Origin of the sequence: Larkinella knui, assembly GCF_003858645.1 — a bacterium.
GTDB classification, from domain to species: Bacteria; Bacteroidota; Bacteroidia; order Cytophagales; family Spirosomataceae; genus Larkinella; species Larkinella knui.
The window spans coordinates 807,400-865,070 of sequence record NZ_RQJP01000001.1 but is presented as its reverse complement, the minus strand read 5'-3'; the positions used below and the strand labels follow the sequence as shown (position 1 = coordinate 865,070).

Genomic DNA, 57,671 nt, shown 5'->3' with positions numbered 1-57,671 from the left:
ACAGCACAAAATTCGAGTATCAACTTGCCAGCGACCCCAAAGCCCTCGTTCATGTGGGCTGGCTCATCGGCCTGGGAAGTCTGGCTCCAACCCTGTTAACCCAAATCCGGGCGCAATATGCGAGCGGAGTCCGGGATTTTCTGCTGATGGGACACAGCCAGGGAGCCGCCCTGACGATTCTGTTGCGCTCCCATCTTCACTACCTGATTCAAAAAGGTGAGCTACCGAAAGACCTGGTAATCAAAGCCTATTGCAGTGCGGCCCCCAAACCGGGCAACCTTTTTTATGCCTACGATTACGAATTCATTACGCGCAATGGCTGGGCACATACCATCGTCAATGCGGCCGACTGGGTGCCCGAAACGCCTTTTTCATTGCAAACCCTGGATGATTTTAACACAACGAACCCGTTCCATGACGTTAAATCGACCCTGAAAAAACAACCGCTGCCGGTGCGACTGTATGCCGGTACGATTTATCGAAAACTTAATAACCGATCCAAAAAATCGCAACGCACCTTCGAAAAATACCTCGGTGGTCTCCTCTCGAAATTAATCCGAAAATCCCTGCCCCAATACCAACCACCGACTTACGTGCACAGCAGCAACTACATGCGGGCCGGTTCGCCGATCGTCTTGCAACCGGATGAGGCATACCGGCAGGAATTTCCGGATGATCCCAAAAAAGTTTTTCAGCACCACGGTTTCCGACCGTATTATTCGCTGGCCAAACGCCAGTACCAGCCGGAATAAAACTACCCATCAACATTTCGGTCCGGACTGATAGTCAGTGGAAAGCAAATCCGGTTGAAAAATAGTGGTAAGACGGTCGTCAATCCGAAGTTACCAAAGAAACCTTTTGCGTATATTGCCTACCTGACAAACTACTATTCACTCAAATTTGTGTTGCTCCGGAAGAAGATGAGTCGTATTAAAAGTACCTTGATCCCCCTTGCCATTTCGTTTTTGACTGCCGCAACCGTTGTTTCCTGTAACCAGACGACGGAGAGTTCACAAACCACCGATGCTAAAACTGGTGCGGTGGCCGCCACTCCGGCTTCGGTGACCGCCAAAGCAGCTGACGCCGTTCCTGATCCCACGACGATTCCGGCAGGCAACATCGCCGATGCCGCTACCATTCTGAGTCGCAAACAGGTTCCGATTCTCTGTTATCACCAGATTCGGGAATGGCGGGCCAACGATTCAAAAAGCGCCAAGGACTACATTTGCCCCACTTCTGTTTTTGAAGCCCAGATGAAAATGCTGGCCGACAGCGGTTACCATGCCATTTTGCCGGACCAACTCTACGCGTACCTGACCACCGGAGCGACTCTGCCCAGTAAACCGGTCATGATTACGTTCGATGACGGAGATCTGGATCAGTACGAAACCGCCGTTCCCATTCTGGATAAGCATAAGTTTAAAGCCGCTTTTTTCATCATGACCGTGGCCATTGGACGACGTGGTTACCAGCCATATATGGACAAGCAGCAAATCAAGGACCTGGCCGACCGGGGTCACACCATCGGCTGCCACACCTGGGATCACCACAACGTCAAGAAATACCAGGGCCAGGATTGGGTTACGCAAATTGAAGAACCGACCAAAAAGCTGGAAGCCATTACCGGAAAACCGATCAAGCACTTTGCCTATCCGTTCGGTCTGTGGAACCACGAAGCCACCGTTGAATTGAAGAAAAGAGGCTATTTAGGCGCGTATCAACTGGCCGAAAAAAAGCGTGATGACGAAAATCCGTTGCTGAGTGTTCGCCGGATCATCGCCAGCGGCTACTGGAGCCCCCGGACGTTGCACAACAGCATGGTGAATAGTTTTAAGTAATTCGCCGTTTGAACCGCGCGTCCCTATAGCGTCGGTATTTGGTAACCGCTTGAGGATTCCAAAACCGTTAAAACGGTTTCCCCCACTCTCGAATCCATGCCTATGCCCACGGTTTAAACCGTGGGCTTTTTTTATAATTCCAACACGAATTTCGAATACGGTATTTCTCCTTTGTAAAACAGCTCCCCTTCCGGCTCCATGCCAAACCGCCGGTAAAAATCGGCCGCCGAAAGCCGCGCATCACACCAGAGCGTATGCGCTCCTTGTTTTCGGGCATCTTCAATAACCTGATTCAATAGCCGTGTGCCGATTCCCTGCCGCTGGCAATCGGGGCGGGTGGCAAATTTCCGGAAGCGGGCGACTCCATTTTCGACAAACAGCGAAAGTACCGCTACTAAATCCCCGGCTAGAAAAGCGCCGAAGTGCCGGCCTTTCGCATCGTCGTCCAGGATCACATACGCGACCGGTTTGTCGGGCCACAGAACCTCGTGACGCAGGGCATACGTCTCTTCCGGTTTAATTTGTCGAATCGTCATCAAAATACATCAGGTAAATTGCTAAGTTAGGGGTTCATTATGTTCCAGACCCCGTAAACGCATGGCACAGAAAAAATTTATCCTGAGCGAAACCGACATTCCCGAAAAATGGTACAACATCGTGGCCGACATGCCCAACAAACCGCTGCCCCCCTTGCATCCGGGTACCAAAGAACCGATTGGTCCCGACATGCTGGCGCCCCTGTTCCCGATGGAACTGATCAAGCAGGAGGTGACGACCGAAAAGTGGGTGACGATTCCCGATGAAGTCCGTGAAATTTATAAAATCTGGCGTCCCACGCCCCTCTTCCGCGCCTACGGCCTGGAAAAATTGCTGGATACACCCGCCAAAATTTACTACAAATACGAAGGCGGAAGTCCGGCCGGGTCGCATAAACCGAATACCGCCATTCCGCAGGCCTATTACAACAAACAGGCTGGTATCAAGCGCATTACCACCGAAACCGGTGCCGGTCAATGGGGCAGCGCGTTGAGTTTTGCCTGCAAACTGTTCGACATCGAGTGCGAGGTGTACATGGTGCGGGCAAGCTACGACGGAAAACCGTACCGCAAAATCATGATGAACACCTGGGGTGCCACGGTTTATCCGTCGCCGTCGAACCGCACCGAAACCGGCCGGAAAATTCTGGCAGCGGATCCGCATTCACCGGGAAGTCTGGGCATTGCCATTTCGGAAGCGGTCGAACTGGCGTTTCAGGACGAAAATACCAACTATGCGCTCGGCTCGGTGCTCAACCACGTTCTGATGCACCAGACGGTGATCGGTCTGGAGACGATTAAACAAATGGAACAGGCCGGCGACTTTCCCGACATCATCGTGGCGCCGTTCGGGGGTGGTTCCAATTTCGCCGGTATTTCGTTTCCCTACCTTCGCCTGAATATGGAAGAAGGCAGGAAAATCCGTTGCATTGCCGCCGAACCCGCTTCCTGTCCGAAACTAACGCGTGGCGTTTTCCGCTACGATTTGGGCGATACGGCGGGCATGACGCCCCTGCTGCCCATGTATACGCTCGGTCATAATTTCATTCCGGCTCCCATCCACGCGGGCGGTTTGCGCTACCACGGCGCGGGGGCCATCGTGAGCCAGTTGCTGAAAGACGGCCTGATCGAAGCCCAGTCCATCAAGCAGCTGGAATGTTTTGAAGCCGGGATCAAGTTTGCCCAGACCGAAGGCATCATCCCGGCTCCGGAAGCCACCCACGCCATTGCGACGGTCATCCGCGAAGCGGAACAGGCCAAAAAAGAAGGGACCGCCAAAACGATTCTGTTCAACCTCTGCGGACATGGGCATTTCGATATGGGTTCCTACGAACAGTATCTGTCGGGCAAACTGGTGGAACATGAAGTGACGCAGGAAGAAATTTTGGAGTCACTGGCCGAATTGGACACACCGCTGATTGCCTGACTGATAGGAACACGGATTGAACGGATAGAACGGATCAAAACAGATTTTAATCAGTTCTATCCGTGTTCCCGTTAACTTTTACTTTATGTTGACTGTAAATTTTAGTCCTTTCCCTACTTTACGAACCGAACGGCTGGAAATCAGGAAGTTGGTGAAAGGCGATGAAGAAGATTTATTTGCCATCCGCTCCAACAAAACCCTGATGCGGTTTATTCCCAGACCACTGGCCCAGTCGGCGCAGGACGCGGCTTTGTTGATTCAGGGTTTCAGCGATGCCATCCGGGCTAACGAAAGCATTACGTGGGGCATCGCGCTCAGGAGTGAACCCAGGGTGATTGGAACGATCGGGTTTGTGCGGATTTTTAAGGAGCATTACCGGGCTGAGGTGGGTTATTTGCTGCATCCAGATTTCCACGGAACCGGGATGATGCGGGAGGCTCTGCTGGCCTTGGTTGACTATGGTTTTCAGGGCCTGAAACTGCATTCCATCGAAGCCGTTGTCGACCCGGAAAATACCGCTTCGGCCAAACTCCTGGAACGGAGCGGATTCACGAAAGAAGGCCATTTTAAAGAAAACAAATACTTCAACGGCCGCTTCATGGATTCCGTTTATTACACCCGCTGGCAACCCCGAAAGTAGTACCGGTATTTCCTGGTTTTAACCCGTATGATTAAAAATTGCCTAAAAAAGCAATAAACATTCACTGGATATCAACACAAAATGGTGAATTGGATGGTTAAAAAAATAGTTTTATAAATACTACCATGCTTTTCCACGATTATGCCTAAAAATAGTCGATTGATACCAAAAGACCCGGACGTTGTTTTGATCGGTGCCGGGATAATGAGTGCCACCCTGGGTATGTTACTCAAGGAGTTAGACCCGGGCCTGACCATCGAAGTGTTCGAACGGCTGGATGTGCTGGCCGCCGAAAGCTCGGATGCGTGGAACAATGCCGGAACGGGCCATTCCGCTTTTTGCGAACTAAATTACACGCCGGAACGGGAAGACGGATCGGTCGATATTTCCAAAGCGGTCAAAATTGCGGAGTCGTTTGAGGTTTCCAAAGAGTTCTGGGCGTACCTGGTGCAGCAAAACATTACGCCCGCGCCCCAGACGTTTATCAACGAAATTCCGCACATGAGTTTCGTTTGGGGGGAAAAGAACGTCGATTATCTGAAAAAACGGCACGATGCGCTGGACAATCACCACCTGTTCAAAGGCATGCTGTATTCCGAAGATCCTGGCCAGCTGAAGCAATGGATGCCGCTCGTGATGGAAGGCCGGGACCCGGATCAGAAAGTGGCCGCAACCCGCATGGACATCGGTACCGACGTTAATTTTGGGGCCCTTACCCGCGCGTTATTCGAACACCTCCGCAAAATGGACGGCGTCACGATCCGGCTGGCCCACGATGTCCGGGATCTGGAACAGGAAAAAGACGGGACCTGGAAAATTACCGTAAAAAACTGGTCGACGCGGAAAAAGCGGGAATTGCGCACCCGTTTCATCTTCATCGGCGCGGGTGGTGGTTCGTTGCCGCTGCTCGAAAAAGCCGACATTCCCGAAGGCAAAGGCTTTGGCGGTTTTCCGGTCAGTGGCCAATGGCTGGTTTGCAATAACCCGGAAGTCATTGAAAAACACGAAGCGAAAGTATACGGCAAAGCTGCGGTGGGTTCGCCCCCGATGTCGGTGCCGCACCTCGATACCCGGATGATCGATGGCAAAAAAGCCCTGCTTTTTGGCCCCTACGCCGGCTTTTCGACCAAATTCCTGAAAAACGGCTCCTTCATGGATTTGCCGCTTTCCATTAAAGCCAATAACCTGCTGCCCATGATGGCGGCCGGACTCCATAATATTCCCCTGACGAAATACCTGATCGATCAGGTTCGGCAGTCGCCGGAAGACCGGCTGGAAGCCCTGCGTGAGTATTTTCCGGTTGCCAAAATGGAAGACTGGGATCTGGAAGTGGCCGGTCAGCGGGTTCAGGTCATCAAAAAAGACCCCGAAGAAGGCGGTATTCTCGAATTCGGTACCGAGGTGGTTTGTGCCGCCGACGGCTCCATTGCCGCACTGCTCGGTGCATCGCCGGGGGCATCCACCTCCGTTTCCATCATGCTCGACCTGCTGAAACGGTGTTTTCCGGACAAAATTCATTCGGAAGCCTGGCAAAGCAAACTGAAGCAGATGATTCCTTCGTATGGACAATCGCTGGCGACCGATGCGGAGCTGGCTTACCAGACCCGGGCCTGGACGAGCGACGTTCTGGCATTAAACGTTACCGAACCGATTGCTTGACGCGGGTATGGAGCCGACTGATGCCGTCCGTTTTGAGGCTGTGATCGAGCGATTTACGCACTCGATCGGAGGGCATTACATTGGTGTTCCGGACGATGTGGTGCAGCACTTTACGCAAAAGTCGGCGGTTCGCGTCATGTGTCGGCTGAACAGTACGGTTGAGTTTCACTGTGCCCTCCGGCCCAAAGGCGACGGTTCGTTTATGATCAGCCTCGGAACCCCCATCCGTCAGCAGCTCAAAGTGCGGATGGGCGACACCGTGAAGGCAGCAATCTGGAAAGATGAAAGTGAATATGGCCGGAAAATGCCGGAAGAACTTCAGGAGTTGCTGGCCATCGATGAAGAAGGAAACCAGTGTTTTCAGGCACTCACGCCCGGAAAGCAACGCAGCATCATGTATTATGTCGATGGTGCCAAAAACGTACAAACCCGCATCGACCGGGCCATCCTGATGATCGACCGATTGAAAACGCATTGATTTTTATACTGAATTTTGCAGTTTATAAAAGCCGTACCTTATTTTAAGTACGGCTTTTGTAGTTTCCGGCTTACCGTGTTAGTTCAGAATCATGAGCGAAATAAAAGTGTACGATGCGCCGGAATTCACGGCAAAGTTCATGCCCTCGGAAGAATTAGATGCCATTCTGAAAGAGGATCGCAGCAAGTTTTTTATCGTCCGCGTGGAAGACATGTATCGCCACGTCAACCGCCCGGTTCCGGCCTCGCGATCAACGATTTATTCCTGCTTATTCATCACCGAAGGCGAAGCAAGCATGAAAATCGGCAGTGAATCATACACCATCCACCGCAACGAATTACTAATTGTGCCCGCGGGACAGGTTTTCTCGTTTCAGGAAAATGACGTTAACAAAGGGTATTTATGCGGCTTTCACGCTGATTTCCTGGTGGGAAAATGGCTTCAGAATAACCTGTTAAAAGAATTTGATTTTTTACAGGTCTGGGGCAATCCACTCATCAAACCAGATGTACAATCCGCCCGGTTTATTCAGTCTTTGTACGCACGGCTGCTGATCGATTATTCCCAAAATGGCCTTCAGAATTCCGGTATTCTTCAATCCTATCTGCTGGCGTTGCTGTGTGAGATAAACCGGGTTTACCAGTCGGGTTCAACGCCTGATCCGATCCCGGCGGTAACCCTGACGAACCGCTTTCGGGAGCTTGTTTTTTCACTGTTCAGGACGAAACAACGGGTGTCCGAGTATGCGGCCCTGCTTCACATCACCCCGAATCACCTGAACAAAACCGTCCGGACCGTTTCCGGAAAATCACCGACCAAATGGATCGACGAAGCCATTCTGCTCGAAGCCAAAGTGCTGCTGTGCCAAACCGGTTTGTCCATCAATGAAATAGCGGCTCAGGTTGGCCTGGACGACCCTTCCTATTTCACCCGCCTGTTTAAAAAGTTTGAAGGACAGACACCGACCGAGTTTCGAAGAATGATTGAAAAGTCCTGAAAATCACCTCATCCATCCTACCCTCAATTTTCCCGATACCCGACCTTTGTGTCTCAAATAGATGCAAAAAGCGATGTATTCGGTCTTACTAGTGATTCATTCTGCGTTTCGATGGCTGGTTCTCGGGAGTGTTTTGTACGGTATTTACCGGGGAGGCCGAGGCTATTCACGAAGAGTTTCCTTTACCCGTTTTGATAACTCAATCCGTCATACCACAGCCACCATTGCGCACATCCAGCTCCTGATTGGTTACATTTTGTATTTTAACAGCCCGCTTGTGAGCTATTTTCGGGCGCACTTTACCGAAGCCCGTCACCAGTTCGACTTGCTCTTTTTCGGTCTGATTCACATCCTGCTCATGACCCTGGCCATCGTTTTTATTACCGTCGGTTCGTCGGTATCGAAACGCATGGATAGCGATCGGGAGAAATTTAAAACGATGACGATCTGGTTCTCTCTGGCGTTAGTAATCATTTTAACGGCCATTCCCTGGCCGTTCTCACCCCTGGCAAACCGGCCTTATATCCGCACTTTTTAACATGCTGAAATTCTTTAGAACCCCACTCGGACGATTGCGGCTGATAGCCTTTTTAGAAGGCCTTTCCCTGCTCCTGTTGATCGGAATTGCCGTCCCTATAAAATATACGCAGGGCGACCCCTCGCTGGTGAAAATGCTGGGGCCGATCCACGGTTTATTGTTTCTGTTTTTTGTCATCAATACCCTGAGTTTTGGTATTGGTCAAAAATGGAAGTTTCGGGAAACCACCTGGAAAGTACTGCTGGCTTCCCTGGTACCATTCGGCACCTTCTACATCGATTATAAAATTCTTTCCAGAATCAGACCGGAGAGGCCCTAAAAAAGTCGGCCTTCGGAGGGAATTCCCTCCGAAGGCCGACTTAGAATTAAAACCACCTTTTACTGCGGTCCCCGGCGGCTTCCGCCACCGCCCTCACCCCGGTTGGACGAGTTCTGACGCTCCTGGTATTGACGCGGGGGTTGATCCGGCGAGCGTTGCTGGTATTGATCCCGGCTCCGCTCAGGCCGCGGAGCAGCGCCTTCATTTCCGCCGAAGCCGGATGGGCGTTCCCGCCGGTTAAACTGATCCGGCTGCTGAGTGGGCCGGCTTTCGGACCGGCGCTCGGCGGGGGGCGAACTCATGCCCGGATTATAGCCGCCTTGATTCCCCCGGTTTTCAGCGGGAGTTTCAACCCGGTTTGGCATCGCCCGATCCCGGTTGTTGTAATCCGGACGTTCGGCCCCACCCGACGGAATACCCGCATTAGGGCGGTTGGAATAGTCCGGGCGAGTATCGTTGCCACCATTGGGACGGTTATTGTACTCCGGACGGTTACCGTTCCCGGAATTGGGGCGGTTGGTATAGTCGTCGTTGCGGTTTCCGAAGTTACCATTAGAGCGGTCATTGTCATACCGGTTTGGACGATTGCCGTTCGGATAATTTCCGGCTACCTCGCCCCGGTTGTTGCCGTTGTAACCGCCGTTCCCGTTGTAACTGCCCCGATTGTCGGGCCGATAGGAAGTGCTGTTTCCTCCACGAGCGCCGTAACTGCCCCGACGGGCGATATCATTGGCCCGGTAAACCGGCACACTTTGGCGCGTATACCGCTCGATTTCTTCCCGGCGTGGGCCGTATCCGTACGACCGGTTGTTATACCGGTAAACATTATTGATAATCGTAGTATTGCGGTAGATGTTCACCACCCGCGTTCGCGGAATGCAATAGCTGTACACCCGGGGGCTGGTGAAATACATCTGCGGAACAAACGTCCAGTAGTTGACCGGAAGATTGATGTTCACATTGATGCTCATGCCCGGACCCAGCGGAGCCCAGCCATAATAACCGCCACCGGTACGCCAGCTCACCCAGGCCGGTCCCCATTGGGTATCGGGGATCCAGATCCAGCGACCGTAATAATCGTCGAACTGCCAGCGTCCGTAGTGGAACGGAGCCCAGCCCCAGTCATAATCCGAAACCCAGGTGTTGCCGTATTCGGTTACCGCCCAGTGTCCATTGGTTGCATAGGGTTGAAAATCACCCGGCACATCCGGTGTCCAAACCTGACCATAGGTTGGGTTCTGCGACCATTGTCCGTAGGGTGCCAGTTCATCATAAAAGGATTCGACGGGCATGTCGACGCCCGGCTGTGCCAGCGTTTTGGGAGGCATCGCCAGCGTGAGTAAGAGGGCTATTATCAACCCAAAAGCCGGTATGATTCGTTGTGTTTTCATGGCCCGTCGGACGTTAAAAAGTAGAATTTCGCTTCTTTGACCGGAGAAAGAACCAAAGGTTTAAATCCACTTTATAATAGTTTATCCAGGGTGATGGGCAAGCTCCGAATCCGCTTTCCGGTGGCGTGGAAAACCGCATTCGCCACGGCCGCCGGCATGCCAACAATACCGATTTCACCCAGGCCTTTCACCCCGAGCGGGTTGACAATCGTGTCGGTTTCATCGACGAAAATAACGTCGAGATCCTGAATGTCGGCATTGACAGCCACGTGGTATTCCGCCAGATTGTGGTTCATAAACCGCCCGAACTGGTGGTCCATCACGCTTTCTTCTTCCAGGGCCTTGCTGATTCCCCACACCATGCCGCCGATGATCTGGCTGCGGGCGGTTTTGGGATTCAGGATGCGGCCACCGGCCACGGCAGTCACCGCGCGCGTCACCCGAACGGTGCCAAAATCCTCATCCACTTCCACTTCCACAAAAGCCGCCGAGTGAACAGCCCGCGCGTACTTCCGCTGTTCCAGCATATTCGGTAACGAAGTGGCGGTTTCACTCACCGCCCGGCCCCCGTTCTGACCGACGATCTCCAGCAACGAAACGGCGGCATACGGATTCGTTTTCAAGAGAATATGAGCATCAGAAAACCATACATCTTCCCATTTGGCATCCGCAAAGGGCGAATCCTTCATTTTCTGAGCCATTTTGAACAGCTTTTTGCCCAGAGCTTCACAAGCCACTTTCACCGCCGAGCCGACGGTGGCTGCGGTCCAGGAACCGCCTTCAATGGGTGCCAGCGGCATATTGGAATCGCCCAGCCGGAAAATAACGTCTTCGATCGGCATTCCGAGCGTATCGGCCGCAATCTGGGTCATGATCGTATACGTGCCCGTTCCGATATCGGCCGTGGCGCTGGTTACCCGAAGCTTGCCATTGACCGTCAACACGGCCTCGGCACGCGCGGGTCCCTGCGTGGCATCCCAGATACCGGTCGCCATGCCCCATCCCACCAGCGTGTGCCCATTTCGCATCGAACGCGGTTCCGGATTTCGGCTGGCCCACCCAAACCGCTCGGCTCCCTGCCGGAAACACTCCCGCAGTTCCTTGCTCGAATAGGGCAGGTCTTCGTTCATATCCCGCTCCGTATAATTCTTCAGACGCAGTTCGATGGGATCCATTCCCAGTTTATGAGCCAGTTCGTCCACCTCCATTTCGAGCGCCGGAACCCCGGTTACGCCACCGGGTGCGCGCATATCCAGCGGAGTAAAGGTGTCGAGGGGTACGAGATTATAAGTAAATTTCACATGGGGTGCCGGGTAGAGCATCCCGGCCCAGTTCACGACAATTTCGAAATAATCTTCAAACCGGGAGGTTTCGCCAATCGCGTCGTGCCGAATGGCGTCGATGGTGCCATCGGCCGTTGCCCCCAGCGACACATTCTGAACGGTAGCCGGTCGGTGGCCAAACGTAAACATTTGCTGGCGGGTCAGCGAAACCCGCACCGACCGTTTCAGTTCCCGGGCGGCCAATACCGCCAGAAACAACTGGTATTGCGGACGCAGGCCCGAGCCGAAAGCGCCCCCCACGTAAGGCGAAATAACCCGTACGTCACTGAAGGGCATATTAAACACCTGAGAAACATACATTTGACTATTCGGCGCGCCCTGCGTTTTGTCATAAATAGTCAGCTTGCCGTCTTTTTCATACACCACCGTGCTGGCAAACATCTCCATCGGATTATGATGTTCAACGGAGTGGATATGCTGGCCGGTGGTCTGGAACGGAGCTGCTTCAAACGCTTTTTCAAAATCGCCCCGCGGTTTCGGCGGTGGCGACTTCAACAAACTGGCCACTCCTGATTTCGGCTCCCGGGCCCGGTGCAGGTTGTGCTCCAGCGCCGTTTCGTGATCGTCCTCTTCATAATCGACCTGAACCAGCGTGGCCGCAAACCGCGCCACCTCCAGCGTTTCGGCCACCACCAGCGTAATTGGCTGCCCGCTGTAGAGAATCGTTGCATCCCGCAACGGTCGGAAAGGTGAGCCCGGCGGGGCATCCTGGTCTTTGTAGTTGACGTCGAACCAGGCCAGGCTGGGGCGGTTTTCGTGGGTAAACACCTGAACCACGCCCGGCAGTTGCAAGGCGGCTTCGGTGTGAATCCGGGTGATTTTGCCTTTGGCAATGGCGCTGGATATGACCCAGCCATACAGCATATCCGGCGCAAAATATTCAGCAGCATACTTTGCTTTGCCCGTCACTTTCGCCACGCCATCGACGCGACTGATGGATTTTCCAATGTAAGGTGTCATACTTGCGGTTCGAGTTTAGCGGCCCGTTGCAACGCCCGTACAATGGCGCGTTTAGCCAGTTCAATCTTGAAAGTGTTGTGTCCATACCCTTTGGCTCCTTCCAGAAGGGCTTCGGCAATGGGCGCGAAATCGGTTTCCGAAATCGACTGACCAACCAGCCTGGCCTCCACTTCCGGCTTGCGCCACGGCTTATGCGCCACCCCGCCGAGCGCAATGCGGGCGTCGGTGATGCGGTTGTTGTCAATCTCCAGCCCCACCGCAACCGACACCAGCGCAAAGGCGTACGATTGCCGGTCGCGCAGTTTGATATAGGTAAAGTATTCCGGAAATCCTTTGGCGGGCAGGTCGATGGCCGTCACTAATTCACCGGGCTGGATCGTGGTGTCGAGCCAGGGTTCATGACCGGGTAACCGGTGAAAATCCGCAAACCGAATGGTTCGCTCACCCATCGGACCCGTCACCCGAACCACGGCATCGAGTGCGGCCAGGGCCACGCACATGTCCGAAGGATGGGTGGCAATGCAGGCGGTTTCCGGGTTCTGATCGCTGGTGCCCAGAATCGCATGAATCCGGTTGAAGCCGTTGAGGGCTCCGCAGCCGGAACCCGGTTCGCGCTTGTTACAGGGCGTTTGGGTGTCGTAAAAATAATAGCAGCGGGTCCGCTGAAACAGATTACCGCCGTTGGTGGCCATATTTCGCAGCTGGGCCGAAGCACCCGCCAGAATGGCCTGTGACAACAGGGGATACCGGCTTTGGACGGCGGAATGATAGGCCGTGTCGGCGTTGGTTGCCAGCGCACCCAGCCGGAGGCCGCCCTCTTCCGTGTCTTCGATGGTACTCAGGGCCAGGCGGTTAATGTCAACCAATCGGTTGGGGTGCTCGACGTTCTCTTTCATCAGGTCGAGGAGGTTGGTGCCCCCGGCAATAAATTTGGCGCCTTCATGCGTCGCCAGTTCGTCCACAGCAGTACCGATGTCGCTGGGCCGGGCATACGAAAAACTGTTCATAACGTCAGGATTTGGGTTCGATGTGCATGACCTCCCGAATGGCATCGACAATGTGGGGATAGGCCCCGCAACGGCAGAGGTTGCCACTCATCAATTCGCGAATGTCGTCAATGGTTTTAGCCTGGCCTTCATTCATCAGGCCCACGGCGGAGCAGATCTGACCCGGTGTGCAGTAGCCACATTGGTAAGCGTCGTGTTCGACAAAAGCGGTTTGGAGCGGATGCAGGCCGTTTTCGGCCGCTAATCCTTCGATGGTCGTGATGTCGGAGTCTTCCTTCATGACGGCCAGCGTCAGGCAGGAGTTGATCCGTTTGCCATCGACCAGAACCGTACAGGCTCCGCACTGGCCATGATCGCAGCCTTTTTTGGTGCCGGTCAGGTGCAAATATTCCCGCAGCGCATCGAGCAACGTGGTCCAGGGAGCCAGTTCAAGATGGTGAACGGTGCCATTGATGGTCAGCTTGATGGCCTGTTTTTGCGGCAGTGATGGCGCCAGATCCGCACGGGTTTCGGGAGATAGGGTCGTTTGCATAGTGAGTTTCTCATAACGGAATTCTATACAAAGCCCGAGGTCAATCTAAATGTTGGGAAACGGTTCTAATACTTAGCCTCCGGCCTTACTTCAACGCTACCCGGCGTTAACGTTCCGGACAGCCAGCGAAACAGACCGTATTCAAAAACCAGCGTGAATGGAATTACCGTCAGATTTTTAAGGAAAAAAACCACCGGCATTTCGGAAGCCGATTCGTGTACCCACCCTGCTAATTTTAAATATCCCAGCAGGGCCGTCTGATTGGCGACGAATCCGTTGAGCCGGTTCATTCCGTAGGCAATCAGACTGAATACCAGCAGATTCCAGAGCAAAACCGGCCAGTACTGCCGGAGGGTCGATCGAAAAGTCCGGCCGAGTTGACGCCATTTTTCACGGGTATACCGAAAAATACCGACCATTTTCCAGAAGCCATTTCCAAGATTACCCTGACCGATAATGAGTAGAAGGGTCAGAACCCGTGCCAGCTCGACGACAATTTCCAAAACGATCGAGAATGTTGGTGAAATGGGACCGAAAATACGCATCTGAATCGCGCGGCCCAAAGCGGCAAAGAGCATCCAGAATGAAATCTGTCCGAAATACCGCCACCAGAATTGGAAGGCCCACACCAGAATACCGGTGGTCAAACGGGGTCGATTTGCCATTTTCTACAGAACTTAAGGATTCAGTTTACGCTTCACAAACCGGCGGTCGGCCCATTGGATCAGTACCAGCAGCAGCAGGATGAACAAGGCCGGGAATTTGACAACATCGAGTGCCCGAAACGTTTCCATTAAATCGGGATTTCGGAAAACCGCCTGCATCGCCAGCGCAGCGAGTGGCATGAGCAAGAGGCAAAACCCAAGCACGGCATAGGCCCTGCGCTCCCGGCGAACGACGTCACTTTTTTGAATTTGCCGGACAACCGCTGCCGAAAAACCGTAACTCAACCCAACCGGGGGCTCCGTCGAAAGTTCGTCGAAAATCTGCTGGTACAACCTCAGCTTTTCGTCTGTTTCCGGGCTTAGTGGTTTCTGTCCAAGGCGGTTCTGCTCATCCAGCCAGGCTTGCAGTTCGTCATCATTTTCTTCTTTCATCGCCACTGTTCGCTATTTTTATACCGCAGCAAGGCTTCTTTCAATAGTTTTCGCGCCCTGAACAGGTAGTTTTTTACGGTTCCTTCGGGCAATCCAGTTGCCTGTCCTATTTCTTCATACGACAGCTCTTCCAAATGATACAGCGTCAGAATGGTCCGGTATTGTACCGGCAACTTGTCAATTTGCGCGTGTAAAAACGCTTTCCAATCCTGATGCATCAGCATTTCCTCCGGATTTGCCAGACCGGAATTCGGCAATTCTTCCGGCCCCTGTTCGGAAAAACCACTCACGGGCTCCCGACTCGTTTTCTTGATGTAATTGATCGCCGTCCGGTACGCAATCGAGGCAATCCAGGTCGATAGCTTCGAACCGAACTTATAGTCGGGCAAATGCCTGTATACTTTGATAAAAACCTCCTGACAAACGTCTTCGATATCTTCGGATTGGTGAACGATCCGGCCAACCATGTGCAGCACCAGACGCTGATACCGTTCCACCAGCGTTTGATAGGCCCGAACGTCGCCCAGTATAATCCGGCGAACCAATCCCTCTTCGTCGTTCATCGCAGCATTAGACAGCGGTCGTTTGTGGAATGTTGCAGAATGAATGATGGATTATGAATGATGAACGATGAATTGGCCTCGCCGTTAACATTCATCGTTCATCATTCATAATCCATCATTCATTCTGCAACATTCGTTGCCTTTTGCTTGTCTCATGAGCAAAAATCTAAAAAAGTATGCAAGAACAATACGGGGTGCAGGGTGCTATTGTCATTTTAGCCATTGCGTTCGGCATTTATCTGATTATGAAACCATTTACCCGGTATTTATTGCGTCGGCGGCTGATGGAACTTGGGCAATGGAATGAAGAAAGTCTGCGGCAGGTCGGTGACGAAACCGAACTTCCATCCGACAATTTGAAGTGGGGCCTGGTGCTGCTGTTTTTCGGTTTAGGACTGATTCTCGTGGCTTTCCTGCCTTATTCCTACGATTCCAGTTTGCCCTATGGTGTTGTGGCCGTATCAACCGCCATCGGTTTTTTGATCTATTACGGTATCGTCATGAGTCGAAAATCCTGATCCGATCCCTATTTTAATCCCCGGATGGAACTGATTTTTCTCCATTTCCCGGCTATGCGGCTTTGAAAATTGCCGTTTGAAAAGACGTTGCCGGATAGCCATTTCCGAAATATAATCCGGTTTGGTTGGTTTTCCGGCGGGCGACGGCTTACTTCGTCGCGATCAAACCAAATCCACGACCCCATGCGACTGGGATTCTTATTCCTCAGTGTGTTCAGTATTTTTTCGGGTGCTTCGGCCCAATCGGTTTCCCGGTTTCCGCTCAACGTGCTGACATTTAACATCCGCTACAACAACCCGCAGGATGGACTGAATGCCTGGCCAAACCGCAAGGAAATGGCGGCTAAGGTGTTTACGGATTACCAGGTCGATTTTGCCGGATTGCAGGAAGCCCTGGCGGGGCAGATTGCCGATTTGCAGGACCAATTGCCCGGTTACGGCTGGGTTGGGGTGGGTCGCGATGACGGCAAACAACAGGGTGAGTTTTCGCCGATTTTCTACAACAAACAGAAATTCGAGGTGCTGAAACAGGGCACCTTCTGGCTTTCCGAAACCCCCGAAGTCCCCGGCAGTAAATCCTGGGATGCGGCTTTACCGCGGGTGGCGACGTATGCGGTTTTTCAGGACAAACGCAATGAAAGTCAGATCTTTGTGATCAACACCCACTTCGATCACATCAGCGAAACCGCCCGGCAAAACAGTGCGAAGTTGCTCATTCGCAAAATCAAAGAATTGAGTAATGACCTTCCGGTGGTCCTGACCGGCGATTTTAACACGCCCGACGCGTCGCCGTCCATCAAGACCTTGACCAGCGACCCGACTTTTAAACTCACCAACTCGGAAAGCCTGTCGGAGAGCCCGCACACCGGCGGCAGCAGCACCTTCAACAACTTCAGAACCGACCAGCGCGGCCCGGTCATCGACTTCATTTTCGTCGGCCCGGATGTAGAGGTAAAACGCCACGATTACCTGCCGATCCTGAAAGACACGGTCTTCATTTCCGATCACTGGCCGGTATTGAGCCGCCTTTCCTTTTAGAGTTCAGAATTAAAAGTTAAGAGTTAAAAGTTAAGACGGGGCGGCATCGGCCGTCCGACGACGGGGCGGTTGGTTGACACAGTTACTGAAAAGACTATCCTATCCTAACCATTAACTCTTAACTTTTAATTCTGAACTCCTAATTCTAACTCCCTAAAGCCAGTTTTTCCGCCTGAAAATCAGCAGGGTAACCAGCGACGACAGCACAATGGAAGCCAGCGCAATCGGGTAGCCCAACTGCCAGCTTAGCTCCGGCATATTGGCGAAGTTCATGCCCCAAATGCTCGCCAGCAAAGTCGGTGGCAGAAAAACCAGCGATACCACGGTGAAGATCTTGACGATGCGGTTTTGTTCGAGGTCGATTAAACCGAGGTAGGTATTTTGCAGAAATTCCAGCCGTTCGAAAATAAAATTCGTGTGGTCGATCAGGGAGTTGATGTCTTTGATCAGAGTCCGGAGCCGCTGTTGTTCCTCGTCGGTAAACCAGCCGTCGCTGCGAATCATGGAGGTGATTACGCGTTGTTTATCGACCACATTCTCCCGAATCGACATCGTTAGTTCCTGATAATCATTGATTTTCAAGAGCATTTCGCGATCCAGATTGGCGTCGATGTCCAACTGCCGGTTGATGGTTTTAATCTCCAGCGAAACCACCTCGATCAAGTCGGCGTCGTAGTCGATGCGGCTTTCAAAGATGGTGATCAGGATCTGGGCACCATCGCTGAACATTGACCGGCGCGATTTGATCCGCTTTACGGTATCGGCAAACGACTTCAGATCGGCATTCCGGTACGTAAACAGCGTATCGTCTTTGAGCATAAAGCTGACCGGCACCGTCACGTACATCTGCTCTTTGTCGGGCACCATGAAATTGGAGTTCGCAATCAGAAAGTCGTCTTCTTCGATATAGCGCGAGCTGCTTTCGATCTCGGATTGCTCCTGCTGCGACTGAAAATTCACGTCAAATTTATCCTCCACGCTTTTGGTTTCTTCGCGCGTAGGGTTCTGTAAATCAACCCAGAGGGTGCGTTCGGTATCGGAAAAGGAATCAATATCCCGAACCTTCCGAACGGCGGCTTCATCTTGTTGAAATATGCGAATCATGACTACGGTTCTTCTCTAAAACTGCCAACTAAGGAACGCGTTTACCCGGAACATCCTGCCCATTTTGGTGGAGAATAAGCTTCGTCACCTGCCCCTTTTCATCTGTCACAAAGGTTACCTGGGCGGGGACCACTTTAAGGTAAAATTTGGTTTCCGATTCCGGAAAAAGCTCAAACCGGTTCTGGCCGGTCGCCTGGCCGAAAAGTTGCGTATCCGTGCGGGTCACCGTGATGCTGAAAGTCGGCGCCAACTCGTATTTACCGACGTATTTTTCCAGAATTTCGGCCGATACCGTGACGTCTTTTACACCTTCCACTTTTTCGCCCAGACCCTTCAATACATCGATGCCGTTGGTGTTGAGGGGATTCAGTTCGACCGATTTTTTATAATCCTTGATCGCCAGCTCTTTATCGCCCTTTTTCAGATAAGCCTCACCCCGGCTGTCATACACATTGGACGAATTTGGAAATGCTTCCGCATTCAGGTTGAAAACCGCCAGTGCTTCTTTTATTTTTTCTTCCGCCAGCAGTTCGTATCCCAATGCATTCATTTCGTCCTCATTCAACCAATACGCTTTATCCGTTTTCAAAACGGCAAACTGCTGAACGGCTTTTTCGAGAGATGCGGTCGTAAGCGTCTGCCGGAACGCCGTGGCGATGGATTTTTTTGGTTTCTCGTAGGGCTGGTCGTAAAGAATGTTCAGGATGCTAGCCTGCATGGCTCCCAAAACCGTTCCTCCCGTATTATTGAGCAGAATTATCGTGTGTTTATCGGTGGGAATTCGGGTAAACTGGGTGTTGAATCCATTGATGCCTCCGCCGTGGGAAATGAGCAGAACGCTGTCTTTCCGCTGCCCGATTTTGGCCTTGCCGACCCCCCAGCCGTAAGCGTAATTTGCCTGAAATGGCGTAAACAGCGCCTTTTTGGAAGCCGCTGACAGCATTTTATCGGTATACAAAACCTGATCCCAGCGGTATAAATCCTCCACCGTCGAATAAAGCGAACCGGCCGCGTAGGGAATCGTCATGTCCAGATAAGGCGCATTGACGTAGCCGCCCCCTTTTTTCTCGTAGGCGGCCGCCCGCTTCGGCAGAATCGGGCCGGGCATGTCATAGCCGGTGTCTTTCAATTGCGCGGGCGTCAGAATGGACTCTTGTAAAACCGTCGCGTACGGTTTTCCGGTTAGTTTTTCGATCAGGACGCCCAGCAAAAAATACCCCGAATTACTGTACGAAAATTTGGTGCCGGGTTCAAAATCCAGCGGCTTATCCGAAAACTGTTTCACGAACGCTTCGGGTGTGTACGGATTACGGCTCATCGTTTCAAAGAATTTGGGAAAAGCCGTGTAGTTCGAAATACCGGAGGTGTGCGTCAGCAAATGGTGGACGGTAATTTTATCACCAGTCGCTTTGGGATAATCCGGCAGATAGGTCGTGATTTTCTCGTTGACGTTCAACTTGCCCTGATCGACCAGCTGCATAATCAGGAAAGCCGTGAACTGCTTGGTGACCGAACCCAGCCGGAATTTGGTATCGGGCGTATTCGGAATGTTCCATTCCATATTGGCCAGTCCGTACCCTTTCTTGACAATCACTTTTCCATTTTCGGCCACCAGCACGGTGCCGTTGAACTGTTTATTTTCCGAATACTGGCGCATCAGCGCATCAATTTTTTCGGCTTTGGTCTGGGCGTAGGCACCCTGTGCGAGCAGGATAGCGACGAAAAGTCCAAAAATCTGTTTGGTAAACCGGGGGTTCATACGTTTGCTGGATGAGGTTTTTGATTGAGAGGAAGTTTTCTGCGTAAGCGATTGCCAAATCTACTCCTTTCTGCTTGAATTTGACAGGATTGGTGAGCGGACGGTAACGCTCATTCCGGAAAGAACCGCTGGGTGAAGACGTCGATTTTTTTGACCATACCGATTCCAGTCAAAATTACGTACATTTGAATTTCGCAAACCGGCTCGCGTATGGAAATTACCACACTGGAAAATTTTTACAGGGAAACGGCGTCTCTGATCCCGGAAGGCATCAGCAAAGAGATCGGCCATTTCAACGTTTTCAAGATTGACGAGATTGCCGCTCAGTTCAGAGCGAAGCAGGTGATGCCCTACAACCGGCGGGCGTATTACAAAATCAGCCACATCAGCGGCCGGAATAAGGCCGAATATGCGGACAAAGTGATTGATATTGAAAAGAATGCCCTGCTGTTTGCCACCCCGAAAATACCGTATCACTGGGTGCCGCAGGACGAAAACCAGTTCGGCCACTTCTGCATTTTTACGGCCGATTTTCTGGTTCAGACCAAAAGCGGGGTGATACTGGACGATCTTCCGATCTTTCAGCCGGGCGGGTACCCCATCTTCCAGCTAACCGACGAAGCTTCCGAAGACATCGCCTATATTTTCCGGAAAATGTATAAGGAGCTGGCATCCAATTATGCCTTTAAATACGATTTGCTGCGGAATTATGTCCTGGAGTTGATTCATTACGGACAAAAATTGCAGCCCGAAACCGCCCTGTATCCATCCCATACGGCCACGGCCCGGGTATCTTCCCTGTTTATCGAACTGCTGGAACGGCAGTTTCCGATCGAGTCTCCGCATCAGAAACTCAGCCTGCGAACGGCCCGGGATTATGCCGAGCGGCTGGCGGTTCACGTCAATCACCTGAATAAAGTACTGAAAGAAAGCACCGGCAAAACCACCACCGACATCATCAGCAGCCGCATTGTTCAGGAAGCCAAGATCCTTCTGAAACAAACCGACTGGAACATTTCTGAAATTGCGTATTCGCTGGGTTTCGAGCAGGTGGCGCACTTCTCAAATTTTTTCAAAAAACAGACTTCCTTCACCCCCATCGCCTTCCGTTCGTGAACGCCTGATTTGAATTTTGCAAACATTGGATTGATGTTCGCAAACAGCGATCCCGCCCTGCGATCTACCTTTGTGCCATCAAATTAACCGAAATACAACGATGGAATCTCAAAGTAAAATCGCATTCGTAACCGGCGGTAGCCGCGGATTGGGTAAAAATATGGCCCTGCGTCTGGCCCAAAAAGGAATCGACGTAGTCCTGACGTATAACAGCAATAAAGAAGAGGCTCTGGCCGTCGTGGCCGAGATCGAAAAAACCGGTCAGAAAGCCGCGGCTCTGCAGCTCAATACCGGTGAGGTGAAAAGTTTCGACGGCTTTTTTGCCGAATTAACGACCGTATTGCACGATACGTTTGCAACCGACCGCTTCGACTTTCTAATCAACAACGCGGGCATTGGCCTCTACGGCTCGTTTGCCGAAACCACGGAAGAAGCGTTCGATCAATTGATGAACATTCATTTCAAAGGCGTTTATTTCCTCACCCAGAAAGCCCTGCCCCTGATCAACGACGGCGGGCGGATTATCAACCTGTCTACGGGCCTGGCCCGGTTCAGCTTGCCCGGCTATTCTGCGTATGCTTCCATGAAAGGGGCCATCGAAGTGTTGACCCGGTATCTGGCAAAAGAGTTGGGCGCGCGCGGCATTGCGGTCAACACCCTGGCACCGGGTGCCATCGAAACCGATTTTGGTGGTGGTACGACCCGCGACAATCAGCAGGTGAATCAGCACATTGCCAGTGTAACGGCATTGGGCCGCGCCGGCTTACCGGATGATATCGGCGGGGTCGTGGCCTTTCTCTGTACCGAAGAGGCCCGCTGGATCAACGCCCAGCGCATTGAAGTTTCGGGTGGTCAGAATCTGTGAGCAGATGGGTAGACCTGGAACATCCGCTAAAGAAACGGGGTTGATAGAAAGGGATTTTAAATGTTAATGAGTGTTGCTGTTTAAGGATAGGAACGCGGATAAAACAGATTAGACAGATTTTCGCTGATTATAATCCGTTTTGATCCGTTCAATCCGGTTCATCCGCGTTCCTATCCAAAATTTAAACCAGCTTCATCTTTATTATTTCCCCGTTAAGATTCCTATCTAATACACCCTTTCTATCGAGCAATATTTCCATGTATTCCATCAAACCCGAATTTGAAATTCCCCGGTATCCGCTGGAGCAAATGGGCCGTTTGGCCAACCCGATGCTTCAGATTGTGGAGGGGACCGGGCAGATGCTCGAGCATAAGGACGATATTTTAACGCCCCATCGAAAGGACTATTATTTCCTGGTGTATATCAAAACCGGCCGGACCCGCCACTGGATCGACATGACGCCGTATACGATAAAACCGCAAACGTTTTATTTTACCGTTCCCCACCAGATTCTTTTGAAGGAAGAACTTGCCCCCCTGCACGGTACGCTCATTGCCTTTACGGAGGAATTCCTGGCACTCGACGATAACCAATTGCTCAAAAAACTACCCCTGATTCAGAATCCGCAAAACGGTCATGAGCTGATCCTGAGCGCGCGGGATGTCGAATTTATAGAAGAAACCCTGGACAAAATTACCCGCGAATACCACCAGCCAAGCGACTGGGGCAATGAGATGGTGTCGTCCTATTTGCGGGTTTTGCTCATCTATTTAAGCCGGTTGTATACCGAACAGTTTACGACGGAGGACCGCATTATCGACCGGCAGCTGGTGAAACGGTTTCAGAATCTGGTGGAAGCCCGTTTCACAGAACTGCATCAGGTGGCTGATTACGCCGATTTGATGCATCTTTCGGCCGGTCATCTGAGCGAAACGATTAAAGTACAAAGCGGAAAAACCGCCATCGAACACATCCACGAACGGCTGGTGCTGGAAGCCAAACGACTGCTTTTCCACAGCGATCAGTCGGTGAAAGAAATTACCGCGCAACTCGGGTTTGAGGATGCGTCCTACTTCAACCGGTTCTTTAAGCGCCTGACGGACCAGACGCCGGTGGGCTACCGAACCACCATCCGTGAAATGTACCATTGAAACCGAAAACCGTACAGGGATTCATCGATTCGGCCGCCGTACGTTTGTGATGTACAAATCAAACACGGTTTACCGCATCAGACTCTATGAAAAAAGTACTCATTACCGGTGCCAACAAAAGCATCGGACTGGAAACCGCCCGTCAACTTCTCCGCGACGGCTATTACGTGTACCTGGGAAGCCGGGATGTTGAAAAGGGCCAAAAGGCCGTTGAAAGTTTAGTGGCGGAAGGACTCGATCAGGTCGAACTCCTCAAAATCGATGTCAGTGATCCGGAATCGGTGAAAGCTGCCCGGCAGGAACTCGGCCGGAAAACCGATGTTCTGGATGTTCTGATCAACAACGCGGGCATCAGCGGGGCCTTCCCCCAACCGGCTACCTCGGCGGACCTGGCCATGATCCGGCAGGTTTTCGACACCAATTTTTTCGGTGTCATTCAGGTTACCCAGGCTTTCCTGGATTTGCTCGAAAAATCAGAAGCTCCCCGCATCGTCAACGTCACTTCGGGTCTGGGTTCATTGACCTTACACAGTGATCCTACGTGGAAATACTACGGCGTTAAAGGAGCCGCTTACGGCCCTTCCAAAACCGCCCTGAATGCCTATACCGTCGTGCTGGCGTATGAACTGCGTGACACGCCGTTCAAAGTCAACGCCGTCGATCCGGGCTACACGGCCACGGATTTTAACCACCACAGCGGGCCGGGAACCGTTGAAGATGCTGCCAGTCTGGTGGTTAAATATGCGATACTGGACGAAAACGGACCAACCGGCGGATTTTTTAGCACGGATAATGATCCGGTTTCGGGGGTGAGTCCGTGGTAAAAGAATGATGAATAATGAATGTAAAAGTGCGGTACGTTTGACTCTGCACTTTTATATTCATCATTCAACTGCAATCAATTTGGCCTTCGCCACGAAAGTTCTGCCAGCAGGTCTCCGGTTATTTTTTGTTCTAGCGTTTTTGGGTTGGCCAATACGCTTTATACGTCAGAAACACCCCTAAAAGAATCAACAGTACTTCAAAGACCAGAGTCGAGGTACCGTTGTCAAAGTTGTTTTTGTAAGATTGCGGATAAAACATCCGGATCAGGCCCAACAGCATACCCAACCACCCGGTGATCGTTACGGTGGTTTGCCATCCCAGTACCCAAACCGGATGATTACGGACAATTGACAAGCCTGCCACAAACAGGAGAACACCGGATAAATAAACCAGCGGCACAATCTGCTCATCATAAAGCGTTGGGTTCCAAAGTTTCAGTTCGGATACCACCATAACCAGCAAGGTTGGACCCACTAAACCGGCAATAGATCTTGATTTTTCCAATTTCTATATCGTCTATTCTGTGCAGTTGTAGCGTTATTTCGCGGAGTTAAAAGGAGAACAGAAGAGTTAAGCGGAGGGGATTAAAAACTCATCTTTTCTCCGCTCAACTCCGCGAAATAATTTAGAGTATTCTACTTTCTACGGTTTAATGACAAACGCTTTCAATTCGTCCATTTTACCGTCACGGAATCGCCAGACGTCGCAGTATTCATAGAGAGCGGTTTTTCCGTCGTCATCCTTCAGACTGATAGTTCCGATGGCCGTAACAAAATCACCCTCGGCAATGAAGTGCTCGACCCTGAATTTTGGAGGCTCCGCATAGGCCGTTGTCATCCATTGCCGAACGGCTTGCTTCCCTTGCAGGGTCGTGTCGCCGACAAAGATCCATTTCGTCTCCTCCGTGCAATGAGCCAGAAACCCTTCGTGGTCGCCCTGGGTAATGGCCGCGTTGGCCTTTTCTAAAATTGCTTTATTTGTCATCCTGTGGATATTTGTTGATTTAAAAGGAGATAGGAACGCTGATTTAGCGGATCGAACTGATTTTACTGATTACTATCCGTTCAAAATGGGCTCCAATCTTACCTAATGTGCGTTAGGTTTCGGCCTGAATTACCGCCGTCCGGTTTGGGCTTTCCTACCAGATTTCATTCATTTCGGTCAGCACCAGCGGTTTTCCATCCGTAACCACAATCGTATGCTCGTGTTGCGCCATAAAACCGCCCTTATTGCCAACCATGGTCCAGCCGTCGTTCAGGGTTTCGGCATAGGTGGAGGTCGTTGAAATGAAGGTTTCAATGGCAACGACCGAATTTTTCTTGAACCGCGTCGCATTCGAACGGTCCCGGTAATTCGCTATTTCGCGGGGTTCTTCGTGCAGGCTTCTTCCGATTCCGTGCCCCGTCAGGTTTTTGATGACTTTGTAGCCCCGTTTTTTGGCTTCCGTTTCGATCAGATGGCCGATGTCGGCAATACGAACCCCGCCTTTGATGGTATAGATGGCTTTCTGTAAAATCTGCCGGGAAGCGTCGATTAAGTTCTGGTGCCGGTTGATGTCCTGACCCAGCACAAAGGAGCCGCCGTTGTCGGACCAGAACCCGTTCAGCTCGGCCGAAACATCGATGTTCACTAAATCGCCTTCCTGAAGGATGGTATTGTCAGACGGAAGGCCATGGCAAAACGCATTGTTCACGCTGATGCAGGTGCACCCCGGAAAGTTGTAGGTTAAATTCGGAGCCGATTTGGCCCCAAAATCAGCGAGGATGGCGGCTCCGTAGTCGTCGAGCTGTTTGGTGGTCATACCGGGTTGCGCATAATTTCGCATGGCCTTTAAGGCGTACGCAACGGCCTCACTGGCTTTTTGCATTCCGGTTAATTCCGCTTCTCTGGTAATTGACATAGTCGTTTCAGGAGTTTGTTGGCTTGTTGGATTTCAACGGTCTGCCCACCGTCGCCAAACCGGTGTTAACGGTGGTTTTTCTTTTTAAGTTCTTTGGCCATCCGAAGTGAATGTTTCAATGAATTAATGTCTTTCCAATCACTGTGCGCTACAATAATGAATTTCGGATTGGGGTATTTTTTCTGAACTCTTTTCAGCGTAGATGCATATTCGGCGGTATTTCCATCGCCCAAAAACCCTAAATCTTTCGCATCAACGCCTTTTATCAGGCATCCCCCGAAGAGGATTTTTTCTTTATCAAACCAGATCACAATGTTGTCTTCCGTATGGGCTGGCCCGGGAAAATAGGTTGCAAAGGAATAGGGCCCGACCTGGAAAACGGTATCTTTTGTCATTAAAAATTCAGCCCTCTTTTTATTGTTTTTTTTGCTTAACTCATCAGTCAGAACCGTCGTATAGGTTTTTATTCCCTGTTGCCGGTAGTAGTCAAGTCCAGCCGTTTTGTCGCTATGCCAATGCGTTGCAAAACACATGATTACTTGTTTATTATGCCTGACTTTGATGCTGTCAAGCAAGGGCTGAAACTGGGTTGTGTCCCAGGGTGTATCGAACATCACAACCCCCTGATTCGTCACAAGGTACATCCCGTTTGCTGGCACGCGGGAGTCTTCGTACGTGTTGTAGGTTGTATAAATGTAAAAGTCGCCGGTGAGGTGAGCGATTTTAAGTTTTTCGTTTTCGGCCTGTCCAAAAACAGGGCTCATCGAAAACAGAAAAGCGATGGTCAAGATAACGGTCCGCATAAGGCTTTAAAAATGATTGGATGATGGTCGGTAAACGTACTACGATCGGGAAACCAGACGAAGGTTTGGCTGATTTCCATCGGCCCTGCAAAAGACAAACTTACCAACAAAAAAGAGAGTCTCCATTCCCGGAGCTCCCTTCAGGACAGATAAACCGGTTTTACGTTCCAATCACCGCTAATTTTTACCGGCAAACGCCTTTTGCATGGTCGTCGCTTCCTCCGCGAAACTCTCTGCTGCTCATTGCCCAGTTTTCAGGAACAAGGTCCGTTCATTTTGGCTCAAATTGACAACTCGTATTAGGCTAAGAAAGACGACATCCAATAGCCACCAGGGTTGGCCCAATCCAGCAAAATGCCTATTGTGAACAGGTGCCCGGGTAAAAGCATGCCCTTCCTTCTCGACAAATTTCTATTATTTTTACCTCTCAAGTCCAGGTTTCGATTTACTTGCCGCTTGAGGCTTGTTCTTTTTCAACTTCTATCGTATTGTAGACGCGTTTTAAGACGTGTTAAAATGACAGGTTTCTTTCTTCACGTAAAGCGAACTACCTTGGCCCTTTTCTTTCGCGGTTCCTTGATACTGGCTTTCGTGATTACCGGGCCTTCCTTGCTGGGACAAAGCGGATTGCCCTCTGCTCACGCTGATTTTACGATTACCAAACGGCTGCTTTCCATAGAAAATGGACTGGCTTCACACGAGGTGTTCTGTGGTTTGCAGGATGCCGCCGGTTTTATGTGGTTTGGCACCCGCAACGGGTTGAACCGCTATGACGGGAAAGAGTGTCTGCTCTTTACCCGGCAGCGAAATAAGCTCCAGGACAATAAGGTGGTGCAGTTGGCGAAAGACGATGCCAATCACCTGTTTATTGAATACGGCAGTACCGGTTTTCAACTCGCTACCAACGGAAAAGTGGATGTAATGAATGCGCAGTCGCAGGAAGTTAAAACGCTCACGGAAGCTTTTCCAAACCTGCCTTTTAAAGAGCAGGATGTATACTGGATTGCAAATGATGGAAGCAATGAAGTCAATTTTTTAACCGCTTTTCCCTTCCGGTTATGGAAATATTCGTCCAAAAGTGGGTTTCGGCTTCACTTCGAAATGAAAGGCTGGGACCGGACAGACCCGTCATTCGATTACCGCGTGACCGGACCCGTTTGTACGTTCGGGAACGGAAAAGCATTACTGAAAATAACCAATCAGGCCCCCCAATATCTGACCACGAATGATACGGTTTTTGCCTTTACCCAAAAGGATGTATTGCGCTCGTTGCCGATTGGGTTCACCCGTGATAACCACCTTTTACTTACCTACAACACCAAAACCGAGGTGGATAGCTTCGCCGTGGGCCTGGTCACCCGAAAAGGTCGGCTTGAATCCGTTCCGGATCTGCGCAAATACAAACTGGACGCCATAAAAGGCCGCTACTGGTATCAGATTGTGGTCGCCACCAACGGTCTTTCTTCCATTTTGTACATCAGCACGGACGCCCTTTACGTGTGGAATGAAACTACTTTTTTGAAGGTGCTTTCCAAATCGGATTTAAAAGGGTTCGAGAATCTGTTTATCTACAGACTTTTTCCGGACAATCTGGGCAACCTTTGGCTTTGCACCTCCCTGGGTGTGCTCCAGTTGAAAATCGAAAAAAACCGATTTGAACCGTATTTTTCCAGCCGTCAGCAAAGCCTTCAACCCAACAGCCAGGCCCGGGGAATCTATGCGGATCAAACCGGACAGGTCATGGCCAACATCTGGACTCATACCTTCCGGCAGCAGAATGGTAAAATGCAGGCGGTGGCCGAGTCCAATGAGGAAATTAAATACGCGGTGGCCAGGCACCAATCGGGTTTGTATGTCGGTGGTTACCATCTGTTTCGGTATGATGAAACCAGGAATGCGATCACGGCCTTACCGGGCGGACAGGGATCGGAAATCTGGTCGATGTTTTCGGTGAACGACAGCCTGTTGCTCCTGGGCCGCACCAACGGTTTTTCCCGGTTTAATTCCCATACCCGGCAATTTGATACCGTTTCGACGCCTAACGCACCCGAAGCCAGATTTGTCTACCGGTTTTTCCGGGGAAAAGGCGGTGTCGTGTGGGCGGTTGCCGAGAATGGATTGTATACATTGAGCATCGACCAGGGACGGTTGACGATGGTCAAGCTTCAATCCCCGTTTCTCAGTGGCTTAAGTCTGCTGGATGCCTACCAGGATGCCGATGGGATTTTCTGGCTGGCCACCAGTGGCGAAGGGCTTTACCGCTGGGACCCCAAAACGCATGCGATCCGGCAGTTTACCATCACGGCGGGTTTTCCCTCCGATGTCCTGTACCGAATCGAACCCGATGAATTTGGCCAGCTCTGGATTAGTTCCGACAACGGCCTGATCCGTTTTCACCGCAAGACGTTTTCGGTCAACACCTATACAACCGTCGATGGCCTTTCCCACAATGAGTTCAACCGCACGTCGTCGTTCAAAGCGGATGATGGCCGGTTATTTTTTGGTGGGTTAGATGGCGTGAACGCCTTTGATCCCCGGGATTTCCGGGCCGATACCAACTCGTTACGGGTGCCGCTGCAACTCATTGCTTTTAACCAGTTTGTCGGTTCCCAAAACAAATTGGTTAGCAAAACGGCCGAGTTGCTCCGTACGTCAAACATTATTCTGGAACCTGACGATCAGTTCTTTACCCTGGAATTCCAACTGCTGGATTTTACCAAAGAGGAAGGACACCGTTACGCCTATAAAATCGAAGGTATCGATCAGGACTGGAATTATTTAACTGAAAACTCCATCCGGATCAGCGGGTTGCCCTACGGAACCTTTACGCTGCGCATCAAAGGACAAAATGGGGAAGGGGCGTGGAGTCAACGTGAATTAACGATTCCCCTGACCGTTTTGAAACCCTTCTATTTGCAGTGGTGGTTCATTGTCGGCATGGCCATGCTTTTTCTGCTGACTGTTTACTTTTATATCCGGTTCCGAATCAACCAATTGGCTGCCGATAAAAAGAAACTGGAACAGACGGTCAACGAACGAACGGCCCAGTTGAAGCAGTCCCTTTCCGAACAGTCGGCGTTGCTGTTGGAAAAGGATGTCTTGATGAAGGAAATCCACCACCGGGTCAAGAATAACTTACAGGTCATTTCGGGCTTGCTGGAACTTCAGAGCAAGGGGCTGGCGGATGAAACGGCCCGGGAAGCCCTGCGGGAAGGACAAAACCGGGTTCGGAGCATTGCCCTCATTCACCAGAATCTGTATCAGTTTGAGAACCTCAGCACCATCGACCTGAAACGGTTTATCAATGACCTCTGCCGACAGATTCAAAGTGTCTATCAGAAACAAAAACCGGTAACCATTGACATCACCGTACCGGATTTGCACCTCGATATTGATTCAGCTGTTCCGCTGGGCCTGATTTTGAATGAATTGCTGTCCAATTCCTTTAAGTACGCCTTTGCCGGAGTTGCCGCCGGGGAAATAAAACTGGCGATTCAATCGACCAGCGGGGGCAAATACCAGTTGCGGTATGCCGATAACGGACCCGGCTTGCCCTCCGATTTTGATCCGGCCAAAGCCAAAACGCTCGGTCTGCAACTGGTCAATGACCTGAGCCGGCAAATTGGCGGAAAAGTGCAGTACGCGACCCAAAACGGGGCCGTTTACACCATTCAATTCACGAACCGCGAAACCCGTAAAAACGAAGATTAAAGCCCATGGCTGTTTTAAAAGTAGGCGTTATAGAAGATGAGCTGGTGATTGCCCGAACCATTTTGAATACGCTCGGGGAGTTGGGGTATTCATCGTGTGGCCCGGCCATCAATTTTACCGAAGCGCTGGCCATGCTCGAGCAGGACAAACCGGATCTGGTGCTGCTCGACATCCAGTTAGCCGGTCGTAAAGACGGGATCGATGTGGCCCAAAAACTGAACGAAAGCCATCCGATTCCGTTTATTTTTTTAACGGCCAACAGCGATTCTGAAACGATTGACCGGGCCAAAACCGTCAAACCGCACGCCTATATTGTCAAACCGTTTACGAAAGAAGAACTGTTTGCCGCCATCGAAATTGCGTTCAGTAATTTTACGGGAAACCGCACGGATGTAAAACCCGCACCGGCCGCGTCGAATTCTGCCCGGAGTTTTGTGTTTGTCAAGGAAGGTTACGTGTTTCGAAAGGTTTATTTTAATGAGCTGCTCTTTCTGGAGAGTGACGCCAATTACGTAACCCTGCACCTGAAATCCCACAAGAAAATTATGGTGCGCTCTACCATCCAGGATTTTGTGGAACAACTCGATCCGGCCCTGTTTATGCGCATTCACCGGAGTTTTTCGGTTAATCTGAGCCTCATCGATGAAATATTCCCGACTGAGATTGCGTTGGAAGGCCGTAAGATTCCCATCGGGAAGTCGTACCGGGACGAACTTTTTAAAGCTTTGGGCCTTGAATCCTGATGATAGGAACACGGATGGAGCGGATTGAACGGATTCGCGCAGATTAAAATTAAAATCCGTTCTGATCCGTTCAATCCGCCCCATCCGTGTTCCTATCGCTGATGTACACGACTATTCGCAGCCGGTAACATCATTCTTCCCCAAGTTCCCCACCTTCATCCCTCGTCGGACGCATTCGTCCCTTTTTTTTGGCAAAGCTTTCGGTTCGATCCACTTTTGGATCGGCTATGGGATTGCTCGATCTGGACAAAATCATCATCAAACGGACTATTCTGGGTATTCGCTGCCATTCGTGTGGCGGTAACCTGGTGCTGGTTGCCAAACGATCCCTTGCCGGGCGGTTTATTAAACTGGTGACGTTAGGAGCCGTCAATCCTAAAAATTACGTATGTGAACAGTGTCGGAAACGATACATGCTCCTCTGATTATTTACAACCCTCCAAAAATCAAAAACCATGAGTCTCAGATTAGGCGACATTGCCCCCGATTTCCGGGCGGAAACGACACAAGGAACCATCCAGTTTCACGAGTGGATGGGCGACGGCTGGGCCATTCTATTTTCGCACCCGAAGGATTTTACGCCGGTTTGTACCACCGAACTGGGCTACATGGCCCGGCTTGCCTCCGAGTTTGAAAAACGGAACTGCAAAGTCATCGGCCTGAGCGTCGATCCGGTCGAGAATCACCTGAAATGGAAAGCCGACATTGAAGAAACGCAGCACTATCCGGTCAATTATCCGATGATCGGTGACTCGGATCTGGCGGTTGCCAAACTGTACGATATGCTGCCCGCCGAAGAGCCCGGCACGTCGGAGGGCCGGACGGCGGCCACCAACCACACCGTGCGGACGGTTTTTGTGGTGGGTCCGGACAAAAAAATCAAGCTGCACCTGACCTATCCAATGACCACCGGGCGAAACTTCAACGAAATCCTGCGGGTGCTGGATTCGATGCAGCTGACGGCAGCGCATAAAGTGGCGACGCCGGTCAACTGGGAAAAGGGCGACGATGTGATTATCGTTCCGGCCGTTTCGGATGCCGAAGCCCGAGAAAAATACCCCAACGGCTGGAAAACCATAAAACCGTACCTGCGCATGGTGGCTCAACCGGGCAACTAGCAAGCCTCCCCCCTATCCCTATGCTCAGGTCCTATTCCCGGGCATAGGGGTTAATTATTCCTGAAATCAATCCTGAAACACAATGGAAATCGCTCCCAAATCGCTGCGGGCCTGGTTTGCCCTGGTAAGTGCGATCATCTGGACAGGCATCTACCTGACCGGTTTTTCGACCGTACACTGGTTCATTTACGTTCCGGCAATCAGTTTTCTTTTTTCGGCCCTCACCGGCCTTTGTTTACCGCTAACGGCCGTCTTGAAACTGTTTGGGGTTAAACTGAAGATAACGCCCATTGGATCATCCAATTAAAATCCGCACCATGAAATTACGTGTACTGGTACTCGGAGCAGGCTTCGGCGGGCTGGAACTCAGCACGATCCTTTCGGAAGCCCTCGGCAACGATCTGGATCTGACACTGATCGACCAGCAGGATTCATTTTTCTTCGGCTTTTCCAAACTGGATGTGATGTTTGGCCGGAAAGGGGCCGATGCCGTTAAAATTCCGTACCGCCCTATTGGCAAACCGGGTCTCCGGTTCCGGCAGGAAACCATTACGGCCATTGATCCGGTGGCGAAACGGGTTACCACCAGTGGCGGAACCTACGAAGCGGATGTGCTGGTGGTGGCGCTGGGGGCCAACTACGACCTTTCTGCCACCCCCGGACTGGCCGAAGGGGGTAATGAGTATTATTCATTTGCCGGGGCCGAGAAACTGCGGGATGTGATTCCTCAGTTTACCAGCGGGCACGCCATCGTCGGCGTATGTGGAGCACCGTTCAAGTGTCCGCCCGCCCCCAGCGAAGCGGCTTTGATGCTGCACGATTACCTCCTCAAACGCGGGGTTCGGGATGCCTGTACGATCAGTCTGGTCATGCCGTTTGGCTCACCAATTCCGCCGTCGCCCGATACGTCGAAAGCGTTGCTGCGGGCGTTTGAGGAACGACACATCCAGTTCATTCCGCAGCGGAAAGTCCATTCGCTCGACGCAGCCCGGAAGGTCATTCGTCTGGATGACGGTTCTGAAATGCCGTACAATTTATTTCTCGGTATTCCGAAACACGTAGCCCCGGATGTGGTCCTGCAAAGCGGGTTGGCCGAAAATGGCTGGATACCGGTCACGAAAACCGATCTGCTGACCCGGTTTCCCGGCGTGTACGCCATCGGTGATGTCACCAGCGTAGGCACGCCAAAAGCCGGTGTTTTTGCGGAGGGAGCGGCCAGGATTGCGGCCCATTCCATCCTGGCCTCCTTGAAAGGAAAAGAAAACGCAACGGCTTATACCGGTGCCGGTTCCTGCTACATCGAATTTGGCGAAGGCAAGGTGGGCCGGGTGGACGTCGATTTTTTCTCCGGCCCCAAACCCCAGGGAACTCACCACGAACCTTCCGAGATGCTGGTAGCCGACAAGGACCATTTCGGCTCCAGCCGAAAAGCCCGCTGGTTTGGACTTTAAGCAATTGAAATTAGCGTAATCACGAACCAATAAACGCACAGAAAATGCCAACGTATCTGGTTGAAATTCCGCACTCGGAAAAAGTGTCGGAATGTAAGAAGGTTATAAACGTTTTTTTGACTTCCGGTTCGCACCTCATTTCCCAGGCCCATTGGGGCTGTAAAGACGGTGTTCACAAATTGTGGTTCATCTATGATTTTGAAAACAAAGAAAGTGCGCTTCGGGCTATTCCGCCCCTGTTGAGGCCCGATGCCCGGATTATCGAGCTGGTTAAATTCCGGGTTGAAGACGTCATGCAGTATACGGAAGCCTAACCAAAGCAGAACAAACCGGCACTCCCTCCCATTTTGCTTCTATTGCCGATGCTCCTTCTGGTAGCGGGCAACACGTTTTCCGGGGCTGGAAGCAAGTAATTAGTAGTCGAGCCGGATTTCGGCCTGGCCTGAAAAGGATTTAATCGAGACGGTTTCCGTCTGTTCGTTGTAGATGCCTCCGGCTACATTCACCGGCTTTTTACCGGCGGGGTGCGGTATCCGGATCAAAACTTCTTTCGGTTTCCGTGGATCCGTGCAGCTCACGGTAGCGGTGATGTACCCCTTTTCTACTTCCGAAGTCACATTCGCCGTAATCGGACCGAAATAGCTCCTGACATTAGTCAGCGTTATTTTCTGGCCCTGCTCCAGCCATTGCCGCGGCACCGTATTGAACAACCGGAGGGTTGGCCCCTCTTCCAGATAAAGCATCCAGCGGGTTTCCATCAAAAACCAGGCTTCCTCGTGCGTCTTGTGCGGACTGACTTTAAATAAATGTTCCCAGAACGTGTAAGTTTCCCGATCGGCATGGGCCGCAAACGTGTTGTAGTAGGTGCTCAAAAAAGGTTTGGTCATCCCCAGCTTGGCCTGCATCCAGTTATGGCGGCTGTAATAGGGTTGACTAAACGCTGAGTTTTCCTGGTAGAAAAGCTCGCTGTGATAGTTCAGAAGGGTTTTAGCCGCGGGCTCCTGCGGGTCCAGTACTTCGCAAAAAACCAGATGCATGGGACCCAGCATCCCATCCGGTGCCGTAAACGTACCATGCGACCAGAAAATTTCGCGTTTCTGGTACATCCCTCTCAAACCGGTCCCTTCCGTCCAGGGCGGGGCCGTTGGACACCAGGTGCCATCGCCCAGGGGAACCACCGGCGACAACGCCACCGAATTAAAAAACGACTGGCGGATATCCTCTTTCCAGGCGTCCGCTTCCTTTCGGAGCCTTGCAGATTGGGCGGGGTCAATACCGGCCAGCATTTCGGCACAACGGCTCATGCCGAGGTAGGCGTAGCCATTGAGCATGAATTGATGAAAATGATCTTCGGGATCCGCTACTTTTCCTTCGATCATCCCATAGCCCCGGCCGCGGAGTTCTTCCTTCTTGTTGCGGTTGCGCCAGGCGATGAGGTAATCACAGGATTTAAGGAGTTTTGCTTTTATTTTCCCGACCCATTCCCGGTCGTTCGTATACCGGAAGTATTCGCCCATGCTCCACAAAGCCGCCCCGGTTTCAACCATATACCCGTTGAAATTCTGGATAAAACCGTCTTCATGCTGCTTGTCCAGAAAGAAATCCAACGACCGTTTGGCACTTTCGTTCCAGCCCATGGAGGCATAAAACTGAATGATCGGCGAGCTTTCCGTTCCGATGGGTGAATAGACGCCAATGGTCGGAGCCAGCGTAGCGTTGGGTTCAGTGCCGTACGTAATCAGGTCGAGGTGTAACAAACCGGCCCGGATCATTTCGTCGATTCGCTTTTCGGGGACGTGGATTTGCGCAGCTTTGTCTAGTTTGGCGAGCCAGAAATCCCTGCTTTCGGCGTACCGCTGTTCAAAGGTCTGCGTCGCCAGTTGCGTAGCGCGTTCCCGGGAAACGGGACTGTGGGGGATAAAAAAATCGAACAGCGCCTTTTCGCCGGGTTGCAGCAATATGGAAATTTCCTCACCCGGCAGCGGTTTTCCGTTCAGTTTGGAAATACAGAAAACCCGGTTTTCCGAAAAGGCTGAAAAACCGGTCCTGGGATCGAAAGCATACGGAAATTTCTGCCACCAGGCGGTGCCCGGACGGGGCGTCTTGAACCAGGCGTACCGGGGCACGGAGCCGGTATTGACGACCTCCGATCTGAAAATCAAAACGGTTTCCTCGTCCGGATTGAGTGCTTTCTCCGATCTGGTTTTCACCCATTCCTGCTGCTCTTTGGTGAACATGTGACCGCCACTGAAACTGTCGGCCACCAGAAAGTCGGTTCCTTTCAGCTCCGCCAAGGGTGATTTTTCCAGGGATACAAACGTGGTAGATTTGTAAACGACCTCGTCGTCGGTCAGCGTTGAGTGTAAAATTGGCAACGTACCCTGTTCAAGCCGACGCGCGACATTCTCCTGTACGCCAACGCCCCGCCCATACGTGTACAGATAATGGACCGGTTCATTTTTGGTCTCGGCCAGTCGCAACGCAGTCGACGACCGCTTGGGCGAAATAATCGTAGCTTCGCCCTGGGATGCGTCCGGGAGGTTCTCGACAACCTCGAAAATCCGAAAATCCCGGCTGGTCCCCAGCCAGGTGGGTACGGTCATGTTTCTGACCGACTTCTCAACCGAGGAAAAGGAAACTTCTTTCCCGGTTTCAATCCGTTGGAGCTTGGTCAATGTTTTTCTGGACCGTACGGCGGTTTCCACTTCCCGGTAAGACCGCGTGTCCGAAGCGTTCAAAACCACGATACCATAATCCGGCATAAAAATGGGGGAATTGGACGTCACATCCCGAAGAAAAAATGAAAAAGGATTTGTTGCCGTTTTAATGGAAACGACGGTAGCCCCGGGCCCATAGTCGGTCCGGGCGCTGTCAATCGCAATCCGGATGCCCGGGCGACTGCCTGACCTCACCTGAAAGGCATTGGCGTTTATCTTCCCTTTTCCGGCCGACAATTCGATTTTCCGCAGAATACCGTGCTGCAACTGAACCGTGCCGGATGGCGTCGCTCCTTCTTTCCATTCGACCCTGACCTGTTCTGTTTTCTGGGAAAAAGCCTTTGGCCCCAAAACCGCCAGAAAAAACAGGAAGGCACTCAAAATCCATTTAAACTCCATAAACTGAATTTATTGCGACAATTTCTTGGTAAAAGAATTAAAAGTTGGGTTCTGCCCCCGATTCCGTGAGTACGGGCAATTTCAGGAAAAGAAAGCGCGGAGTGGTTACCGCCCCGGCAAGGTCAAACCGGTGGAATGAGCGGCATGGACAGGCGGTTTTTTTCGGTCGGGGTCCGTAATGAGCATGGGTTTTAAATTGGCCTGTTTCACGTCATCGAGCACCACGGCGGGACGATAGTCGTTTTTCAAACAGGTTAGTTTGACGTTGTCGAACCGAATGTTTTGGGCATGGCGTAGATAAAAACCCCAGGCGGGTAGTTCGCCAAACATCGAGAAATCCGGGTAAGCCGTTGGTTTTTCAGGTACTTTGTCGAGCGCCGTAGTCGGTACATTGGCCACCATCGAAGTTCCCCCACCCGGATAAATGATTTCCACATTTTTCAGCGTTACGTTCGAGATCAGGGCATCGGGCATGCCGACAATCGACGAAGGAGAGACATTTCGAGGCATGTCTTCGATCGGGCCTTCATACTCATAGCCGGCGTCGGGTTTAGTCGCGGGCACTTCGACCCGGATGTTCGTTAGCCAAACGTTTTCAAGACGGCCTTTTTTACCTTTGACCCGCTCGCCGATTCGCAGAAAAATGGCGTTTCCGGTGTTGATAGCCTGTAAACTGTCAATAACGACGTTTTCGATGAAACCGCCATCCACCGCTTCCAGGGCGATGGCGGAGCGGTAGGTATCGTAGACTTTATTCTGCACCATTTTGATGTTTCGAAAACCGCCGTAGCTGGCCGTACCAAATTTGATCGCATTGGCACTCGACCGGATCGTACAGTTGCGCACGTAGATGTTCTGACACACCTGCGAGGCATCATGCGATTTCAAACAAATACCGTCATCGGCTGAATCGATGTAGGAGTCGGTAACGCTTACACTATCCGAATCCACAATGTCGATGCCGTCGTTGTTCCAGTAGGCTTTGCTGTCGACCGTAATGCCTGCCAGCTGTACGTTGCGGCACTGATCATAAATTTGCACCCAACTCGCTGCATTACGCAACGTTACGGCTTGAAGTTTTACCCGCTGGCATCCCTTGAAGTAAATAAGGACGGCACGCGCTTCGGCCTCCGGGCGATCAAAGCGAAACAGGTCTTTGACGAGTCCTTTCTGAATGACATTCACGATGTTCCGGGCCAGTTGACGCCCCTGCCCGTCGATTATTCCTTTACCGGTAATGGCAATATTTTGCTGATTTTCGCCAAATACCAGCGCCGTCCAGACGTGCCGGTCGTAGTCGAAGGGATTGAGTGATCCCATCAGCACCGCTCCTTCTTCCAGATGCAGCGTTACATTCGATTTTAAATGAATCGATCCCGTCAGATACCGCCCGACGTAAAACACGAGCCGTCCACCCCCATTTGAATGAATATAATCGACAGCGTACTGAATCGAACGCGTGTTGAGTGTCGAGCCATCCGAATAAATGCCGAAAAACGACGCAGGGTAATCTTTGGCTTGAACACTCAGACTAACCCATAGCAGAAGCAGGGTGGTTTTTAAGTAAATCATGGACTATAAAAAAGGGTTTAAGTAGCAAAAGTCGATTAACAAAATCACCCATACGGCTCCATCAGGATTCACAGACCCGGATAATCCACGTTCAGACTTGCTTGGGAAGATGTGGGTTAACAACTACCACTTCAGGAGGTATATCGCCTATAAAACTACTTATCGTTAACTAAAAGTGGTAATAATAACCGAAAAAATGGCACAAAAGTATCATTTTTGGCTATTAAACTGGAATTCTTGAGTTCTCCAAACCAGTAAGTTTACAAGGCGGTATTTATACGTTTTTATAGAAAATTTAGTACATAGTACATACACAAAACGCAACCATGAGCCGCAATCCGTTTTCGGCTTGTAACAGTCACTACTTTTCAAGCTTTATCAATGAAGATTCTATGGTTTAATCTCCTGGCGCTGTTGTCTACCTTTATAGCCTACGGTGGCCAGCAAAATACGGATCTGAAAATTGGTAATCTTCGGACGGAGTATTTAGTAAATCCGGCGGGGATTGACGTCACCCAGCCCCGCCTGAGCTGGGAATTGGTTTCGGCCCGGAGAGCACAGGCTCAGTCGGCTTACCAGATTTTAGTTAGTACGGATTCCCTGGCTCTGGTAAACGATGCCGCTGCGGTATGGGATTCGAAAAAAGTGGCTTCTGACCGGGCCAGTCAAGTGAGGTATACCGGCCGCAAACTGGTTTCCCGGACCACCTATTTCTGGAAAGTCCGCGTTTGGGATGCCGGGAAGAACGTTAGTGCGTGGAGTCCGATCGCCAGCTGGTCGATGGGTCTGCTCAATAAAGAGGACTGGCAGGCGAACTGGATTGGAGCGCCGAATGAAAATGTACCTGACAGTGCAAAGTTCAACATCTGGCACAGCTTTCAGTCGGGTTTTAGTGCTACGGAGAATGCGGGTAATCAATGGGTTACTGTCGATTTGGGCTCGCAACAGGACATTCGTCAAATTAAACTGTATCCAGTCGATTATAAACTTCACGCCAACGGATACTTATTCCCCCGGCGTTTCAAAATTTTGGCATCGACTACCGCTGACTTTAAAAAGGCAACGGTTATGGTGGATGAAAGCGCCCGGGATTATGATCAGAAAGGGATGGAACCGTACCGTAAACCGATTACGCCCGTTACCGGTCGATACATCCGGGTCGTTGTCAGCAAACTCAGAAAAGCGTACGAAGGGAAGTATGCCTACGCCTTTGCCGAGTTGGAAGCCATCAATGCCCGTTCCGAAAATGTTGCCTTGAAAAAACCGGTCGTAGCCTCCATTCCGTACGCAACGTATCCCGCCTTTTCCGCTGAAAACTGGACCCCGGCCAACTTGACGGATGGTGCTTACACCGGCAGCTCGGCTAATCGGAAGCCGTTCAAATCGTCCATACCCGCATCACCCTTATTACGGAAGACGTTTACGGTAACGAAAAAAATTAAAAAGGCCACCCTCTACGCGAGCGCTTTGGGAATGTATGAAATGACCCTTAACGGAAAAAAAGCCGGGAATCAGGTGTTGGCACCGGAGTGGACGGATTACCACGAACGAGTTCAGTATCAGACCTATGACGTCACGAAAGCCCTAAAAAATGGCGTCAATGTGCTGGGTGCGATGCTGGCAGATGGTTGGTATGCGGGTGGCCTTTTTTCTCATCCGGATCGGGGTGCGTATGGATTCGACCGGCGGTTGATCGGGCAGTTGGAGCTGCTGTTTGACGATGGTACCCGAACCCAGATTGTGACCGATGCCAGCTGGAAGCTATTGGAAAACGGTCCCATCCAAATGGCATCCCTCTTCGACGGAGAAAATTTTAATGCGAAACTGCTACCCGCTAAGTGGCTGGAACCTGCCTTTAACGACTCGGGGTGGAAATCAGCGGTCGTTGACAAAACCGTCTCAAAAACACTCAACGCGCAAGGCAACGAGCCAATCAAGGTGATCCAGGAAATTAGGCCGGTGACGGTGGTCAAGGTGAAGGACGGTACGTACATCTTTGACCTGGGGCAAAACATAGCGGGGTGGGTAAACCTTAAACTTCCGTACAATCCAGCCCAAAACATCACGTTCAGGCACGGTGAAGTGCTGGATGAAAAGGGGCAACTCTACGTGAGCAATCTGCGGGCCGCCAAGCAAATAGACGTATATACACCGGGGTCAGAAGAATCCATTGACTACGAACCGCGTTTTACGTATCATGGATTTCGGTACGTCGAGATTTCCGGCCTTACCCGGGAACCTGAACTGACCAACGTAACGGGGAAAGTGGTTGCGTCGGCTGCGCCTTTAGCCGGTGCGTTTGAAAGTTCATCGCCCGATCTTAACAAATTGTGGACCAATATTTTATGGACCCAGCGGGGCAATATGCACTCGGTACCGACCGACTGTCCGCAACGGGATGAGCGGGCGGGCTGGATGGGCGATGCCCAGGTGTTTTCCCAGACCTCTATTTTCAATCTGGACATGAGTGCGTTTTTCACCAAGTGGGTGCGGGATATTGCCGATTGTCAACGGGCCGACGGACGTTACCCGGATTATACGCCACAGGTTGATAAGTGGAACCGCTATTGCAATGCCCCCGGCTGGAGCGATGCGGGCGTTCTGGTCCCCTGGCGGATGTATGAGAACTACGGCGATACGGCCATTCTGGCCCGCCAGTATACATCGATGAAAGCCTACATCCAGCACATTCTCCAGACCAATCCGGATTTGTTGTGGAAAAATGAACGGGGGAACATGTACGGCGACTGGCTGAATGGAAATACCATTATTGCTGACGACTATCCGAAAGAGGGTGGAAAAGTAGACAATGACATCTACTCAACGGCTTTTTTTGGAAACTCAACCCGAACCGTTGCAAAAGTGGCCCGGCTGCTGGGTCATCAGCCGGATTACGTGTATTATGACTCGCTGGCAAACGCGATCAAGAGCCGGTTTGTCAGCCAATACGTGGCCGACGACGGTACCCTTGCCGGAAATACGCAGGCGGCTTACGCCCTCGCGCTGGATTTTGACCTGGTGCCCGAAAAGCTGAAGAAACAGGCCGCGGCCCATATGGTAGAGGCCATCAAAGCGTATGATTACCGGATCTCGACCGGCATTCAGTCAACGATCCGGTTAATGAATCAGTTGTCGGAATACGGGTACGCCGATGTGGCCTATAAATTACTGGAAAGCCGCCGGTTTCCGTCCTGGATCTACTCCATCGACCAGGGAGCAACCACCATCTGGGAACGCTGGGACGGCTACGTAAAGGGCCGCGGTTTTCAGAACGTAGGTATGAATTCATTCAATCATTACGCCATCGGAGCCGTCGGCGAATGGATGTACCGAAGCATCCTGGGCATTAACCCCGATTCGGCTGGTTACAAACACTTTACCATTAAACCGCGTTTGGGAGGCAGCCTGACCTGGGCTAAAGGATCGTATCATTCCATCGCCGGAAAAATTGCCGTAGACTGGAAAGTCGATAACGGCACCTTCCAGGTATCCGTTCAGATTCCGGCCAATACAACGGCTACCGTGTTCCTGCCAGCCGGGAAGAACATCCGCGAAAACGGGCAACCGATCACCGGATCAACGGATATCCGGGTTATGGAGACTACGGATGCCGGGACTGCCTTACTCGTGCAATCCGGTAGTTATACGTTTCGCGTAGCTTTATGAAGTACGATAAAACGATGACGTATAAAAAAATACCGTTTCTGGTCGTCTTCCTGCTTTTCTTAAGTCCTGCCGTAAAAGCGCAATTGCGGGTGGTGGCCGCCTTGTGCGACAATCGGGCTGATCCGGTCGGCATTAACCCTGGCGATCTGTTTTTCTCCTGGGAAATGCAATCCCCAAAGGAAGCGGTTATGCAGTCGGCGTATCAAGTGGTTATTTCCTCGTCGCAAGCGAATTTAACGGCTGGCCAGTTTGATGTATTCAATACCGGTGTGGTGAAAAGTGATCGTAGCCTTCAGGTTCACTACTCGGGGAAAGCACTTCAGTCGGCGCAGACGTATTTCTGGAAAGTTCGGGTATGGGACACGGATAAAAAATCGTCGGCCTGGAGTGCCGCGCAACAGTTCACAACCGGCCTATTTACCCCTGCGGATTGGCAAAATGCCCGCTGGATCGGCTACGAAGACTGGCCCGATTCCGGGCGGGTTGTGCCCTTCGTTCACCTGAAAATGAAGGCGGGAGATCCCCGGATTTTTAAAAACGCCCGGTCTCCGCTGCTGCGTAAAGAATTTACAACGACCCGGAAAGTGGCAAAAGCGCTCCTGTTTATCAGCGGCTTAGGTCATTATGAGGCCAGTATCAATGGCAGGCGCATTGGGGACGCATTTTTGTCTCCCGGCTGGACCAGCTATGACAAAACCATCCTCTATAATACCTACGATATTACCCAGCAACTACGTCCCGGAAGCAATGCGCTGGGTGTCATACTGGGCAACGGGTTCTACTCGATTTCGCAGGAGCGGTACGTGAAAGGAACGGGCACGTTTGGCAACCCCAAACTGATTGCCCTGCTGAAAATTACGTACACCGATGGCCGCACGGATCACCTGATTTCTGACCAAAGCTGGAAGGCAGCCCCGTCGCCCATTACGTTCAATACCATCTATGGCGGGGAGGATTATGACGCCCGCCTGGAGCAAAAAGGCTGGAATACGGCCGGTTTCGCCGATAAGACCTGGAAGGATGCAGTTTTAGTAACTAGGCCAAAAGGGAAACTGTTGCCCGAAATCGATTACCCCGTTCGGTTTCTGGATTCATTGACCGTCAGGAAAACAACGGTGGTCGGACCGAATACCGTCGTGTATGATTTTGGCCAAAACTGCTCGGGGATTCCCCGCATCAGCGTCAAAGGGAAAGCGGGACAGACCCTGAAGATTACGCCGGCGGAGTTGCTTCATGCGGATGGCACCGTCAATCAGGCGGATGGCGTTACACCCCATTCGTATTCGTATACGCTAAACGGAGATGGCGAAGAAACCTGGCAGCCCCGGTTTTCCTATTTTGCCGTTCGATACGTTCAGATCGAAGGTGTCCGGGTCAACCAAGATGAGTCCAGTCAACTGCCGCTGGTCACAGGGTTGACAGTGCTTCACAATCGCAATGCTGCTCCGGCCAATGGTACGTTTGCGTGCTCGAATGCGCTGTTCAACCGGATCTATACCCTGACGGATTGGGCGATAAAAAGCAATCTGCAAAGTTACATCACCGATAATCCCCAACGGGAAAAACTAAGCTGGCAGGGTGAGCAGAATTTTATGCGCACGGCGATCAACTATACGTACAATGTGTACAATCTGTACCGCAGTCTGATCCAGAACATGACCGACGCGCAGCACGAAAATGGCCTGGTTCCCGACATTGCCCCGGAGTACATTAAATTCGAAGGCCCTTTTGTCGATTCGCCCGAATGGGGCACAACGGCGATCCTGGATTCCTGGTTTTTGTATCAGTTTTACGGTGATACGTCGGTAATCCGCAAAACCTACCGGATGATGACCCGGTATGCGGATTTTCTGGAAAGCCGGGCGACCGACAACCTGCTCCTGTACGGGTTGGGCGACTGGCTGGATATTGGAAAAGTGACACCCGTGGGCGTTACGGCTACGGCGTATTACTACCATTCCATCACCGCCTTAAGCGCCATGGCGGACTTGATCGGAAAACCGGACGATGCCGCCCGATATCGCAATCGGGCCGAAATGATTAAAACCGCCTTCAATAAAAAGTTCTTTAATCCGGAGAAAAAACGGTATGCGACCGGTAGCCAAACCGCTATGGCGATGCCGATCAGTATGGGTCTGGTGGAAGAAAAATACAAAAAAGATGTGCTCCATATCCTGGTGACGAACATTCAGGCTGTTGACGCCAACCGGCTGACGGCCGGCGATGTTGGAAACCGGTATCTGATCAGGGCGCTCTACGAAAATGGTCACCCCGAAACGCTGTTTACTATGACCAACCGCGACGATGTGCCGGGCTACGGGTATCTGCTAAAACACGGGGCTACGGCACTGGTCGAAACCTGGGATGGCAAATCATCGCAGAATCAACTGGCGATGGGCCATATTCTGGAGTGGTTTTACGAGGGCATTGCCGGTATTGCCCAGGCGGAAAATTCCGTCGCCTTTAAGCACCTGAAAATTCGGCCCCAGCCAGTAGGGGATCTGACGTGGGCCAGGGGCCGTTTCCATTCGCCCTACGGCTGGATCAAAACCAGCTGGACCAAAACCGCCAACCGGTTTCGCTGTCAGGTAGAGATTCCGGTAAACACCCGGGCAACCGTCTATTTACCGGCGAAAGCCGCTTCCAGAATTTATAAAAACGGCCAGCTCGTCCGGAATTACAAAGTCGAAGCGGATGCGGTTTTGCTGGAACTGGGCTCGGGTAAGTACGATCTAAAAGTGGAATGATCAATGCCGTAAAATGAAGGTGACGGAACAATGAGAGGACTAAAAAATAAAACCGTAGTCATTACCGGTGGTCTGGGCGATCTGGGCTATGCCACCGCCATCCGAATGGCTGAAGAAGGCTGTGTAGTGGTTCTGGTTGATCTTCAGCCCGATACGAATCAGAAAGCAGCCGCCCTGGGTGCCCACTTCTGGCAACTGGACATCAGTGATGAAACGGCGGTGGAGAAAACCTGCGCGGCCCTTGAGCAAGCCGTTGGCCCCGCTCATGTGCTGATCAATACCGCAGCCCGGTTCATCTTCAAAGGCGTGGAAGCTACGGCGGAAGAATGGCAGCAGATCAATGCGGTCAATATTGGCGGTACGTCGCTGATGGCCAAATACATTGTTCCGCAAATGAAAAAGAACGGCGGTGGCAGCATCATCAATTTTTCATCGGTGAGCGGTTTTGTCGGACAAGCTAATTTTGCTACGTACAACGCCACCAAATTCGCCATTCGGGGATTAACCAAATGCTGGGCGCAGGATCTGGCGGCTTTTGGGATCCGGGTGAACACCCTGTGCCCCGGCTACATCTACACCAGCGCCTTCATCCATTCGTGCGAAAAACTGGGCCTGAACATCGACGACGAAGATCGTCGGGCTTCGGCCATGCACTTACTGAACCGGCAGGGACGTCCCGAAGAAGTAGCCGCAGCGGCCGCTTTTCTGGCCAGTGACGATTCTTCCTTCATTACCGGCAGCGACTTAGTGGTCGATGGCGGCTATCTAGCTAAATAAACGATGAAACTTGTCGATCTATCCCATCCCCTGGTACACGGGCAGCAAACGTTTCCGTCTGACCCTAAGTTGAGCATCGTTCCGCACGGAACCACCCGGACGTTGAAATACAACATTACGCAAATCGTGATGGGGTCGCACCAGGGTACGCACCTGGACGCGATGTACCACTTTCTGGATGATGGCAAAACACTGGACCAGATGCCATTAGACTGGTTTTATGGGAAAGTGCACGTCCTGCGAATCCCCAAAGCGGCCCGGGAAGAAATTACCGTGGATGATTTTTTGCCGTATGAACATCTGCTGGTGCCCGAGGCCAAAATCATCTACGACACGGGGTGGTACAAAAACTTCGGGAAGGATGATTTCTTCGAAAATTTCCCGTCGCTGACTCAGGAAGCCAGTGCGTATCTGGCCGACCGAAACATCCGGATGCTGGGCATGGACACCCCAACGCCCAGCCGCGACTGGTATGAAGTCCATCACATCCTGCTGAAAAAAGAAATCGTCATTGTGGAAACCCTGACGAATCTGGATCAGGTTCCGGATGAATTTACCTTCATGGGATTTCCGCTCAACCTACAAGGCCGCGACGGCTCCCCCATACGAGCCGTCGCTCAATTCTGAAAGTCAGCTACCTATGAAAGCACTGTTTTATCCGGAGTTTAAAAAACTCACGATTGCAGAAAGGCCATTCCCTTCTTTTTCCGGGGATGAGGTCTTGCTGAAAGTACTGGCTTGCGGCATTTGCGGGAGTGAACTGGAAACCTTCAAAAACCAGAGTCCGCGCCGGATCCCGCCTTTGATTATGGGCCACGAGTTTTGCGGAACTATTGAAGAGATGGGTGCCGACGTAACGGGCTTTACGAAAGGCGATCGGGTGGCCAGCAATAGCGTGGTGTCCTGCGGAACGTGCGATTCCTGCAAACGCGGAGTAACGAACTTATGCAAAAACCGGCAAATTTTCGGGATGCATCGGGGGGGAGCCTTCGGGGAATACGTGAACGTACCGGCCCATTGCCTGGTGCCGATGCCGGAGACGATAACGCCACAAGCCGCCTGTATGGCCGAACCGCTGGCCAATGGCATTCATATCGTGAACCTGACCCGGCATTTGAACCCTAAAAAAGTTCTGGTGATCGGGGCCGGTCCCATCGGACTGGTTACCCAGCAGGCCTTTCAATCCCTGCTGGGCGTTGAAGTTTACGTAGCCGATCTGCGGGACGAACGGCTTTCCATTTCGCGGGAATTAGGTGCTACGGCCACCATCAATTCCTCGGAGGAAGACCTGGTTGCCGCTATTGATCGATATACGGACCAGGAAGGAATCGATCTGGTCGTCGATGCCGTGGGGAGTTCCCAAACCAACCAGCAGGCCCTGAAAGCCGTTCGGCCCGGCGGGGCAGTTGTGCTCATCGGTCTTTATGAAAACTCCCGGTCTTTTTTTTCGTACGACATTATTCTATCCGAAAAGCAACTCATTGGCACCTACGCTGCCACGCAGCAGGAAATCGAAGAATCGTTGGATTTAATCGCTTCCGGGAAAGTAGACGTCACGTCGTGGGTTCACTATTACTCGCTGGATGACGGCGTGACGGCTTTTACCGATATGATGCTGGCCAGGGCGGCTCACATCAAATCGGTTATTCTTTTTTAAACCTCTTTTTCGCCAGGCTTTTGCGCATCGTTTGGCGTACCTTTTTATGGATAGCATCACCAAAAAAATTGTCATTACGGATCACGGCTTTTCAAACATCAACCCGGAAAGAGCGGTGCTGGAACAGTCGGGCTATGAGCTTATCGACGCCCAATGCAAAAGCGAAGCCGATTTATTGGCGGCAACCCGGGATGCTTTTGCCCTGATCGTTCAATGGGCTCCCATTACGGAAACCGTCATCCGAAACCTGGCAAATTGCCGGCTCATTGTCCGCTACGGTATTGGCGTTGATAATCTTGATCTGGCAGCCGCCCGGGAAAGACAGATACCGGTTTGCAACGTACCGGATTATTGCATCGATGAAGTGTCTGATCACACTATGGCCCTGGCGATGGCGCTCCACCGACAAATCCCGGCGACGGATCAGCGGGTTCGGGAGGGCGTTTGGAAAATAATTCCGCCCGGTACGGTTCCGGCCTGTAAAGACGCCTTGTTTACGACCCTGGGATTCGGACGGATCGCGCGGGTTGTCCTCAAAAAAGCCGCTGCTTTCCATTTTAAACGGGCTGCATTTGATCCCTTCGTGAGCGAAGAAGAAATGCAGGCGCTGGGTGTTCAAAAAATAACCTTTGAAGAAGCCCTGGCTACTTCGGATCTTCTCTCCCTGCATTTGCCGCTCAACGACAAAACCCATCACCTCATCAACCGGGAATCGTTATTGAAAATGAAGTCGAACGCGGTTTTAATCAATACGTCCCGGGGTGGGTTGATCAATACGGTTGACTTAGCGCAAGCCTTAACAGAAAACAGAATTGGTGGTGCCGGTATCGATGTCTTCGAGCAGGAACCGCTTCCGGATTCTCACCCGATCCGGCAGGCACCCAATACGATACTCACCTCGCACACGGCCTGGTATAGCCAACGCAGCATTCCGATTCTTCAGCAATTTGCCGCCGAAGAAGTGTTGAGGATTATAAACGGAGAGCCGCTGAAAAACCGGATAGCTTAATCAGCCGGGTTATTCTCCTGAAGCTGGTATAGTGATGCCTGAACGTACATCGTTCTATGCTTTAGCTGGAATTGTTTCGGTGACAGTTCGGTATAGCTTTTAAATTGCTTGTTAAAGTTGGATACATTTTGAAATCCGCATTCAAAACAGATCTGCTGTATACTGAACTTATGCAACATCAATAGTTTACAGGCATAGCCCACTTTCAGTTCATTTACAAATTGTGAAAATGGCTTTTGCATGCGTTGTTTAAAATACCGGGAGAAAGCCGTTGGACTCATAATGGCAACATCGGCCGCATCGGCCAGTCGAATGGATGATTTAAAATTATTCATGATATAAGCATGAACTTTATTTAACCGATCATTCGTGTTTTCATTGATATACTGGCTATATCCCTCGCTGGACAATAAAATCAATTCTGTAGACTCAGCTAATAGGCTAAGAATCTGCAGTAATTTGATTAATTTATTGACACCGCTTAAAGTCTGGATCTGATGGATATGCCCGATAATGGCGGCCTGGGTTTTCCCTATTATCTTGATGCCTCGCTGGGATAGTTGCAGAAACTTTTCTACGGCATACAATTCAGGCGTTGTAAAAAAAGTCTTTCCCAAAAAGTCTTCTTTAAAATGGATGACGAGCGCTTCCGATGACTGATTTTTCTCTTTTGAACTGTCGGTTTTCCAGGTATGGGCTAAATTCTTTCCAATAAAAATCAGATCGTTTTCAGTGTATCGATCAATATGGTCACCGACAAACCGGGTTCCGGAGCTTTTAAGGATCAGCGTTAATTCGTATTCGGCATGGTAATGCCACAAGCCCGGAAAAGAACCCGTATACTTGAAGTGATTGACACTAAAAGAATCCGTTTCTGTTTTATTTACCTTCAAAAGAAGAGGGTCCATAGGTTGAATTTTCGAACAGCTAATCACTTTGAGGAAAAATAATCCCTGACCAACTACGGGATCGCTCAAAGCGTAAAGCCTGGCTGTCCATTTTATCTATTCCCGAATCGTTACAGTAGGCCGCTAAGCGAAACGCCGAAATGAGTCTGTATTCTTTTCCGCACAAGCCTTTCGTTTTGGATGTTGTCTTTATTTCAAGAGTAGACCCGATGGTAGTACCTTGAGGTAATTTGTCAAATGATGAACGACCAACCAGTGGATGTATGTGGCGCTGTTAATCCTTTATTTTCGTAGGTTTGCATAATTTTTCCGGGGCATGTGCATACTACTAAAAGAATGAAATAAAGACTCCAATGTAGCATCAAAAGTTGGAAGCTACGGTTAGTATAAATCAAAATTTATTAAGCATTATTTACTAAACACTATTTTATTAAAACCAAACCGCTTGCTCAGAAAAATCGATACGTTCCGGGCAACGACAAGAACAGTAAGGGCACGTAGCGAATCAATCGAAATGGCCTGCCAGGCATAAATCTCTGGCCAGAACACACCAATCTGTAAAACTAAAGGGCTTAACTGCCACTTCGTAAACACCCAGCTTTTGCGCCTTTTCAATCAAGTCCTTCGACATAAATTGACTGAACAGAAGCACCTTAAGGGTCCTGGTATCCGGATTTTGTTTCAGCCATTCGATGAGTGCTACACCATCCATACCTGGCATTGAATAGTCGATCATCATCAACGTAGGCGGACTTGAACTTTGAAGAATTGATATGATTTCTCCGGCGCCTTTAAAAACCGAGATATGGCAACTCAATTGCTGCTTTTCGAAAGCCCGCTCAACAACGTCAATAATATTTTGGTCATCGTCAACGAGCCAAATCTTAGGATTTTCCAGCATAACTTAAGTTGAAGTTGCTTTCATAACCACCAAGTGGAATAAATTGATTTGAATAATTGCAAATCAGACCTCCGTATACCTTTGTTCAGGTTGTCAAATTCAGGAACTAAAATGCCCGAATAAACAAAACCCGGCTAACGAACCGGGTTTTGTCTCCTTACCAATCTCTAGTAAAACAAACGTGATATTTTAGTATACTTGATTTTAAACAAAAGGACTATCACTAGTAGGTTAAACCTCCCATTCGTCAGTCCCACAAGTTATGGGTTTTGGGTAATAAGAATGAAGTTTTGATAATTTGATCGAAGGTTTGATTCAATAATAAACAAGAAAGATGGAGCAAAGAGTGAGTGTTATAACGCTGGGGGTCACCGATTTAGCCGGTATGAAAGATTTTTACATCCAGAAACTGGGCTGGAAACCAGTGGCTGAAAATAAAGATATTGTCTTTTTTAAAATGAATGGTTTTCTATTTAGCCTATTTGACCGGAAAGCACTTGCCATTGGGTCAGGCGTATCCGATAGCGGAACGGGGTTTCGGTCCTTTACGATAGCCTATAACGTAAACACAAAACAGGAGGTAGATTCCTTATTCAAAGAGCTGAAGGAAAAGCAGGTTAAAATCCTGAAAGAACCTGAAATGACATCTTTTGGGGGCTATTTCTTTTACTTTGCGGATGTAGAAGAGAATGTCCTTGAGGTGGCCTACAATCCCTATGTCCTCCTGGATGACGATGGGAATGCTGTTTCTCACAAGAGTATTGATCATCTATAAGCCAGGTCTATTGCCCCTCCGGGCAACCGTAGTAATGGAGCCTGTGGCATCTCAATGCGAACTGGGCTCTTCATCGCAGCCAACGAATCCATCCGTTTTATGGATAGCAACAGGCAGGGTTCAGCAGCAAAACCTAAAGATTCCGAAAAATAAAGCCCGACTTACTAGCCGGGCCTAAACTTTACATTGTGCAAACCAGAAAAAGCTTTCTGATCGCCGAAAGTAAAAAAAAACAAAATGTGACCACTGTTGAGGGCCTAATTCAGAATTAATCTAGCAACTCTCCGTTTAGGTGACAGGCAGATTCATCCTGGAGTCCTGCGATTTTTTAATCAAACAAAACACCCCGGTTCCATTGAAACCGGGGTGATTCAACTTTCTGTTAACAAGATTGTGTTCGCAAAGATAAGCGTCCCGTCATTACTGTCATACCATTACCGCATGTTTATAATATAAATATCTTATATTAGTTGACACGAATACGCTAATTATACTATACTTGCATTACAAGCAAGTATGCCGGGCGAATACCGGTTAACAACCCTCTACCCGAATCACCCGGCAGCCTATCCATCCGAAGCGGCCACGACCAACTCGAAAGAATTTCTTAAAGCAGCCTAACTTACAACCATGACCCTTATGTATTTTATCATTGAAGAAGCCAAAAGCCCGGGCCATTACCAGGTGCGCCTATTGACCCAGAACCACCAGCCCTTAATGACCAGTGAGTTCCTGGCTACTAAAGACGCCTGCCTCCGCTGCATCCGCATGGTCAAGCGGGCGGCTGCCCATGAGGACAACTTCATCCGCTGGGACATCGATAAACACTGTTTCAATTTGCATTATGGTGACGATAGCCTGATGATCGGTGCCATGAAGTACAAGTCCGCGGAAGCCCGTGATCTGGCTATCGCCACGAGTCGGTTGGCGATTATAGAAGCCCCGGTCGAGGATTACACGACCTCAATGCGCCAGGCCGCCTAATCGCCATGATCATCATCGCCAAGACTGTATTCAAGCTTTTGAAGGCTTAGCAAATGCAGCGAATAGCAATGCTTAATGGCAGGACGTAATCGCTCCAGGGAGTTTGAATACAAAAGCCTGAAGAAACTATCCTCAGGCCCTTGTAGATCGGTCGTAACGATTTTATTGGTCACCGGAACGTATAGGCATAATCGGTAACCCGGTAAAAGGGAACACTCTCGCCCGTATTCTGAAAAGTAGACCATTTTTGATGGAGTCGCAACTACCAGGTACCTCCGTTAGTCCTGAACCATCCGGGTTTCCTATCTTTTTAACTGGTTGATTGGCGGGCCTACCCGTTTGAAGCCATGTGCTTCTCTAAACTTGTCCTGTTCCGCTTCCGTCATCGTTTTCATTACGCCTTCGCTAATTTTCTGGAAGCACTCTTCCATTTTACCCGCTGGCTGAAAGGTCATTAACAGTTTGCCCACTCCTGGCCCCACTTTAGCAAAACAATGGGGTACGTTTCGGGGACCAAATACACTATCACCTGCCTTGGCCTGGTGAATTACGTCGCCAACCTTAATCAGAAATTCACCTTCTAATACATACCACATTTCATCCTGGTCAAAGTGATAATGAAGAACTGGCCCTCCCTCCTTGACACGACTCGATTCATAGACGTACAAATCGCCATTGGTATCTTTGCCCGATACCTTTGTCATGAAGGTGTCACCATCAAAAAGAGTAATGGCATGGTTAAATCGATCTTGACCCGCATCGACTTTGAAGCCTTTCTCAACCCGGTAGGTTTTTAGTATTTTTCCAATAGACAGGAAAGGCGAAGACAGGAATGTGCCGGTTGCTAAACAGGCTTTCAAAAAGCTGTTTCTTTTCATATACAAGTACTGGTTTATGAAGGAAGACTGTGTAAAGAAGTACGAATAAACTAGAATTTATCACACCGCCTTCAAGTCATTTAGGCTACGGTAAATCCGTTGTAGGATGAAAGACCAGGTTAATGCAAACCGAACGAAAAAAGTACGGTAGTCAACATAAATTGATTGACTTTGGCAACTTGGCACAAACGCCAGACCGGATGAAAGCACCGTTTTTTAAAACGCCCGGCGGGCAAGTCGGGCTTCGTTTTTAGGCTGTAAACCCTCTAATTGAACTATCTGACTATAAAATAGCAAGTATGTTACTTTGTAAAGCAAATCGGTAACATCGGCTTTATTTTTGCTCCCTATTTGACATACCTATGAATCAATAAATACAACCCCACTTAGGCGGTCGGGTTTATTTTGGAGATTTAGTTGACCATTCACACAACTCCTTTTCTTCCAAAATGCACATGAATGAGTAATTATCCATTTGGGATTCCAATCCCCTTAGTATGCTTCTTCTTAGCATTTTTCTCAATCTGGCCGTTGCCATTTTGATTCTTTTTCTCAGTTATAACTCACCGGCCTCTCAACGCAAAAAGTATTATTGGCTGCTGGCGATGCTCTTGCTCAACTTGCTAATTATGGTGTATGTCTTCAACCAACGGGCCAATACGGAAACCAGACATTTGCTTGGTGGATGATCGATGCGTTTAGGGACAGTAATATGGCCGCATTTATGTTAACCGCCAGAGCTGGAGACGGCTGGTAAAAAGCCGGAAATCGCGGGGCACTAAAGAATCGGCCCTTTCTGGCTATGAAGCGAAACCAGAAAGGGCCGACAGAAATTAAATAAATGGCTGTGGTTGAGCCGTTTGATAGGTTACCGCTGCCTTTATCCGGCTTTGCAGTTCCAGATCCAACAAGCGGGCATATTCTGTCCATTCTTTATCTGCTGCCATAAACTTATCGCCCCTTTCCGTTTCGTCCGCTTTGTAATGTTTCTCAGCGTCTTTTACATACGATGCGGCCAAGTCAATGGCGTAGGCATACATTTTCTGAATCTCCTCAAACGTTAGTTCACTTAAATTTTTCATGTGACCGAGTGTTAGTATGGGCTATAAACTACCGGGCACCCCTAAATGTTAAGCCAAAACCGGATTCAGTAGCTTCTATCGGCATGTTATATCATAGTCGGTAACCCCGTAACTGATGGTCTCATCGCCTGCCACTTTGCCGGAATTGTAGCTCCGGATGGTATGACCGGCATAGTCATACAGGTAGTTGTTTTCGGAGGTGGTAGCCGTTTTTACATCACCATTGCTTTCATAGGTCTTAAATACAAATTTGGTCGGCAGATTTCGACTGGTTTTCCCCCGGTAGGGTGCCGGGTTAGGCGTATTCGGTTTCGACAGATCGTACTCGTAAGCTTGCGAATAGTTGAGTACGCCACCAGGCGATAAAAAGTTCTCGACCAGAATGAGGTTTCCATTGCCGTCGATGGTGTACTTCGTTGGATTTAGGCCTCTATTATCTTCCACCAGATACCCCTCTGCGTTGTAGACTAATCCAGGTTCGTTCAACAAGCCCTGCGCATTGAGTGGAATAATCGTCTCAAGGGACGGAACTGATGACCCGAATTCGTATATTTTTTGGGTTATTTTATCCGTCTCATAATCAAGCGTTTCCCGTACATAAGCCGTACTGCCCGTATAGGTGATGAACAGACTTTCCGAAAGCCGCCCCTGTTCATCGAAGGTATACCGGTACGAATTTGTTTTCCCGATCATTACCTGTTGTCCATCTACCTCAAAGAGCTCATCTTTGTTGAGACGCGGCCCAAACGAACTTTTATTCGTAACGGTCATGGTCAGCACCTGGCAATTGGGATTCTGCTGAGACGGCTGGTGGTCTTCGAGCGTACAGGCATCCAGTAACACGATCAGGCCAACCGGAAACAGGGCCATTCGGGGAAAGGTTTTCATAAAGGATAAGGTTTATGTTATTCGCTGATTATTAATGGGGAAGAGTAGGATTAAACTCAAAAGGTTGCTCCATCAGATGAAGATTTTATCCAACGGGCATATGACTAGCTTTCGACCGGTTTCTAGTGCCCGAAGGCGTTGGCGTGACGGTACCGGATGTTGCTACTTTCGTGTTTTCAACTGATCGCCACCACCCTTCCCTCCTTTTCAAGCGGGATGTCAACTCCCGCACCAAAGCGGTTCAGGGACTCTTCAGTGGGGAGCATTGAACTAATCAAAAAAAACAGAGACATCTGTTTGACAATCAATAGCTTACTAACACAAGAACTAAAACCAATGGCTTTCCGGTATGATTTCTTTCCTTCATACGGTTTCTATTGCACCCCAAACAAGCTATCTTTCAACATGCAGCATCTGGAATTTGACCCGCCCGAAACGTTACGGGATACGATCAAGTGCTTTTGGTACGACCAAAAAGACTTCGGAGAACAACCAGCGGGTTTTGAGGTAATACCGGATGGCTATGTTGAACTAATTTTTCATTTCGGAAGTGGGTGCAGCCTTTCGGATCAGGGCGATTGGCGGCCCTTGCCCTCACCGTTTCTGATCGGCCTGCTCAATCAGCCGGTTCTATTTTACGCGAAAAACCGGCTGGAAATTCTTGGCGTCCGGTGTTTTCCCTGGACCGTGTTCGATCTGCTCGGACTGCCATCCGGTAACGACGGCGTGCGCAGGGTTGAGCATCCGATCGCCCGACTCCAACCCGCTCTGGAAGCCTGCATCAATGCCGGCCAGATAGGGGACGCGGTGGCGCGGCTGAACCAGTATTTTCTGAATGCCCGCCCGCAACCCGCTGTCGACCGGCTGCTGTTCAAGGCGGGAGTGGCCATGAGCGAAGCAAACGGCACCATGCCGGTAAGTGAAGTAGCGGCAGCCGCCCATGCAACGGTTCGTACGCTGGAAAGGAAGTTCCGACAATCGTCCGGCCATACGGTTAAAGAGGTGTCCGGTCTGATGCGCTTCGAGCAGGTACGGAACCGATTATGGCTCGATCCGGCGGCTAACCTTGCCGGCCTGGCGCATGAGCTGGGGTATACAGACCAATCCCACTTAAGCCGGGAATTCAAGCGCTACAGCGGCACGACGCCAGCGGCCTTCGCGCGAAAAGCCAGGAAACAGGAAGTTCGCGCTGGTTTGGTGGCGTTTGTACCAGCCTGATACCGGAGCAATCGGGGATTTTGACTTGAACAGATCATGCCTAAAAAAACAACATCGATTCCGGTTAATTATTTTGCTGACGCGTATAACGCCGGTATTTCTATTGAAAAAATAGCCGTTAACGATTTACTCACCTTCAGGGATGCAAAACAAGCGCACCGGCACGACTGTCATTCCTTCTTTTTGCTCGAAAAAGGAACCGTTTCCATTGAAATTGATTTTAAAACGTACAGCATTCAGGCTCCGGCGGTCATTTACATGCACCCCAATCAGGTGCATCTTATTTTGGCATTCAAGGAGGTAGTAGTCTGCAGTCTGGCCATTAGTAATGAAAACCTGAATCCTGACTATCTGGAGCTGCTGGAAAACATCACCCCCACAAAACCGCTAGCGTTGGCCGCCGATACGTTTTCCATTATTTCCGAAACGGCATCGCTGTGCCTGAAGTTTTCCGAACGCAAAAACGACAACCTGTATCATTCTTTACTCAGAGATGGTTGCAATGCCCTGGTCGCCCTGGTTGCTTCCCAGTATGTAAACCAAGCAAAATCAGCGGATAAGCTCTCCCGGTTCGAAGTGGTTACCAAAGCTTTCAACCAAGTATTGGAGCGTCATTACACCACGGAAAAACGGCCGGCAGCGTATTCCCAAAAGTTAAATCTATCGACCGCTTACCTGAACGAATGCGTTAAAAACACAACCGGTTATTCCGTTTCACATCACATACAGGAACGTGTCGTTTTAGAAGCAAAACGGTTGCTTTATCATTCCGATAAATCGGTGAAAGAAATCGCTTCTGAATTGGGCTATGACGATTACCCGTACTTCTCCCGGTTGTTCACCAAAGTGGCTGGAATGACCGCATTAGCTTTCCGGAGCAAAAACCGCGATTAGTCCAATACTTACGTCGTATTGCCGTTTTTTATCTTTTCTGTATGCTGTTGCTTTGCATCGTCAAGTAAAACCGTATAGAAATGAACACATTGAACAAGAAAAAAGTACTCATTTCGGGGGCTAGTATGGCCGGACTTTCCACTGCTTACTGGATGAATCAATTGGGTTATAAAGTCACGGTGGTTGAAATAGCCAACGCACCCCGAACTGCCGGCGCAGCTGTTGATATAAAGGGTCCAGCCGCAGATGCCGCCAGGCGTATGGGCATTTTTGAGCAATTAAAAGCCAACAGACTAACTGTAGAAAGGATCGAATTTAAAAACGCCGATGATGGTACGGAAGGCTCGATCATCGTATCAAACGGGAATGAAGACCTTCCCGATGAGGAGATCGAAATTGAACGGGATAAATTTGTGCGGATTTTATTCGATACGTTAAAAAATGAGGTTGACTTTATTTTCAACACGAGTATCACCGCACTAAAGGAGACTCCGGACGCTATTCACGTCACATGTAAAGACGGCTCGCAGGAAGCCTTTCACCTGGTGTTTGGTTGCGATGGAATCCATTCGGCCGTACGGAAAATCTGGTTTGGTCACGAAACCGACTACAGCCATTTTCTGAAAGCCTATTTTTCGATCATCATTGTGAATAAATTGCTGATCAAACCAAAAACGATGCAACTTTATGGTGTACCGGACAAGAGCATGATGCTGAATGCGTACAACACGAAAACAGACATCATTTTTTGTTTCAATTCAGAAGCAGAAATTCCGTACCATTACCGCGATGAGGAACAACAACGGAAAATTATTCTGGACCAGTTTGCCGGGCTGGGCTGGCGAACCGCAGAATTACTGGACGAAATGCAGCGTTCTGAAAAAATTTACTTCGATAAATTCTGTCAAATAAAAATGCCGTCGTGGACAAAAGGCCGGGTGGCGCTGGTGGGCGATGCCGGCTATTGCGCTTCGCCCGCTGCCGGTATGGGGGCATCGTTGTCAATGATTGGTGCTACCGCCGTAGCGGATGCGTTGCAAAAACACAACGGGGATTTTGAAGTAGCGTTTCAGGAATACAACAACAGTCTGCGGCCGTTTATTGAACAAGTTCAGGCCACCGCCGAATTTAATGTAAGGGAAAATTTCATTCCCAGAACCGAAGAAGCGATTC

At 50.5% G+C, this 57,671-nt stretch carries 55 protein-coding genes (2 of these 55 only partly in view); 34 read left to right on the top strand and 21 right to left on the bottom strand.

The features are described from left to right. Both EHT87_RS03435 and EHT87_RS03430 read left to right on the top strand, forming a co-directional pair. Positions 1–752, top strand: the 3' portion of a protein-coding gene (locus EHT87_RS03435) for a lipase family protein (protein WP_124903873.1). It extends 352 nt beyond the left edge of the window; 752 of the gene's 1,104 nt are visible here — the last part of the coding sequence; the start codon falls outside the window, past its left edge; it ends in the stop codon at positions 750–752. 168 nt (positions 753–920) lie between these two features. Next, a complete protein-coding gene (locus EHT87_RS03430; protein WP_124903871.1) occupies positions 921–1,838 on the top strand; it encodes a polysaccharide deacetylase family protein in 918 nt (305 codons plus the stop codon). A 131-nt stretch (positions 1,839–1,969) separates the two neighbouring features. Here EHT87_RS03430 and EHT87_RS03425 read toward each other — a convergent pair whose 3' ends face one another. Then, positions 1,970–2,374, bottom strand: coding sequence for a GNAT family N-acetyltransferase (locus tag EHT87_RS03425; RefSeq protein WP_124903869.1), 405 nt, complete (start codon positions 2,372–2,374; stop codon positions 1,970–1,972). Between the two features lie 61 nt (positions 2,375–2,435). Between EHT87_RS03425 and EHT87_RS03420 the strand changes: the two genes are divergently transcribed. The 7 genes from EHT87_RS03420 (at position 2,436) to EHT87_RS03390 (ending at position 8,431) form a co-directional block, all read left to right on the top strand. Continuing rightward, on the top strand, positions 2,436–3,800 hold the full coding sequence (locus tag EHT87_RS03420; RefSeq protein WP_124903867.1) for a TrpB-like pyridoxal phosphate-dependent enzyme: 1,365 nt from the start codon (positions 2,436–2,438) through the stop codon (positions 3,798–3,800). A gap of 85 nt (positions 3,801–3,885) precedes the next feature. Continuing rightward, positions 3,886–4,440, top strand: a complete 555-nt coding sequence (locus EHT87_RS03415) for a GNAT family N-acetyltransferase (RefSeq protein WP_124903865.1) — start codon at positions 3,886–3,888, stop codon at positions 4,438–4,440. A 141-nt stretch (positions 4,441–4,581) separates the two neighbouring features. Continuing rightward, positions 4,582–6,099 carry a malate:quinone oxidoreductase gene (locus tag EHT87_RS03410; protein WP_124903863.1) on the top strand — a complete coding sequence of 506 codons (1,518 nt, stop codon included), beginning with the start codon at positions 4,582–4,584 and terminating at the stop codon, positions 6,097–6,099. A 7-nt stretch (positions 6,100–6,106) separates the two neighbouring features. Then, complete coding sequence (locus EHT87_RS03405; protein WP_124903861.1) at positions 6,107–6,577, top strand: YdeI/OmpD-associated family protein; 471 nt, start codon at positions 6,107–6,109, stop codon at positions 6,575–6,577. Between the two features lie 91 nt (positions 6,578–6,668). After that, positions 6,669–7,574: an AraC family transcriptional regulator gene (locus EHT87_RS03400; RefSeq protein ID WP_124903859.1), complete on the top strand. Its 906-nt coding sequence runs from the start codon at positions 6,669–6,671 to the stop codon at positions 7,572–7,574. A gap of 61 nt (positions 7,575–7,635) precedes the next feature. Further along, positions 7,636–8,112, top strand: coding sequence for a hypothetical protein (locus tag EHT87_RS03395; RefSeq protein ID WP_229320818.1), 477 nt, complete (start codon positions 7,636–7,638; stop codon positions 8,110–8,112). A gap of 1 nt (position 8,113) precedes the next feature. Beyond that, complete coding sequence (locus EHT87_RS03390; protein ID WP_124903857.1) at positions 8,114–8,431, top strand: DUF3817 domain-containing protein; 318 nt, start codon at positions 8,114–8,116, stop codon at positions 8,429–8,431. Positions 8,432–8,490: 59 nt separating this feature from the next. Here the strand turns inward: EHT87_RS03390 and EHT87_RS03385 are convergent, their stop codons facing one another. The 7 genes from EHT87_RS03385 to EHT87_RS03355 all read right to left on the bottom strand — a co-directional run bounded on the left by EHT87_RS03385 (position 8,491) and on the right by EHT87_RS03355 (position 15,324). Beyond that, a complete protein-coding gene (locus EHT87_RS03385) occupies positions 8,491–9,822 on the bottom strand; it encodes a DUF6600 domain-containing protein (protein ID WP_124903855.1) in 1,332 nt (443 codons plus the stop codon). A gap of 71 nt (positions 9,823–9,893) precedes the next feature. Then, positions 9,894–12,125: a xanthine dehydrogenase family protein molybdopterin-binding subunit gene (locus EHT87_RS03380; RefSeq protein WP_124903853.1), complete on the bottom strand. Its 2,232-nt coding sequence runs from the start codon at positions 12,123–12,125 to the stop codon at positions 9,894–9,896. Beyond that, positions 12,122–13,132 carry an FAD binding domain-containing protein gene (locus EHT87_RS03375; protein WP_124903851.1) on the bottom strand — a complete coding sequence of 337 codons (1,011 nt, stop codon included), beginning with the start codon at positions 13,130–13,132 and terminating at the stop codon, positions 12,122–12,124. Before EHT87_RS03375 ends, EHT87_RS03380 begins: the two co-directional genes overlap by 4 nt. A 4-nt stretch (positions 13,133–13,136) precedes the next feature. Further along, positions 13,137–13,664, bottom strand: a complete 528-nt coding sequence (locus EHT87_RS03370; protein WP_124903849.1) for a (2Fe-2S)-binding protein — start codon at positions 13,662–13,664, stop codon at positions 13,137–13,139. Positions 13,665–13,729: 65 nt separating this feature from the next. After that, positions 13,730–14,329, bottom strand: a complete 600-nt coding sequence (locus tag EHT87_RS03365; RefSeq protein WP_124903847.1) for a hypothetical protein — start codon at positions 14,327–14,329, stop codon at positions 13,730–13,732. Positions 14,330–14,341: 12 nt separating this feature from the next. After that, positions 14,342–14,761 (bottom strand): hypothetical protein, encoded by a 420-nt coding sequence (locus EHT87_RS03360; RefSeq protein ID WP_124903845.1) that lies wholly within the window; start codon positions 14,759–14,761, stop codon positions 14,342–14,344. Next, the gene (locus EHT87_RS03355) at positions 14,758–15,324 is read right to left on the bottom strand and encodes an RNA polymerase sigma factor (RefSeq protein WP_124903843.1); all 567 of its coding nucleotides are present in this window, start codon (positions 15,322–15,324) and stop codon (positions 14,758–14,760) included. Before EHT87_RS03355 ends, EHT87_RS03360 begins: the two co-directional genes overlap by 4 nt. Positions 15,325–15,500: 176 nt before the next feature. Here EHT87_RS03355 and EHT87_RS03350 point away from each other — a divergent pair, with 176 nt between their 5' ends. After that, positions 15,501–15,842 (top strand): DUF6249 domain-containing protein, encoded by a 342-nt coding sequence (locus tag EHT87_RS03350; protein ID WP_124903841.1) that lies wholly within the window; start codon positions 15,501–15,503, stop codon positions 15,840–15,842. 183 nt (positions 15,843–16,025) lie between these two features. Next, positions 16,026–16,880 (top strand): endonuclease/exonuclease/phosphatase family protein, encoded by an 855-nt coding sequence (locus EHT87_RS03345; protein WP_124903839.1) that lies wholly within the window; start codon positions 16,026–16,028, stop codon positions 16,878–16,880. 153 nt (positions 16,881–17,033) lie between these two features. Here the strand turns inward: EHT87_RS03345 and corA are convergent, their stop codons facing one another. Then, positions 17,034–17,984, bottom strand: a complete 951-nt coding sequence (gene corA / locus EHT87_RS03340; protein ID WP_124903837.1) for a magnesium/cobalt transporter CorA — start codon at positions 17,982–17,984, stop codon at positions 17,034–17,036. 28 nt (positions 17,985–18,012) lie between these two features. Next, positions 18,013–19,743 (bottom strand): serine hydrolase, encoded by a 1,731-nt coding sequence (locus tag EHT87_RS03335; RefSeq protein ID WP_124903835.1) that lies wholly within the window; start codon positions 19,741–19,743, stop codon positions 18,013–18,015. A 210-nt stretch (positions 19,744–19,953) separates the two neighbouring features. Here EHT87_RS03335 and EHT87_RS03330 point away from each other — a divergent pair, with 210 nt between their 5' ends. The 4 genes from EHT87_RS03330 (at position 19,954) to EHT87_RS03315 (ending at position 23,699) form a co-directional block, all read left to right on the top strand. Then, complete coding sequence (locus tag EHT87_RS03330; protein WP_124903833.1) at positions 19,954–20,859, top strand: helix-turn-helix domain-containing protein; 906 nt, start codon at positions 19,954–19,956, stop codon at positions 20,857–20,859. A gap of 100 nt (positions 20,860–20,959) precedes the next feature. Next, positions 20,960–21,724, top strand: coding sequence for an SDR family oxidoreductase (locus EHT87_RS03325; protein WP_124903831.1), 765 nt, complete (start codon positions 20,960–20,962; stop codon positions 21,722–21,724). A 257-nt stretch (positions 21,725–21,981) separates the two neighbouring features. Beyond that, positions 21,982–22,875, top strand: coding sequence for an AraC family transcriptional regulator (locus EHT87_RS03320; RefSeq protein WP_124903829.1), 894 nt, complete (start codon positions 21,982–21,984; stop codon positions 22,873–22,875). Between the two features lie 86 nt (positions 22,876–22,961). Further along, positions 22,962–23,699 (top strand): SDR family oxidoreductase, encoded by a 738-nt coding sequence (locus EHT87_RS03315; RefSeq protein ID WP_124903827.1) that lies wholly within the window; start codon positions 22,962–22,964, stop codon positions 23,697–23,699. Between the two features lie 130 nt (positions 23,700–23,829). On the opposite strand, the gene EHT87_RS03310 is transcribed toward EHT87_RS03315, so the two are convergent. The 4 genes from EHT87_RS03310 to bla all read right to left on the bottom strand — a co-directional run bounded on the left by EHT87_RS03310 (position 23,830) and on the right by bla (position 26,403). Beyond that, entirely contained in the window at positions 23,830–24,153 is a 324-nt protein-coding gene (locus EHT87_RS03310) for a hypothetical protein (RefSeq protein ID WP_229320816.1), read from the bottom strand. 189 nt (positions 24,154–24,342) lie between these two features. Next, the gene (locus tag EHT87_RS03305) at positions 24,343–24,684 is read right to left on the bottom strand and encodes a nuclear transport factor 2 family protein (protein WP_124903823.1); all 342 of its coding nucleotides are present in this window, start codon (positions 24,682–24,684) and stop codon (positions 24,343–24,345) included. A gap of 154 nt (positions 24,685–24,838) precedes the next feature. Continuing rightward, the gene (gene map / locus EHT87_RS03300; RefSeq protein WP_124903821.1) at positions 24,839–25,600 is read right to left on the bottom strand and encodes a type I methionyl aminopeptidase; all 762 of its coding nucleotides are present in this window, start codon (positions 25,598–25,600) and stop codon (positions 24,839–24,841) included. A 65-nt stretch (positions 25,601–25,665) separates the two neighbouring features. Beyond that, positions 25,666–26,403, bottom strand: a complete 738-nt coding sequence (gene bla / locus EHT87_RS03295) for a BlaB/IND/MUS family subclass B1 metallo-beta-lactamase (RefSeq protein WP_124903819.1) — start codon at positions 26,401–26,403, stop codon at positions 25,666–25,668. 552 nt (positions 26,404–26,955) lie between these two features. Between bla and EHT87_RS03290 the strand changes: the two genes are divergently transcribed. The 7 genes from EHT87_RS03290 to EHT87_RS03260 all read left to right on the top strand — a co-directional run bounded on the left by EHT87_RS03290 (position 26,956) and on the right by EHT87_RS03260 (position 33,740). Next, positions 26,956–30,114 (top strand): histidine kinase dimerization/phosphoacceptor domain -containing protein, encoded by a 3,159-nt coding sequence (locus EHT87_RS03290; protein WP_185716129.1) that lies wholly within the window; start codon positions 26,956–26,958, stop codon positions 30,112–30,114. A 5-nt stretch (positions 30,115–30,119) separates the two neighbouring features. Continuing rightward, entirely contained in the window at positions 30,120–30,857 is a 738-nt protein-coding gene (locus tag EHT87_RS03285; protein WP_124903815.1) for a LytR/AlgR family response regulator transcription factor, read from the top strand. Between the two features lie 188 nt (positions 30,858–31,045). Beyond that, positions 31,046–31,282 (top strand): hypothetical protein, encoded by a 237-nt coding sequence (locus EHT87_RS03280; protein WP_124903813.1) that lies wholly within the window; start codon positions 31,046–31,048, stop codon positions 31,280–31,282. A gap of 30 nt (positions 31,283–31,312) precedes the next feature. After that, the gene (locus tag EHT87_RS03275; protein WP_124903811.1) at positions 31,313–31,975 is read left to right on the top strand and encodes a peroxiredoxin; all 663 of its coding nucleotides are present in this window, start codon (positions 31,313–31,315) and stop codon (positions 31,973–31,975) included. Between the two features lie 82 nt (positions 31,976–32,057). Then, a complete protein-coding gene (locus EHT87_RS03270; protein ID WP_124903809.1) occupies positions 32,058–32,282 on the top strand; it encodes a hypothetical protein in 225 nt (74 codons plus the stop codon). Between the two features lie 10 nt (positions 32,283–32,292). Then, positions 32,293–33,426 carry an NAD(P)/FAD-dependent oxidoreductase gene (locus EHT87_RS03265; protein WP_124903807.1) on the top strand — a complete coding sequence of 378 codons (1,134 nt, stop codon included), beginning with the start codon at positions 32,293–32,295 and terminating at the stop codon, positions 33,424–33,426. Positions 33,427–33,470: 44 nt separating this feature from the next. Further along, entirely contained in the window at positions 33,471–33,740 is a 270-nt protein-coding gene (locus EHT87_RS03260) for a hypothetical protein (protein WP_124903805.1), read from the top strand. A 99-nt stretch (positions 33,741–33,839) separates the two neighbouring features. Here EHT87_RS03260 and EHT87_RS03255 read toward each other — a convergent pair whose 3' ends face one another. Continuing rightward, entirely contained in the window at positions 33,840–36,542 is a 2,703-nt protein-coding gene (locus EHT87_RS03255) for a glucosidase family protein (protein WP_124903803.1), read from the bottom strand. Positions 36,543–36,647: 105 nt separating this feature from the next. Continuing rightward, positions 36,648–38,114, bottom strand: coding sequence for a glycoside hydrolase family 28 protein (locus EHT87_RS03250; RefSeq protein ID WP_124903801.1), 1,467 nt, complete (start codon positions 38,112–38,114; stop codon positions 36,648–36,650). A 381-nt stretch (positions 38,115–38,495) separates the two neighbouring features. On the opposite strand from EHT87_RS03250, the gene EHT87_RS03245 reads away from it, so the two are divergent. From EHT87_RS03245 to EHT87_RS03220, 6 genes are read left to right on the top strand one after another with little or no spacing between them, the layout of a single operon-like run. Then, positions 38,496–41,780 carry a family 78 glycoside hydrolase catalytic domain gene (locus EHT87_RS03245; RefSeq protein ID WP_124903799.1) on the top strand — a complete coding sequence of 1,095 codons (3,285 nt, stop codon included), beginning with the start codon at positions 38,496–38,498 and terminating at the stop codon, positions 41,778–41,780. Then, positions 41,777–44,527 (top strand): family 78 glycoside hydrolase catalytic domain, encoded by a 2,751-nt coding sequence (locus EHT87_RS03240; RefSeq protein WP_124903797.1) that lies wholly within the window; start codon positions 41,777–41,779, stop codon positions 44,525–44,527. Before EHT87_RS03245 ends, EHT87_RS03240 begins: the two co-directional genes overlap by 4 nt. Positions 44,528–44,557: 30 nt before the next feature. Continuing rightward, the gene (locus EHT87_RS03235) at positions 44,558–45,304 is read left to right on the top strand and encodes an SDR family NAD(P)-dependent oxidoreductase (protein WP_124903795.1); all 747 of its coding nucleotides are present in this window, start codon (positions 44,558–44,560) and stop codon (positions 45,302–45,304) included. A gap of 3 nt (positions 45,305–45,307) precedes the next feature. Then, positions 45,308–45,931: a cyclase family protein gene (locus tag EHT87_RS03230; protein WP_124903793.1), complete on the top strand. Its 624-nt coding sequence runs from the start codon at positions 45,308–45,310 to the stop codon at positions 45,929–45,931. Between the two features lie 13 nt (positions 45,932–45,944). After that, positions 45,945–46,961 carry a zinc-dependent alcohol dehydrogenase gene (locus tag EHT87_RS03225; RefSeq protein ID WP_185716128.1) on the top strand — a complete coding sequence of 339 codons (1,017 nt, stop codon included), beginning with the start codon at positions 45,945–45,947 and terminating at the stop codon, positions 46,959–46,961. A gap of 46 nt (positions 46,962–47,007) precedes the next feature. Further along, a complete protein-coding gene (locus tag EHT87_RS03220; protein ID WP_124903789.1) occupies positions 47,008–47,970 on the top strand; it encodes a C-terminal binding protein in 963 nt (320 codons plus the stop codon). On the opposite strand, the gene EHT87_RS03215 is transcribed toward EHT87_RS03220, so the two are convergent. Together EHT87_RS03215 and EHT87_RS03210 are read right to left on the bottom strand one after the other, a co-directional pair. Continuing rightward, positions 47,967–48,878 (bottom strand): AraC family transcriptional regulator, encoded by a 912-nt coding sequence (locus tag EHT87_RS03215; protein ID WP_148096024.1) that lies wholly within the window; start codon positions 48,876–48,878, stop codon positions 47,967–47,969. The two genes, EHT87_RS03220 and EHT87_RS03215, sit on opposite strands and share 4 nt — an antisense overlap. 505 nt (positions 48,879–49,383) lie before the next feature. Next, positions 49,384–49,779, bottom strand: coding sequence for a response regulator (locus tag EHT87_RS03210; RefSeq protein WP_124903785.1), 396 nt, complete (start codon positions 49,777–49,779; stop codon positions 49,384–49,386). A gap of 334 nt (positions 49,780–50,113) precedes the next feature. Between EHT87_RS03210 and EHT87_RS03205 the strand changes: the two genes are divergently transcribed. After that, positions 50,114–50,554, top strand: a complete 441-nt coding sequence (locus EHT87_RS03205) for a VOC family protein (RefSeq protein WP_124903783.1) — start codon at positions 50,114–50,116, stop codon at positions 50,552–50,554. Between the two features lie 630 nt (positions 50,555–51,184). After that, the gene (locus tag EHT87_RS03200; protein ID WP_124903781.1) at positions 51,185–51,538 is read left to right on the top strand and encodes a DUF1508 domain-containing protein; all 354 of its coding nucleotides are present in this window, start codon (positions 51,185–51,187) and stop codon (positions 51,536–51,538) included. 302 nt (positions 51,539–51,840) lie between these two features. On the opposite strand, the gene EHT87_RS03195 is transcribed toward EHT87_RS03200, so the two are convergent. Continuing rightward, positions 51,841–52,416: a cupin domain-containing protein gene (locus tag EHT87_RS03195; RefSeq protein ID WP_124903779.1), complete on the bottom strand. Its 576-nt coding sequence runs from the start codon at positions 52,414–52,416 to the stop codon at positions 51,841–51,843. A 497-nt stretch (positions 52,417–52,913) separates the two neighbouring features. On the opposite strand from EHT87_RS03195, the gene EHT87_RS03190 reads away from it, so the two are divergent. After that, positions 52,914–53,105, top strand: a complete 192-nt coding sequence (locus EHT87_RS03190; protein ID WP_124903777.1) for a hypothetical protein — start codon at positions 52,914–52,916, stop codon at positions 53,103–53,105. A 144-nt stretch (positions 53,106–53,249) separates the two neighbouring features. Here the strand turns inward: EHT87_RS03190 and EHT87_RS03185 are convergent, their stop codons facing one another. After that, positions 53,250–53,498 carry a hypothetical protein gene (locus tag EHT87_RS03185; RefSeq protein ID WP_124903775.1) on the bottom strand — a complete coding sequence of 83 codons (249 nt, stop codon included), beginning with the start codon at positions 53,496–53,498 and terminating at the stop codon, positions 53,250–53,252. A 75-nt stretch (positions 53,499–53,573) separates the two neighbouring features. Beyond that, complete coding sequence (locus EHT87_RS03180) at positions 53,574–54,386, bottom strand: hypothetical protein (protein WP_124903773.1); 813 nt, start codon at positions 54,384–54,386, stop codon at positions 53,574–53,576. Positions 54,387–54,791: 405 nt separating this feature from the next. Here EHT87_RS03180 and EHT87_RS03175 point away from each other — a divergent pair, with 405 nt between their 5' ends. The 3 genes from EHT87_RS03175 to EHT87_RS03165 form a co-directional block, all read left to right on the top strand. Further along, a complete protein-coding gene (locus EHT87_RS03175; RefSeq protein ID WP_124903771.1) occupies positions 54,792–55,604 on the top strand; it encodes a helix-turn-helix domain-containing protein in 813 nt (270 codons plus the stop codon). Between the two features lie 36 nt (positions 55,605–55,640). Continuing rightward, positions 55,641–56,498 carry a helix-turn-helix domain-containing protein gene (locus EHT87_RS03170; protein WP_124903769.1) on the top strand — a complete coding sequence of 286 codons (858 nt, stop codon included), beginning with the start codon at positions 55,641–55,643 and terminating at the stop codon, positions 56,496–56,498. 80 nt (positions 56,499–56,578) lie between these two features. Next, positions 56,579–57,671, top strand: partial view of an FAD-dependent monooxygenase gene (locus EHT87_RS03165; RefSeq protein ID WP_124903767.1) — the 5' portion only. It continues 32 nt past the right edge of the window; 1,093 of the gene's 1,125 nt are visible here — the first part of the coding sequence; its start codon is at positions 56,579–56,581; its stop codon lies beyond the right edge, outside the window.

Bases quoted from the DNA above. Each gene is read 5' to 3' on its own strand.
- EHT87_RS03430 (WP_124903871.1), top strand. From the start codon at position 921: ATGAGTCGTATTAAAAGTACCTTGATCCCCCTTGCCATTTCGTTTTTG.
- EHT87_RS03425 (WP_124903869.1), bottom strand. From the start codon at position 2,374: ATGACGATTCGACAAATTAAACCGGAAGAGACGTATGCCCTGCGTCAC.
- EHT87_RS03420 (WP_124903867.1), top strand. From the start codon at position 2,436: ATGGCACAGAAAAAATTTATCCTGAGCGAAACCGACATTCCCGAAAAA.
- EHT87_RS03415 (WP_124903865.1), top strand. From the start codon at position 3,886: ATGTTGACTGTAAATTTTAGTCCTTTCCCTACTTTACGAACCGAACGG.
- EHT87_RS03410 (WP_124903863.1), top strand. From the start codon at position 4,582: ATGCCTAAAAATAGTCGATTGATACCAAAAGACCCGGACGTTGTTTTG.
- EHT87_RS03405 (WP_124903861.1), top strand. From the start codon at position 6,107: ATGGAGCCGACTGATGCCGTCCGTTTTGAGGCTGTGATCGAGCGATTT.
- EHT87_RS03400 (WP_124903859.1), top strand. From the start codon at position 6,669: ATGAGCGAAATAAAAGTGTACGATGCGCCGGAATTCACGGCAAAGTTC.
- EHT87_RS03395 (WP_229320818.1), top strand. From the start codon at position 7,636: ATGCAAAAAGCGATGTATTCGGTCTTACTAGTGATTCATTCTGCGTTT.
- EHT87_RS03390 (WP_124903857.1), top strand. From the start codon at position 8,114: ATGCTGAAATTCTTTAGAACCCCACTCGGACGATTGCGGCTGATAGCC.
- EHT87_RS03385 (WP_124903855.1), bottom strand. From the start codon at position 9,822: ATGAAAACACAACGAATCATACCGGCTTTTGGGTTGATAATAGCCCTC.
- EHT87_RS03380 (WP_124903853.1), bottom strand. From the start codon at position 12,125: ATGACACCTTACATTGGAAAATCCATCAGTCGCGTCGATGGCGTGGCG.
- EHT87_RS03375 (WP_124903851.1), bottom strand. From the start codon at position 13,132: ATGAACAGTTTTTCGTATGCCCGGCCCAGCGACATCGGTACTGCTGTG.
- EHT87_RS03370 (WP_124903849.1), bottom strand. From the start codon at position 13,664: ATGCAAACGACCCTATCTCCCGAAACCCGTGCGGATCTGGCGCCATCA.
- EHT87_RS03365 (WP_124903847.1), bottom strand. From the start codon at position 14,329: ATGGCAAATCGACCCCGTTTGACCACCGGTATTCTGGTGTGGGCCTTC.
- EHT87_RS03360 (WP_124903845.1), bottom strand. From the start codon at position 14,761: ATGAAAGAAGAAAATGATGACGAACTGCAAGCCTGGCTGGATGAGCAG.
- EHT87_RS03355 (WP_124903843.1), bottom strand. From the start codon at position 15,324: ATGAACGACGAAGAGGGATTGGTTCGCCGGATTATACTGGGCGACGTT.
- EHT87_RS03350 (WP_124903841.1), top strand. From the start codon at position 15,501: ATGCAAGAACAATACGGGGTGCAGGGTGCTATTGTCATTTTAGCCATT.
- EHT87_RS03345 (WP_124903839.1), top strand. From the start codon at position 16,026: ATGCGACTGGGATTCTTATTCCTCAGTGTGTTCAGTATTTTTTCGGGT.
- corA (WP_124903837.1), bottom strand. From the start codon at position 17,984: ATGATTCGCATATTTCAACAAGATGAAGCCGCCGTTCGGAAGGTTCGG.
- EHT87_RS03335 (WP_124903835.1), bottom strand. From the start codon at position 19,743: ATGAACCCCCGGTTTACCAAACAGATTTTTGGACTTTTCGTCGCTATC.
- EHT87_RS03330 (WP_124903833.1), top strand. From the start codon at position 19,954: ATGGAAATTACCACACTGGAAAATTTTTACAGGGAAACGGCGTCTCTG.
- EHT87_RS03325 (WP_124903831.1), top strand. From the start codon at position 20,960: ATGGAATCTCAAAGTAAAATCGCATTCGTAACCGGCGGTAGCCGCGGA.
- EHT87_RS03320 (WP_124903829.1), top strand. From the start codon at position 21,982: ATGTATTCCATCAAACCCGAATTTGAAATTCCCCGGTATCCGCTGGAG.
- EHT87_RS03315 (WP_124903827.1), top strand. From the start codon at position 22,962: ATGAAAAAAGTACTCATTACCGGTGCCAACAAAAGCATCGGACTGGAA.
- EHT87_RS03310 (WP_229320816.1), bottom strand. From the start codon at position 24,153: ATGGTGGTATCCGAACTGAAACTTTGGAACCCAACGCTTTATGATGAG.
- EHT87_RS03305 (WP_124903823.1), bottom strand. From the start codon at position 24,684: ATGACAAATAAAGCAATTTTAGAAAAGGCCAACGCGGCCATTACCCAG.
- map (WP_124903821.1), bottom strand. From the start codon at position 25,600: ATGTCAATTACCAGAGAAGCGGAATTAACCGGAATGCAAAAAGCCAGT.
- bla (WP_124903819.1), bottom strand. From the start codon at position 26,403: ATGCGGACCGTTATCTTGACCATCGCTTTTCTGTTTTCGATGAGCCCT.
- EHT87_RS03285 (WP_124903815.1), top strand. From the start codon at position 30,120: ATGGCTGTTTTAAAAGTAGGCGTTATAGAAGATGAGCTGGTGATTGCC.
- EHT87_RS03275 (WP_124903811.1), top strand. From the start codon at position 31,313: ATGAGTCTCAGATTAGGCGACATTGCCCCCGATTTCCGGGCGGAAACG.
- EHT87_RS03270 (WP_124903809.1), top strand. From the start codon at position 32,058: ATGGAAATCGCTCCCAAATCGCTGCGGGCCTGGTTTGCCCTGGTAAGT.
- EHT87_RS03265 (WP_124903807.1), top strand. From the start codon at position 32,293: ATGAAATTACGTGTACTGGTACTCGGAGCAGGCTTCGGCGGGCTGGAA.
- EHT87_RS03260 (WP_124903805.1), top strand. From the start codon at position 33,471: ATGCCAACGTATCTGGTTGAAATTCCGCACTCGGAAAAAGTGTCGGAA.
- EHT87_RS03255 (WP_124903803.1), bottom strand. From the start codon at position 36,542: ATGGAGTTTAAATGGATTTTGAGTGCCTTCCTGTTTTTTCTGGCGGTT.
- EHT87_RS03250 (WP_124903801.1), bottom strand. From the start codon at position 38,114: ATGATTTACTTAAAAACCACCCTGCTTCTGCTATGGGTTAGTCTGAGT.
- EHT87_RS03245 (WP_124903799.1), top strand. From the start codon at position 38,496: ATGAAGATTCTATGGTTTAATCTCCTGGCGCTGTTGTCTACCTTTATA.
- EHT87_RS03240 (WP_124903797.1), top strand. From the start codon at position 41,777: ATGAAGTACGATAAAACGATGACGTATAAAAAAATACCGTTTCTGGTC.
- EHT87_RS03235 (WP_124903795.1), top strand. From the start codon at position 44,558: ATGAGAGGACTAAAAAATAAAACCGTAGTCATTACCGGTGGTCTGGGC.
- EHT87_RS03230 (WP_124903793.1), top strand. From the start codon at position 45,308: ATGAAACTTGTCGATCTATCCCATCCCCTGGTACACGGGCAGCAAACG.
- EHT87_RS03225 (WP_185716128.1), top strand. From the start codon at position 45,945: ATGAAAGCACTGTTTTATCCGGAGTTTAAAAAACTCACGATTGCAGAA.
- EHT87_RS03220 (WP_124903789.1), top strand. From the start codon at position 47,008: ATGGATAGCATCACCAAAAAAATTGTCATTACGGATCACGGCTTTTCA.
- EHT87_RS03215 (WP_148096024.1), bottom strand. From the start codon at position 48,878: ATGGACCCTCTTCTTTTGAAGGTAAATAAAACAGAAACGGATTCTTTT.
- EHT87_RS03210 (WP_124903785.1), bottom strand. From the start codon at position 49,779: ATGCTGGAAAATCCTAAGATTTGGCTCGTTGACGATGACCAAAATATT.
- EHT87_RS03205 (WP_124903783.1), top strand. From the start codon at position 50,114: ATGGAGCAAAGAGTGAGTGTTATAACGCTGGGGGTCACCGATTTAGCC.
- EHT87_RS03200 (WP_124903781.1), top strand. From the start codon at position 51,185: ATGACCCTTATGTATTTTATCATTGAAGAAGCCAAAAGCCCGGGCCAT.
- EHT87_RS03195 (WP_124903779.1), bottom strand. From the start codon at position 52,416: ATGAAAAGAAACAGCTTTTTGAAAGCCTGTTTAGCAACCGGCACATTC.
- EHT87_RS03190 (WP_124903777.1), top strand. From the start codon at position 52,914: ATGCTTCTTCTTAGCATTTTTCTCAATCTGGCCGTTGCCATTTTGATT.
- EHT87_RS03185 (WP_124903775.1), bottom strand. From the start codon at position 53,498: ATGAAAAATTTAAGTGAACTAACGTTTGAGGAGATTCAGAAAATGTAT.
- EHT87_RS03180 (WP_124903773.1), bottom strand. From the start codon at position 54,386: ATGAAAACCTTTCCCCGAATGGCCCTGTTTCCGGTTGGCCTGATCGTG.
- EHT87_RS03175 (WP_124903771.1), top strand. From the start codon at position 54,792: ATGCAGCATCTGGAATTTGACCCGCCCGAAACGTTACGGGATACGATC.
- EHT87_RS03170 (WP_124903769.1), top strand. From the start codon at position 55,641: ATGCCTAAAAAAACAACATCGATTCCGGTTAATTATTTTGCTGACGCG.